49 protein-coding genes, 1 pseudogene and 1 riboswitch (1 of these 51 running past the window's edge) are annotated in these 57,671 nt (G+C 43.3%); of the genes and pseudogenes, 8 read left to right on the top strand and 42 right to left on the bottom strand.

Annotated elements, in window-relative coordinates; translation table 11 throughout:
• From ODU37_RS07285 to ODU37_RS07250, 8 genes are all read right to left on the bottom strand, one after another.
• The coding region annotated (locus tag ODU37_RS07285; RefSeq protein ID WP_398580447.1) for a DUF1542 domain-containing protein crosses the window boundary (this coding region is incomplete at its 3' end): on the bottom strand, positions 1–2,030 show 2,030 of its 4,584 nt. Its footprint begins 2,554 nt before the window's first position.
• Between the two features lie 461 nt (positions 2,031–2,491).
• Positions 2,492–3,514 carry a YeiH family protein gene (locus tag ODU37_RS07280; protein WP_105159732.1) on the bottom strand — a complete coding sequence of 341 codons (1,023 nt, stop codon included), beginning with the start codon at positions 3,512–3,514 and terminating at the stop codon, positions 2,492–2,494.
• Between the two features lie 9 nt (positions 3,515–3,523).
• Positions 3,524–3,847 carry an AzlD domain-containing protein gene (locus tag ODU37_RS07275; RefSeq protein ID WP_249562446.1) on the bottom strand — a complete coding sequence of 108 codons (324 nt, stop codon included), beginning with the start codon at positions 3,845–3,847 and terminating at the stop codon, positions 3,524–3,526.
• Positions 3,834–4,535: an AzlC family ABC transporter permease gene (locus ODU37_RS07270; protein WP_105159734.1), complete on the bottom strand. Its 702-nt coding sequence runs from the start codon at positions 4,533–4,535 to the stop codon at positions 3,834–3,836. The genes ODU37_RS07275 and ODU37_RS07270 overlap by 14 nt, the downstream gene beginning before the upstream one ends.
• A 274-nt stretch (positions 4,536–4,809) precedes the next feature.
• The gene (locus ODU37_RS07265; RefSeq protein ID WP_398580446.1) at positions 4,810–7,011 is read right to left on the bottom strand and encodes an alpha-galactosidase; all 2,202 of its coding nucleotides are present in this window, start codon (positions 7,009–7,011) and stop codon (positions 4,810–4,812) included.
• Between the two features lie 9 nt (positions 7,012–7,020).
• On the bottom strand, positions 7,021–7,851 hold the full coding sequence (locus tag ODU37_RS07260) for a carbohydrate ABC transporter permease (protein ID WP_011921761.1): 831 nt from the start codon (positions 7,849–7,851) through the stop codon (positions 7,021–7,023).
• A gap of 10 nt (positions 7,852–7,861) precedes the next feature.
• Positions 7,862–8,755 carry a carbohydrate ABC transporter permease gene (locus ODU37_RS07255; protein ID WP_002939305.1) on the bottom strand — a complete coding sequence of 298 codons (894 nt, stop codon included), beginning with the start codon at positions 8,753–8,755 and terminating at the stop codon, positions 7,862–7,864.
• Between the two features lie 68 nt (positions 8,756–8,823).
• Complete coding sequence (locus ODU37_RS07250) at positions 8,824–10,098, bottom strand: sugar ABC transporter substrate-binding protein (protein ID WP_105139166.1); 1,275 nt, start codon at positions 10,096–10,098, stop codon at positions 8,824–8,826.
• Between the two features lie 214 nt (positions 10,099–10,312).
• Between ODU37_RS07250 and ODU37_RS07245 the strand changes: the two genes are divergently transcribed.
• Positions 10,313–11,149 carry an AraC family transcriptional regulator gene (locus ODU37_RS07245; RefSeq protein ID WP_024382108.1) on the top strand — a complete coding sequence of 279 codons (837 nt, stop codon included), beginning with the start codon at positions 10,313–10,315 and terminating at the stop codon, positions 11,147–11,149.
• Between the two features lie 36 nt (positions 11,150–11,185).
• On the opposite strand, the gene tsaD is transcribed toward ODU37_RS07245, so the two are convergent.
• The 3 genes from tsaD to tsaB are packed head-to-tail and all read right to left on the bottom strand — an operon-like array spanning position 11,186 to position 13,303.
• Entirely contained in the window at positions 11,186–12,193 is a 1,008-nt protein-coding gene (tsaD, locus tag ODU37_RS07240; RefSeq protein WP_249562444.1) for a tRNA (adenosine(37)-N6)-threonylcarbamoyltransferase complex transferase subunit TsaD, read from the bottom strand.
• The gene (gene rimI, locus ODU37_RS07235) at positions 12,183–12,623 is read right to left on the bottom strand and encodes a ribosomal protein S18-alanine N-acetyltransferase (RefSeq protein ID WP_249562443.1); all 441 of its coding nucleotides are present in this window, start codon (positions 12,621–12,623) and stop codon (positions 12,183–12,185) included. Before rimI ends, tsaD begins: the two co-directional genes overlap by 11 nt.
• Positions 12,620–13,303 carry a tRNA (adenosine(37)-N6)-threonylcarbamoyltransferase complex dimerization subunit type 1 TsaB gene (tsaB, locus tag ODU37_RS07230; protein WP_249562442.1) on the bottom strand — a complete coding sequence of 228 codons (684 nt, stop codon included), beginning with the start codon at positions 13,301–13,303 and terminating at the stop codon, positions 12,620–12,622. The genes rimI and tsaB overlap by 4 nt, the downstream gene beginning before the upstream one ends.
• Before the next feature lie 642 nt (positions 13,304–13,945).
• Between tsaB and ODU37_RS07225 the strand changes: the two genes are divergently transcribed.
• Positions 13,946–14,176, top strand: coding sequence for a DNA-dependent RNA polymerase subunit epsilon (locus ODU37_RS07225; protein ID WP_002938523.1), 231 nt, complete (start codon positions 13,946–13,948; stop codon positions 14,174–14,176).
• Between the two features lie 3 nt (positions 14,177–14,179).
• Positions 14,180–15,859, top strand: a complete 1,680-nt coding sequence (gene rnjA / locus ODU37_RS07220; protein ID WP_249562441.1) for a ribonuclease J1 — start codon at positions 14,180–14,182, stop codon at positions 15,857–15,859.
• Between the two features lie 377 nt (positions 15,860–16,236).
• Here the strand turns inward: rnjA and glnA are convergent, their stop codons facing one another.
• The 11 genes from glnA to groES all read right to left on the bottom strand — a co-directional run bounded on the left by glnA (position 16,237) and on the right by groES (position 30,638).
• Positions 16,237–17,583 (bottom strand): type I glutamate--ammonia ligase, encoded by a 1,347-nt coding sequence (gene glnA, locus ODU37_RS07215; RefSeq protein WP_011921751.1) that lies wholly within the window; start codon positions 17,581–17,583, stop codon positions 16,237–16,239.
• A 28-nt stretch (positions 17,584–17,611) separates the two neighbouring features.
• Positions 17,612–17,983 carry a MerR family transcriptional regulator gene (locus ODU37_RS07210; protein ID WP_002940041.1) on the bottom strand — a complete coding sequence of 124 codons (372 nt, stop codon included), beginning with the start codon at positions 17,981–17,983 and terminating at the stop codon, positions 17,612–17,614.
• 75 nt (positions 17,984–18,058) lie between these two features.
• The gene (locus ODU37_RS07205; RefSeq protein ID WP_002940039.1) at positions 18,059–18,574 is read right to left on the bottom strand and encodes an aromatic acid exporter family protein; all 516 of its coding nucleotides are present in this window, start codon (positions 18,572–18,574) and stop codon (positions 18,059–18,061) included.
• An 824-nt stretch (positions 18,575–19,398) separates the two neighbouring features.
• Positions 19,399–20,598 carry a phosphoglycerate kinase gene (locus tag ODU37_RS07200; protein WP_398580445.1) on the bottom strand — a complete coding sequence of 400 codons (1,200 nt, stop codon included), beginning with the start codon at positions 20,596–20,598 and terminating at the stop codon, positions 19,399–19,401.
• A gap of 250 nt (positions 20,599–20,848) precedes the next feature.
• Entirely contained in the window at positions 20,849–21,859 is a 1,011-nt protein-coding gene (gene gap / locus ODU37_RS07195) for a type I glyceraldehyde-3-phosphate dehydrogenase (protein WP_012775479.1), read from the bottom strand.
• 366 nt (positions 21,860–22,225) lie between these two features.
• The gene (locus tag ODU37_RS07190; protein ID WP_024417078.1) at positions 22,226–24,217 is read right to left on the bottom strand and encodes a M13 family metallopeptidase; all 1,992 of its coding nucleotides are present in this window, start codon (positions 24,215–24,217) and stop codon (positions 22,226–22,228) included.
• A gap of 981 nt (positions 24,218–25,198) precedes the next feature.
• The gene (gene fusA / locus ODU37_RS07185; protein WP_002938501.1) at positions 25,199–27,280 is read right to left on the bottom strand and encodes an elongation factor G; all 2,082 of its coding nucleotides are present in this window, start codon (positions 27,278–27,280) and stop codon (positions 25,199–25,201) included.
• A 312-nt stretch (positions 27,281–27,592) separates the two neighbouring features.
• Positions 27,593–28,063 (bottom strand): 30S ribosomal protein S7, encoded by a 471-nt coding sequence (gene rpsG, locus ODU37_RS07180; RefSeq protein WP_002940031.1) that lies wholly within the window; start codon positions 28,061–28,063, stop codon positions 27,593–27,595.
• A 16-nt stretch (positions 28,064–28,079) separates the two neighbouring features.
• Complete coding sequence (gene rpsL / locus ODU37_RS07175) at positions 28,080–28,493, bottom strand: 30S ribosomal protein S12 (RefSeq protein ID WP_002940030.1); 414 nt, start codon at positions 28,491–28,493, stop codon at positions 28,080–28,082.
• 229 nt (positions 28,494–28,722) lie between these two features.
• Entirely contained in the window at positions 28,723–30,345 is a 1,623-nt protein-coding gene (gene groL / locus ODU37_RS07170) for a chaperonin GroEL (RefSeq protein ID WP_024415490.1), read from the bottom strand.
• Positions 30,346–30,356: 11 nt separating this feature from the next.
• The gene (gene groES, locus ODU37_RS07165) at positions 30,357–30,638 is read right to left on the bottom strand and encodes a co-chaperone GroES (protein WP_249562439.1); all 282 of its coding nucleotides are present in this window, start codon (positions 30,636–30,638) and stop codon (positions 30,357–30,359) included.
• Positions 30,639–30,835: 197 nt separating this feature from the next.
• Between groES and ODU37_RS07160 the strand changes: the two genes are divergently transcribed.
• Entirely contained in the window at positions 30,836–31,081 is a 246-nt protein-coding gene (locus ODU37_RS07160; RefSeq protein WP_024384198.1) for a hypothetical protein, read from the top strand.
• Positions 31,082–31,194: 113 nt separating this feature from the next.
• Here the strand turns inward: ODU37_RS07160 and ODU37_RS07155 are convergent, their stop codons facing one another.
• Entirely contained in the window at positions 31,195–31,590 is a 396-nt protein-coding gene (locus ODU37_RS07155; RefSeq protein WP_044758990.1) for a single-stranded DNA-binding protein, read from the bottom strand.
• Positions 31,591–31,644: 54 nt separating this feature from the next.
• Between ODU37_RS07155 and ODU37_RS07150 the strand changes: the two genes are divergently transcribed.
• Positions 31,645–32,421, top strand: coding sequence for a DUF2785 domain-containing protein (locus ODU37_RS07150; RefSeq protein ID WP_105158626.1), 777 nt, complete (start codon positions 31,645–31,647; stop codon positions 32,419–32,421).
• A gap of 30 nt (positions 32,422–32,451) precedes the next feature.
• On the opposite strand, the gene ytpR is transcribed toward ODU37_RS07150, so the two are convergent.
• Genes ytpR through ODU37_RS07130 form a run of 4 tightly spaced genes read right to left on the bottom strand, consistent with a single transcriptional unit; the run spans position 32,452 to position 34,696 of the window.
• On the bottom strand, positions 32,452–33,075 hold the full coding sequence (ytpR, locus tag ODU37_RS07145) for a YtpR family tRNA-binding protein (RefSeq protein ID WP_105158627.1): 624 nt from the start codon (positions 33,073–33,075) through the stop codon (positions 32,452–32,454).
• Positions 33,076–33,093: 18 nt separating this feature from the next.
• Positions 33,094–34,050, bottom strand: coding sequence for a DUF1002 domain-containing protein (locus ODU37_RS07140; protein ID WP_249562438.1), 957 nt, complete (start codon positions 34,048–34,050; stop codon positions 33,094–33,096).
• Between the two features lie 44 nt (positions 34,051–34,094).
• A complete protein-coding gene (locus ODU37_RS07135) occupies positions 34,095–34,415 on the bottom strand; it encodes a thioredoxin family protein (protein ID WP_024386832.1) in 321 nt (106 codons plus the stop codon).
• Positions 34,412–34,696 (bottom strand): DUF4651 domain-containing protein, encoded by a 285-nt coding sequence (locus ODU37_RS07130; protein WP_015646299.1) that lies wholly within the window; start codon positions 34,694–34,696, stop codon positions 34,412–34,414. The genes ODU37_RS07135 and ODU37_RS07130 overlap by 4 nt, the downstream gene beginning before the upstream one ends.
• 212 nt (positions 34,697–34,908) lie before the next feature.
• Between ODU37_RS07130 and pepA the strand changes: the two genes are divergently transcribed.
• Entirely contained in the window at positions 34,909–35,970 is a 1,062-nt protein-coding gene (pepA, locus tag ODU37_RS07125; RefSeq protein WP_249562437.1) for a glutamyl aminopeptidase, read from the top strand.
• A gap of 45 nt (positions 35,971–36,015) precedes the next feature.
• Here pepA and ODU37_RS07120 read toward each other — a convergent pair whose 3' ends face one another.
• From ODU37_RS07120 to comGA, 11 genes are all read right to left on the bottom strand, one after another.
• Positions 36,016–37,272: a folylpolyglutamate synthase/dihydrofolate synthase family protein gene (locus ODU37_RS07120; RefSeq protein ID WP_249562436.1), complete on the bottom strand. Its 1,257-nt coding sequence runs from the start codon at positions 37,270–37,272 to the stop codon at positions 36,016–36,018.
• Positions 37,273–37,327: 55 nt separating this feature from the next.
• Positions 37,328–37,879 (bottom strand): folate family ECF transporter S component, encoded by a 552-nt coding sequence (locus tag ODU37_RS07115; RefSeq protein ID WP_249562435.1) that lies wholly within the window; start codon positions 37,877–37,879, stop codon positions 37,328–37,330.
• A 45-nt stretch (positions 37,880–37,924) separates the two neighbouring features.
• Positions 37,925–38,174, bottom strand: a riboswitch (THF riboswitch).
• A 123-nt stretch (positions 38,175–38,297) separates the two neighbouring features.
• Positions 38,298–39,485, bottom strand: a complete 1,188-nt coding sequence (locus ODU37_RS07110; protein WP_044768138.1) for an acetate kinase — start codon at positions 39,483–39,485, stop codon at positions 38,298–38,300.
• 49 nt (positions 39,486–39,534) lie between these two features.
• Positions 39,535–40,488, bottom strand: a complete 954-nt coding sequence (locus tag ODU37_RS07105; protein WP_044759007.1) for a class I SAM-dependent methyltransferase — start codon at positions 40,486–40,488, stop codon at positions 39,535–39,537.
• Positions 40,489–40,537: 49 nt separating this feature from the next.
• On the bottom strand, positions 40,538–41,065 hold the full coding sequence (comGG, locus tag ODU37_RS07100; RefSeq protein ID WP_249562434.1) for a competence type IV pilus minor pilin ComGG: 528 nt from the start codon (positions 41,063–41,065) through the stop codon (positions 40,538–40,540).
• Entirely contained in the window at positions 41,043–41,477 is a 435-nt protein-coding gene (comGF, locus tag ODU37_RS07095; protein WP_052506926.1) for a competence type IV pilus minor pilin ComGF, read from the bottom strand. Before comGF ends, comGG begins: the two co-directional genes overlap by 23 nt.
• On the bottom strand, positions 41,464–41,757 hold the full coding sequence (comGE, locus tag ODU37_RS07090) for a competence type IV pilus minor pilin ComGE (RefSeq protein WP_044759014.1): 294 nt from the start codon (positions 41,755–41,757) through the stop codon (positions 41,464–41,466). Before comGE ends, comGF begins: the two co-directional genes overlap by 14 nt.
• On the bottom strand, positions 41,729–42,136 hold the full coding sequence (gene comGD / locus ODU37_RS07085; RefSeq protein WP_044759016.1) for a competence type IV pilus minor pilin ComGD: 408 nt from the start codon (positions 42,134–42,136) through the stop codon (positions 41,729–41,731). Before comGD ends, comGE begins: the two co-directional genes overlap by 29 nt.
• Entirely contained in the window at positions 42,117–42,398 is a 282-nt protein-coding gene (gene comGC / locus ODU37_RS07080; RefSeq protein WP_024385124.1) for a competence type IV pilus major pilin ComGC, read from the bottom strand. The genes comGD and comGC overlap by 20 nt, the downstream gene beginning before the upstream one ends.
• Position 42,399: 1 nt before the next feature.
• A complete protein-coding gene (comGB, locus tag ODU37_RS07075) occupies positions 42,400–43,437 on the bottom strand; it encodes a competence type IV pilus assembly protein ComGB (RefSeq protein WP_283770588.1) in 1,038 nt (345 codons plus the stop codon).
• Entirely contained in the window at positions 43,349–44,299 is a 951-nt protein-coding gene (gene comGA / locus ODU37_RS07070) for a competence type IV pilus ATPase ComGA (RefSeq protein ID WP_249562433.1), read from the bottom strand. Before comGA ends, comGB begins: the two co-directional genes overlap by 89 nt.
• A gap of 271 nt (positions 44,300–44,570) precedes the next feature.
• Here comGA and ODU37_RS07065 point away from each other — a divergent pair.
• Positions 44,571–45,482 (top strand): annotated as a pseudogene (locus ODU37_RS07065) (S66 peptidase family protein); the annotation flags it as partial.
• A 27-nt stretch (positions 45,483–45,509) separates the two neighbouring features.
• Here ODU37_RS07065 and ODU37_RS07060 read toward each other — a convergent pair.
• The 4 genes from ODU37_RS07060 to pbp1b form a co-directional block, all read right to left on the bottom strand.
• Positions 45,510–45,884 (bottom strand): DUF1033 family protein, encoded by a 375-nt coding sequence (locus ODU37_RS07060; protein WP_024385120.1) that lies wholly within the window; start codon positions 45,882–45,884, stop codon positions 45,510–45,512.
• A 147-nt stretch (positions 45,885–46,031) separates the two neighbouring features.
• Positions 46,032–49,679 (bottom strand): DNA-directed RNA polymerase subunit beta', encoded by a 3,648-nt coding sequence (rpoC, locus tag ODU37_RS07055; protein ID WP_029752501.1) that lies wholly within the window; start codon positions 49,677–49,679, stop codon positions 46,032–46,034.
• A gap of 178 nt (positions 49,680–49,857) precedes the next feature.
• Positions 49,858–53,430 carry a DNA-directed RNA polymerase subunit beta gene (gene rpoB / locus ODU37_RS07050; RefSeq protein ID WP_249562432.1) on the bottom strand — a complete coding sequence of 1,191 codons (3,573 nt, stop codon included), beginning with the start codon at positions 53,428–53,430 and terminating at the stop codon, positions 49,858–49,860.
• Between the two features lie 248 nt (positions 53,431–53,678).
• Entirely contained in the window at positions 53,679–56,102 is a 2,424-nt protein-coding gene (gene pbp1b, locus ODU37_RS07045; protein ID WP_044759020.1) for a penicillin-binding protein PBP1B, read from the bottom strand.
• A 153-nt stretch (positions 56,103–56,255) separates the two neighbouring features.
• Between pbp1b and tyrS the strand changes: the two genes are divergently transcribed.
• Entirely contained in the window at positions 56,256–57,512 is a 1,257-nt protein-coding gene (gene tyrS, locus ODU37_RS07040; protein WP_105158630.1) for a tyrosine--tRNA ligase, read from the top strand.
• The last annotated feature ends 159 nt before the right edge of the window (positions 57,513–57,671 follow it).

Raw genomic sequence — 57,671 nt, 5'->3', positions numbered from 1 at the left:
TGAATAGGAACAGGGTTATCCGTGTATTGGTCGACAGTATCTCTGGAAGTATCTTTCAACTTATAAATGCTAACAGGAATCCAGTTATAGATTGTTTGACCGTAATGATTGGTTGTCTTAACTTTGATTTCGTAGTTTCCACCTGCTGGTAGTGTGTTCAGGGTATCATCTGAAAGAGTTTGGACATTGTTAGTACCGGTTAAGCGATAACCTACAATAGTACGTGTATACTCAGTGTCCGGAACAGTGAGCGATTGATTTGTAGAGGAATAACCGCTTGTTGTATCAATTTTCAACTTATTAAAGATATTTGTCGCTGTCAAATCTGACCCTTTTCCAACTATCAAATCTGTATTGTCAGCTCGTTTATCTGTATAAGCAACAACATAGAATGGGTTGCTATATGATACGTTTCCAGCTGGATCTGTCATCTTAATAATGCGTGAATAAAGACCTCCCGGGCTATAAGGAAATTCACCCTTTAGACGTCCTTGGTCATCGAAAAGAAGTTCAGTCGTCTTTTCCTTACCTATGTTTCCAGCATCTGCATTTTGTATATTTTTATCGTAAACCACCGCAGATGGATTACTTGCATCATAAGAAACGATAAAAGATGGAATTTCGTATGTAACCGTTACAGGATCACCTTGTGGGTCTGTGACTGGGAACGATGCTTCTGCATTAGCTGGATTAAAATCTGGTGCTGTAGGGTTGCCTGTAGTAGATTCTGCCTCAGTAGTTCCTGAAACATTACCAAAAACATGGAGAACTTCATATTTTCTGGCATTATCATTCTTAGCGGATAACTCCGTATTTCTACCAATAGTCGGAATAACCGGTGCTTGGTTTGTTATACTTGCATCCAACATCGCCGTCAAGATTCCATCTTTATCGACTTTCAACATTTCAGCTGCGAGGTTTTCGATGCTTGCGCGAACCGTTTTGACTTGCTCACCGAGTTCTTCTTCTGTTTTAGTCTCACTTCCTAAGGTGTCATTGGTTGCAATTTCTTTGGCTTTGTTAGCTGCTGTTGCAAGTTCAGTGTTACCAGCTTGCTCTTTTGCTACTTGGCGTAGTGCCTCGTCCGCAAGCAAGTTTGCTTCTAAAGACAATCGCATCAAGACATCACGGTTTGACAATTGTGACTCTGCAATTTCCTCTTCTTCAGATTTTTTAGTTACTACAAAAGCCAAAACGTTGATTTGTTTTTCAACCAATTGAAGAGTAATTTCAGGCTTGGCTTGTACCAATTCGTAGCCTGCTGGTACGTCTTTAGATACAGAAACAGTTACTTGTGTTTTTGCTGTTTCATCAGTTGTTTTTACAGCTACAAGGTGACCCTTGCTATCAACAACTTGTCTGTCTTCATTGACATACTGTGTGATGTAACTAAGATAAACAGTACGCTCTGCTGGTTTCGCTGATTCTTCTGATGCAGTTGGTGCTACTTCAGCCTCAGCTACTTCTGACGTCACTGGTGTTGGTTGCGTAGCTGTTAAACTTGCTGGCTCAGGAGTTGCTGGCTTAGTCACATCTGATGCTACTGTTGTTGCGTCAGACGGGGCAATCAATGCTGCTGTTTCTGATGTAGCCGACTCAGCTGTCGTAGTTGTTGCTACTGCTTCTGGTGCAATTTTGTCTACTTTAACTGTGAAGATATTGTCTGCTTTTTCAGTAACGGTTACTTCACCTAATCCTGATACAATGGCATAGCCTTCTGGCACAAGGTCAGCAGTCAAGTAATCTGTTGCTGTTGCAATAGTCTCAACTGTATATACTGAAACCATTTTCACTTTCGTTTCAACAACTTTACCTGTTTGATCCTCGATTTTAACTGTGTATGGTATGGATGCTATCCGCTCACTCACTGCAGTTGCCTGCGCTTCTGTCACTGTGTTAGCATGAACAACAGGGCTGTTTGCGATTGCTCCTCCCAAAATAACGTTTGCAATGACTGCCGAAGCTAGACCAAAGCTAAATTTACGAAAAGAAAAACGTTGTTCTTTTCTGAACATATCTTTATAAGACATGATATCCTCCTATATTTTACTGGCGAATGCCATCATTTCTGGTTCCTGTAACACCATGTACAAAAACACACCTCCTGCTTTAAAAACTTAGCAGAAGGATACCCAGTAGATTATTTATTTTAAAGTAGACAGAATATTTTCATCCAGAGTATATAAAATTTCTACTTGAATACCGTCACCATTATACTCCTTATGCCTCAAAGATACAAGAAAAAATCTGTTATTTTTGAGTTTTTTTGAAAAATTTACTGAAAATCTATCATATTTATATAAAGGAAAACAAATATCGTGTAAATAGCCTACTTTAAAAGGCAATTCAATTACATTTTAAACAAACCATAACTAGTTTTGAGTTGTTCAACGGTACCAAAAACCGAGCGACAAAAACCCTGTGGTACTGCGATTTACTTCTCAAAAATTGTTTGAAATAGGAAATAATGTCTTTCCCACTCACATTTCCCTTACCAGATCTCCAAAATCGCTTGCCAGACCAGTGTCAACACAGTCACTCCCAGCCAGCAAACCAGACCAACCATGAGAGCCGCTTTGCCATTTTTCACCAAGGCAAACATATTTGTCCGCAAACCAATCGCCACCATAGCCATACAAATGAAAAATTTAGAGAGGGACTTCAACGGAGCAAACCAATCTGCCCCTATACCAAATCCACCCGCTATCGTTGTGATTAGACTAGCTAAGATAAAATACAAGATAAAGGTCGGAAAACCTGTCAGGAGGGACTTCTTATCTGCCTTGAGACCCTTTCCTCGGGTTTGCCAAATTGCTAAGACTGTTGTAATCGGGATAATGGCTAAAGTTCGTGTTAACTTAACCGTCACTGCTGTATCTAAGGTCTGACTGCCTAGACCATATAAGCTATCCCAGGTCGAAGCCGCTGCTGTCACAGAGGAGGTATCATTGACCGCCGTTCCGGCGAACATCCCAAAGGCCTGACCCGAATCTGTCGAAAACCCAAGCCACGTTGCTAAAGTCGGAAAGACCAAAGCTGCCAAGACATTAAAGAGAAAGATGACCGAGATAGCTTGTGCCACATCCTCATCATCTGCCTGAATAATGGGAGCTGTCGCCGCAATGGCTGACCCTCCACAAATAGAGGTACCAACGCCAATCAAGGTCGCCAGAGGAGATGAAATCGGCAACCATTTCCACATCAAAAATGCCAAAAACAAAGCGAAACTGATGGTTGAAAGAATAATTGGAAGAGACTGACGACCCACTGCCAAGACCGCTGATAAGTTTAATCCAAAACCCAAACAAATCACCGCATACTGCAAAATCTTCTTAGAGGTAAAGGTCAAGCCTGGCTGAAATGCATTTTTACTTGAAAAATAGGGATACAGGCTCATCCCGATTAGAAGGGCAAAAACAGGCCCACCCACAAGTGGAAATAAATGACCTAACCACTGACCCACCAAAGCCAAAAGGAAACAAAGTCCGACACCTTTGGCATTTTCTTTTACCATAAAAACCTCCTAAAATATCAAACGTAACACCGCGGTTGTAACAACACCAACCAAGACTGCTAAAAGGATATTTTTTGTTTTCAAAACCACAAAAAATATCGGAAGAATAGCCAAGCTTTCCACAGGGAGAAAACTTGGCAAGGAGCCAACTTTCTCATCCATAATACTGGAGAGGGTCAATGCAAAAATGATAGTGATTGGCAAAAAGCTGAGGAATTTCACCAACTTTGGGGGGAGAGATTTATTTTGCGTCAGGACAAAAGGTAGGACACGTGGCAACCAAGTCACCAGCGCCGCCATTAGAATAATCAGTAAAATGTTAGTTTTTATCATCAATCATCACCCCCACAAAACAGCCCAAGAGCGTCGCCAGAAGCACCGCCACATAGGACGACACCATCATAGACAGACCGATATAGCCCAGACCGACTGCCAGCAGAATCAAGCCAATTTTTTTCAGCGGAATGGTCCGAACCATAGCCTCTAACTGACCTGCAAAAATACCGACAAACATGGCAACCAAGGCAAAGTCCAATCCAAACTGCTCAGGATTTGGAATGAGACCTCCAATCAGATTACCGAGAGTCGTGAATGTAACCCAAGAGGCGTAGCTTGCAAAATTATTTCCGTACATCCATTCTGGAGTAATGGTATGATGCTCAATCTGCTTACGCAAAAGAACTGCATAGGATTCATCCGTCACAAAGGATCCTATCAAGATATTCGATCCTAAACGATTTCCTTGAAAAATAGTTGTCGCATGCAAGCACATCAGAAAATTACGCAGGTTGACAAAGAAAACGGTTACTGCAATGGATAACAAAGGCGCGCCTGCAAAAATCATGGCACACATGACAAATTGAGCACTCCCGGCATAGATTAATAGGCTCATCAGCCCCATCTCCACAGTAGAAATGCCCGAATTGACCGATACGACTCCGCAGGCTAGACCAATACTGGCATAGCCTAATACAGTGGGAATGGCATCGCGCATCCCTTCACGAAAAGCATATTTCTTCATTCATTATCTCCCTTCCCCTCACTAATTGATTGAAGAATTATTCTCTCATTTTCTCACATTGCAACTCGTTTTTCAAGAATTCTTATATCTAATACTCAATGAAAATCAAAAGTAGCCTAGGAAACGAAGCCGAAGATAGAACTGGAGTTCATCAAGGCAAGTTGATAACGGATAATTTTGATTTTCGAAGGGTATAAGTAGAGGTCTTGCCCTTATTGATGTACTTTCTGCATAAAATAGACCCAGCCGATAGCTGGGCCTAGGGATAGGGATGCTACTGTTGTTTCTGGAGGACCATCAAACAAGAAGTAAAGTCCTTATTGTCTCCAACATGGTCCCCATGTCGAATCGACAAACCTGTATGCATTAATTGGCTACCAGTATAAACTTCTCCATCAAGGTGATAGACCGCTTCCTCTTCCAACACCTGCAAGTACAAGCGTTGATAGGCAAGATTGGCAGTTGTTAACCGACGGTAATAACCCACGATAACTTGCTGACCATCCGAGGATTGGACCTGCCAAGCCGTTATTTCTCCATCGAATGGACTTTTCAGACGAGTGAAAATACCCTGTTGGAAAATCTTACGGTGAGTCTTGTAAAAGGCAATCTGCTCTTTCATCTCTTCCAACTCTTCTTGGCTACACTCAAACAAATCTAACTCATAGCCAAAACTTCCAAAGAATGCAACATTGGCACGTGTGCTTAGTGGAGTAGCACGCCCCAACTGCTGATTCGGACTAGCTGACACATGACAACCCATGCTATTTAGAGGATATACCATGCTCGTTCCATATTGGATTTTCAAGCGTTCCATGGCGTCCGTATCATCACTGACCCAGGTTTGCGGTGCATAGTAGAGCATTCCCGGGTCAAATCTAGCTCCACCACTTGAACAAGATTCAAACAGAACCGTCGGAAAAGCCGCTATCAGGCTATCATATAAACGGTAGAGATTGAGAATATAGCGATGGAAGGTCTCACCTTGCCGCTCTGCCTCCCGTGTACATGTAAAGACCTCTGTCATATAGCGATTCATATCCCACTTGATATAGTCAATATCATGCTCAGCCAACAGCCGGTGGAGTTGGTCATGAATATTTTGATAAACATCCTCCCTCGACAAATCCAAAGTATATTGGTGGCGTCCGTGCGATTGACTATGCTGAGGATGATGGAAAATCCAATCTGGATGCGCTCGGTATAAATCACTGTCTTTATTGACCATTTCTGGTTCAATCCAAAGTCCAAATTTCATTCCCATAGCATGAACTTGGTCAATAATCCCTGTTAAGCCACTTGGTAATTTCTCTCGGTTGACCGTCCAATCTCCCAAGCCTGCTCGGTCATGGTTTCGCTTGCCAAACCAACCATCATCCATGACAAAGAGTTCAACACCAAGACCTGCAGCCTCTTTGGCCAAGGAAAGAATTTTTTCCTCATCAAAATCAAAACTCATGGCTTCCCAGTTATTCAAGAGAACAGGCCGTTCTCTATCACGCCAATAGCCACGCACCAGATGTTTTTGGAAGAGGCGGTGATAGGTTTGGCTCATGCCATTCAAACCATGCTCGCTATAAACCATAACGACCTCAGGCGTCTGGAACTCTTCTCCCTTATCTAATGTCCAAGAAAAACGTTCAGGATGGATTCCCATACTCACTCTCGTCTTTTGGAAAGAACTCACATCCACCTGCGCCAAAAAGTTTCCGCTATAGACGAGCGAGAAGCCCAGTACTTCTCCCTGATGCTCATCCGCATTTGGTCGTTTCAAAGCCATGAAGGGATTGTGCTCCGCACTACTAGCCCCTTTGAGACTGTAAATAGACTGACAACCTTGATGAAGAGGCGATAATTGCAGATGCCGCTCGCGTCCCCAAGCTCCATCCAAATGCAACCACTCATAGTCCATATCAGGCAGACAAAGTGTCATACTCAAGGCACGGTTCAAACAGACAGATTTTTCTCCGAGTTGTTCAAAACGAGCAGAGCGAGTCACCGCTGGATAATCTCGAAAAATCGTATAAGACAAGACCAGGCGGGTCTGCGACTCTTCATCCAACAAATAAATATCCAAACTATCTGCCTGTCCCTCCTCATCCAGATAGAGATGAGGAAGACCCTTTAAAGCCGATCGCCCAGCATAAATCGCATGACCTTGATAAACAAAATGCGATAGGCTACTGCCATCCTTCTGCACCAACTCAAAAGTCGGAGAAAAATAGTCCGTTGTACCATAACAAGCAAATTCAGGATTGGCATATTGGAGTGAGAAGAAACGGTCATCGTCTTCTACAAAGGAAGTCAAAGCACGATACTCATCTTCACGCACATACTGATAGGAAGCTGTTTCTGTTACACGCTTTCCATAATACAAACTACCAATATGACCATTAGGCAAGACCGTCAACACATAGCTAATAAACTCATTGTAAAGATGGAATTCCTTTGTCTTTTCATGAAAGATAATTCCCATTGTAGCCTCCTATAATTTTCCACCAGATGTCGCAATCCCTTGGATAAACTGTTTCTGGAATATCACATAAAGTACCAACATCGGCCAAATAGCCAAAACACTTGCAGCCATGAGCTGAGGATAGTTAACAGCGTAAGCTCCCTGGATCTTAGAAAGTGCGCTAGACAGGGTAGCCTTGTCCGCTTCTGAGTTGATAATCAATGGCCACAGCAAATCCTTGAAAGCAAACAAAGCCGTAAAAATCGCTAAGGCAATCAAGCCAGACTTGGCCAAAGGCAACATGACCTTAAAGAAGGTCTGCCCAATATTACAACCATCCAATTTTGCAGATTCCTCCAATTCTTTTGGAAGACCCATGAAAAATTGACGGAGCAAGAATGTACCAAAGGCACTGACAATTCCTGGGAATACCAGAGCAAAAATCGTATTGCGCATACCAAGTTGGTCAATCATCAAATACTGAGGAATGACGAATAACTGAGGTGGCACCATCATTTGAAAGAGGACCAGACCAAACAAGAAATTCCGCCCAGGAAACTCCAGTCGAGCAAAGGCATAAGCTGCCATAGCTGAAAACATAACCGAGCTAAAGATACGCCATAACATCATCAAAATGGTGTTCAGATAGAGTATCGGAAAATTATTAGTCCGAATAGCCTCCGTATAATTGCTCACCATCCAGTTACTTGGTAAAAAGTGGAAAGGATTCATCTGAGTGGATTCGGTTACAGTTTTAAAAGACGTCAACACCATCCAAACAAATGGGATCAGCATGCCCATTGCCACTAAAATCAAGAAGGCATGCATCCAGATTGTTGATTTAAAAGCTGATTGTTTCACATGAACCTCCTTAACGGTAATGCACCCATTTTTTCTGTACCTTCATCTGAACGAAAGTAATGACAAGAATAATTAATAACAACAACATGACGATGGTGGAGCCATAGCCCTTATCCGAATATTTAAAGGAATTATTGTAAAACAGATAAACCAGAGATACTGTCTTATCATAGGCAGGACTACGAACATCCTCCATCATATAGATAACATCAAAGACTTGCATGGATTGAATGACACTGGTTACCACAACAAAGAACAGGGTTGGTGAAACCAAGGGCAGGGTAATGGAGAAAAATTGCTTGGCCGGACTAGCTCCATCAATGCGAGCTGCCTCATAAAAATCCGTTGGAATTTCTTGCAAACCAGCTAAAATTAAAATCATACTATAACCAACCGTACTCCAAATTCCAATCAAAGCGATTGAGTATAGAGCAATCTTTGGATCTTCAATCCAGTTCACAGCACCCAGTCCCAAACGACGCAAGATATAGTTAATCAAGCCGAAGTCCGTATTGTAGAGCCATTTCCAAACCATGGTCACTGCGGCTGGTGCTGCCACCATAGGCAAGAAAAAAATGGTTCGATAAATATGCTTACCTTTAATCTTAGAATTAAGCAAAACTGCAAGCAACATGGCCAAGGCAACGGTAGCCGGAACAACTAGAATCGTATATTTCAAGGTATTCCATGTCGCCTGCCACACTTGCGCATCCCCTAACATGCGTTGGTAATTTGCCAAGCCGACAAAGATGTCACCTTTGCCGAAATCTCCACTCTTATGAAAACTCATCTTCATGGTTTGGAAAATAGGAATAATATTGAGCACGATTAATCCAATAATGGTCGGTGCTACCATTCCCCATCCCCAAATTGCCTCATTTAAACTTCCTTTTTTTCGGAACATCTTATCCCCATCCTTCTTCATTTTAATAAGAAGGTCCGGGGAAGAATCAACTTCCCAAGACCTCCTACCTATTTTTCAGTTGCTAATTCAGCATTCATCATATCAGCTGTTTCTTTGGCAGCTTCTTCAGTTGCTTTTTCTCCAAGATAAGCAGGTTTCAATAGCTCATAAGCCTTATCTTCCCACTTGATGGTTGTTTGTGAATATGGACGAATCTGCGCATAATCCACCATGTCAACATAATTCTTGATAGTAAAGTTTTTGTTTGAATCTACCCAAGTATCTGCCGCGCCTTTATAAGCCGAGATTGCCACACCAAGTGTTGCCTGCATTTCTTGTGCCTCTTTTGAGCTGAGGTATTCAACCCATTTCCAAGCAGCATCTGGATGTTTAGTGGTAGCAGCAATGGCATGACCCAATCCATTAAAGATGGTTGCACGAGTTCCATCTGGCCCTTTTGGCAAGACAGCTACATCAGCATTTTCACGAATGTAGTCATTAGCAGTGAAACCAGATAAATTCCAAGAACCGAAGACGCTCATAGCCACTTGACCGTTTTGGAATGCTTCGGCCCGCTCTTTATCTACTGTAATAGCCGGTGAAATTTTTTCTTTGACAAAGCTAAAGTAGTAATCCAAAGCCTCAATGGTCTTAGGATCAGCATAGCCTGATTTCAAATCATCAGTAATGACCTTACCACCATTTTGATAGATAAAGTTGTAGTAACCCTCTTGGTTACTCAAACCAGCACCGAAACCATATTGACTACCATCTGGCTTGGTCAATTTCTTCGCTACTTCTTTCAACTTATTCCAATCCCAAGTATCGTCTGGGTATGGAATACCTGCTTCGTCAAATAATTTTTTATTGTACCAAAGACCGATTGTATCGAAATCTTTTGGAATAGCGTACTGCTTACCATTTATATTGTAGATTTCATTCAAACCATCTGGGAAATTGGCTAGTTTAGCATCCTCACTCTTGGCTAAATATTCATCCAATGGCAATAGCATTTTATTGGAACCATAGCGATAAATCTCATTTGAATGCATCCAGAAGGTATCAGGCAATGAACCACCTGTCGCACCAGCTTCTAACATGGTCCAGTAGGAATCCCAGTCCGATACTTGAATATTAATTTTAATATCTGGATTCTTTTTCTCAAACTCATCCGCAATCTTTCTCAAACCAGGCTCTTGACCAGAATCCCAAATAGCATAGGATATTTCTGTCTTTCCTGAACTACTTCCTTCCGTAGTTTTGCTAGACTCAGTCGAAGTAGAACACGCTGCCAGCAGGCCTGCAGCCGCAAGCAAGGTAACATAGCGACCAATTTTCTTCATGATAATACTCCTTTTCTTTTGTCGAATACGTCGACGAACTTTGTTATTTCTACTACAACTATAACATGTAAGCGCTTTATAATCAAATAGGAATATTTGACATATTCCATATGATTTTGGGATATTTTTTAATTTTTTCAAATAAAATGTCACATTTACATATAAATATGCTATACTAATTGTAAGCCTTTACACTTTTGGTATGGAGAATACGATGAAAATACAACCTGAATTTTACGTCTTTAATAACCGATCCTATGTAGATTTTTACCCCATCCAATTTGGCATGGAAGCCTGTAAGCCACTTCACTCATTCGGCCCAACTATGAAACAACACTACCTGTTTCACTACATCATCTCTGGTTCAGGTACTTTTTACGATACCTCCGACCAACGTGAATACCACCTGACCGCAGGACAGGGCTTCCTTATCTCCCCAGAAGCCATCTGTAGCTACGAAGCAGACGAAAAGGACCCCTGGACCTATATCTGGCTTGAGTTTGACGGTCTGAAAACTGAGCATTTTCTCAGACAAGCAGGACTCTCAAAAGAACAACCTATCTTTTCACAACGAGAAATGCCCACCTCTAGCCCTGTCTACCATGAAATGAAACAAATTCTCGCGCTCCATCACCAAAAAAGTGCTCTAGTTCTCGGACACCTTTACCTCTTTATCTCCTGCCTCATTGACTGTTCGCTAACCAAAACAAGTAGCAAACACGATGAAAACAAGGAATTTTATATACGAGAAGCCATCAACTTCGTAGAACGAAATTATGAGAAAGCTATATCCGTAGATGATTTGGCACAAGTATGCAACCTCAATCGCCACTACTTCAGTCGACTATTCAAGGAGCAAATGAACATCTCACCTCAACAATTTATCATCCAATACCGACTCAGCGAAGCCTGCGAACTCTTAAAAAACACCACTAAGACACTACAGGAAATTGCTGAAGAAATCGGCTACTCCAACCAATTCAATTTTTCAACTGCTTTTAAAAGGCATTACCAAATTTCTCCAAATCGCTGGCGAAAAATCCACAAATAAACCTCTTACGCATCCTTGACGTAAGAGGTTTTTATTCTACAAATTCTCAAAAGCCAGACTCGGTTTGGCATTCAAATCCCAACCAGCAAAGTTTTCCTTGTTGTATTCGCTAACGGCTGCCAAGGCAATCATACCAGCATTGTCACCGCAGAGGCGAAGCGGGGGAATGATGACCTCCACATCGGTGATTTCAGCCGCCAACCGCTCCCGCAAGCCCTGATTGGCTGCTACACCGCCCGCTACGACCAAGGTCTTAACAGGGTATTTCTCCAAGGCCTTCTTGGTCTTAGCCATGAGAATGTCCATAACACAGGCTTGGAAAGAAGCTGACAGGTCCGCATTGGACAAGGTTTCCCCTTTCTGCTGGGCATTGTGGTAGAGGTTGATAAAGGCGGATTTCAAACCTGAAAAAGAAAACTCCAGATTATCTTCCTTTATCATAGCCCGAGGGAAGTCATAAATGTCTTTCCCCTCATGTGCCAACTCATCGATGACACGACCAGCTGGATAGGGCAGACCCATGACCCGACCCACCTTATCGTAGGCCTCGCCGACCGCATCATCTCGCGTTTCACCGACAATCTTGTAGTCGCCCGCCTCTGACACATAGACCAACTCCGTATGCCCACCGCTGACCAAAAGAGCCAAAAGTGGAAACTCCAACTCCTTGACCGCACGTGCCGCCATCAAGTGCCCTGCCATGTGGTTGACAGGAATGAGTGGCAAGCCATTAGCCCAAGCAAAGGCCTTGGCAGCCGAAATCCCGACTAGCAAGGCACCGACCAAGCCAGGCCCATAGGTCACAGCCACCGCCGTCAAGTCCTCTGCCGTCACTTTCGCCTCCAACAAGGCCTCCTCGATACAGGCCGTAATCACTTCCACATGGTGACGGCTGGCCACCTCGGGCACCACCCCACCAAACCGCTGGTGGCTGGCAATCTGGCTGGCAATGACATTGGACAAAAGCTCCGCCTCATTCCGCAAAACAGCCACCGAGGTCTCGTCACAGGAGGTCTCGATCGCCAAAATCAATCTATCTTTCATCACGTTCTCTCTTCATTATCACCGCGTCCTCGACAGGATTACGGTAGTAGTCTTTTCGTTTTCCTATTTTGGTAAAATGCTGGCGTGTATAGAGGGCCTGAGCTGCGCTATTGGACTCCCTCACTTCGAGGAAGATGTCTCCATCCCAGCCCATCACAGCAGCCATCAGCTGACTGGCGATTCCCAACCTCTGAAAATCAGCCCTGACATCAATCTGCAAGATTTCCATCTCATCCAACACCGTCTGCACAGCCAAAAAACCGACTAGCTCCTGACCCTCATAGGCCAGATAATAATCCTCATCCTGACTAGCCATACTGGAGGCAATCTGTTCCAAGGTCCATGGAGACTGCTCATAAACCGACTGCATAACTGCCAAAACAGCCTCTGCCAGATTTTCCTGACCGTCGTAGTGTTTAATCTCTATCATACACGCTTGATATAACTTTCTGAGCCAGCTTGGTTGTCCTTGAGCCAGTTTTCCTCTGCCTCTACTCGTTTGAGATAGTTGGGCTCAAAGCTGGTGACATCTACTGCTGGCAAGTCTTGACCAATCACCGCCAGCTGATAGGCAGACGGCAGACTGGTTTGATACTGGGCAGTCGGCAGAGCTTGCTCGATTTGCTCCATGAAGTTTTCTACTTCTCCGACAAAGGTGATGTTTTCCTTGCCAGACAGGCTAGAAAGTAAGTCTTCGAAAGACCAGTAGCGGTCTGCCTCGACTGCTCTGCCATTTTCATAAACACCTGCATAGACGCAGTTACGGCGGGCATCAATGAGGGGCACCACCAGACCCGTCAGGCTAGGCGGAACCAGGGACTGAAGACTGGATAGCCCCACCAAGTTGATTTTGAGGGTATAGGCTAGGGTCTTGGCAGTCGCCACCGCCACACGAAGCCCCGTGTAGGAGCCAGGTCCCTGAGCGACCACAACCCGATCCAGGTCTTTTGGTGTCCAGCCCACCTGTGCCACCAAAAAATCGACCACAGGCATGAGGCTGATACTATGATTTTTCTTGACGGCCAGCAGGGTTTCCGCCTGCAAACAACCGTCCTCCACCAAGGCAACCGATAGGGCCTGGTTGGAGCTATCTAAAGCTAGGATTTTCATCTTCTCCTCTTTCCTTATACTCAATGAAAATCAAAATCAGACTAGCTCCAAAGGTTTGGGGAACCTTTGGAGGTTGGAGATAGGCGAACGTAGTTCGTTTCTACTTATGCAGATAGAACTCTGTCACTTTATTATTGTCAAGTGACAGGCTGGAAACCTCCACCGGAGCTTTCCACTCATCAAATCAAGTCAACAACGTCTGATTTTGATTTTCGAAGAGTATTTCAATGCTACTCTCTATTGTAAGCCATCTTGGCCTTTTTTTCAAATAATGAAAAGACTGGGTTGTGATTTCTAGTAGGTTAGTGGATCGAATCGATTTGTCATTCTAGTAAGTCACATCACTATCTGGCAGTTGACAGGCATTTCTCGGCACAATTGAACTTAGTCTTAGTAATGGAATCCTAACTCATTTCTTTGATTTATCCCCTTCTGAAATACCGAATTTCTGAAAATCATGACACTTTTCCATTTTCCTACCAAACCCTTTTACCATCAGCATATTTTATGGTATAATGAAGAGTACATTTAGACTGAATAAATTGACAACTCGAGAAAATTGAATAGGCATTACCAGACAGACCCAGCTGTTTGGGGCTTTTTTCATAGTTGCCAGTCAAAAAGAAAGGAACTATACTACACATGATTTATAAAGTATTCTATCAAGAATCAAAAATTAGCCCACGTCGCGAGCAAACACGTGCTCTTTATCTAGACATCGATGCTGCATCAGAATTGGAAGGTCGTATTATCGCGCGTGAATTGGTGGAAACCAACCGCCCTGAATACAACATCGAATTTATCGACCTCTTATCAGACAATCATCTTGAATACGAGAAAGAGCACGCAGATTTCAAAATTACGGAGTTTTAATCCATGTCATCAGTCAATCTAAAACCTCATGAAGTTGGCGTTTTCGCCATCGGTGGTTTGGGAGAAATCGGGAAAAATACCTACGGTATCGAGTACAAGGATGAAATTCTCATCGTCGATGCCGGTATCAAGTTCCCAGAAGATGACCTATTGGGTATCGACTACGTTATCCCAGACTACTCCTACATCGTTGAAAACCTAGACCGCGTGAAAGGTCTGGTTATTACCCACGGGCACGAAGACCACATCGGAGGCATTCCCTTCTTACTCAAGCAAGCTAATGTCCCAATCTATGCTGGACCTTTAGCCCTCGCCCTCATTCGAGGCAAATTGGAAGAACACGGACTGCTCCGTGATGCGACTTTGCATGAAATCAATCATAATACAGAGTTGACCTTCAAACACCTCAAAGTCAGCTTCTTCCGTACCACCCACTCCATTCCAGAGCCACTTGGTATTGTCGTTGACACCCCGCAAGGAAAAATCGTCTGTACCGGTGACTTCAAGTTCGATTTCACTCCAGTTGGCGAGCCAGCAGACCTTCACCGCATGGCTGCCCTCGGTGAAGAAGGCGTTCTCTGCCTCCTCTCCGACTCGACAAATGCTGAAGTCCCAACCTTTACCAACTCGGAAAAAGTGGTCGGTCAGTCCATTATGAAATTGATTGAAGGCATCCACGGACGCATTATCTTTGCTTCCTTTGCCTCCAACATCTTCCGTCTCCAACAGGCGGCTGATGCAGCGGTTAAGACCGGACGCAAGATTGCTGTCTTTGGACGTTCCATGGAAAAGGCTATTGTTAACGGTATCGAGCTCGGCTACATCAAGGTGCCTAAGGATACCTTCATCGAGCCAAACGAGATCAAAGAATACCCTGCCAGCGAGATCATGATTCTCTGTACAGGGAGCCAAGGGGAGCCTATGGCAGCACTCTCTCGCATCGCCCACGGTACCCACCGTCAAGTGCAACTCCAGCCAGGCGACACGGTTATCTTCTCGTCCAGTCCTATTCCGGGAAATACCACAGGTGTCAACAAGCTCATCAATATCCTGATTGAAGCCGGTGTCGATGTGATTCACGGCAAGATCAACAACATCCATACCTCTGGGCACGGTGGTCAACAAGAGCAAAAACTCATGCTCCGCCTGATCAAGCCAAAATACTTCATGCCTGTCCATGGTGAATACCGCATGCAAAAAATCCATGCCAGCCTAGCTGTTGATACAGGCGTTCCAAAAGATAATATCTTCATCATGGAAAACGGAGATGTCCTTGCTCTGACAAAAGATTCTGCACATCTCGCAGGTCAATTCAACGCCCAAGACATCTATGTCGATGGAAACCGCATCGGTGAAATCGGCGCAGCAGTCCTCAAAGACCGCCGCGATCTTTCAGAAGATGGTGTTGTCCTTGCAGTAGCCACTGTCGATTTTAATTCTAAGATGATATTAGCAGGACCAGACATCCTCAGTCGCGGTTTTATCTATATGAGAGAATCTGGCGAGCTCATTCGCGAAAGCCAACGCGTCCTTTTCAACGCTATCCGCATCGCCATGCGCAATAAAGATGCCAATATCCAAACAGTCAACGGCGCCATTGTTAACGCCCTACGACCATTCCTATACGAAAAAACAGAGCGTGAACCAATCATTATCCCAATGATTCTGACGCCTGACCGATAACACACTAAAATCCCATAGGTGAAACCTCTGGGATTTATTTTATATTAATACTCTTCGAAAATCAAAATTATCCGTTGTCAACTTGCCTTGATGAACTCCAGTTCTATCTTCGGCTTCGTTTCCTAGGCTACTTTTGATTTTCATTGAGTATAACAAGATAACCCAGCTTGAAAAAGACCGTCTTCAAGCTCATGTCCATCCCCTCGCCCTGCTATTTCTTAGCTCAGGCTGAAACAGTCTCTTCCCAGACTACTTCACTCCACTGGACCATTACACAGTTTCCAATTTCTCGGCTCGTGAGCAAAGGACCCGTCGGGGTCCCAATTCGCTATCTGGTTTTCAAGCTCATGAAAAAATGGTCCACCGGACCATTTTTTTTAATACATATCCAAATAGTTGTCGATTTCCCATTGAGAAACGTAGGTTGCGTAGCTTGCCCATTCGATTTTCTTAGCTTCCAAGAAATTCGTATAGATATGATCACCTAGAGCTGCACGAACTACCTCGTCTTCACGAAGTGCTTTCAATGCATTGTGAAGAGTTGAAGGAAGATCAGTGATTCCTGCTTCACGACGCTCCTCATCAGACATTGCATAGATATTAGATTCTACTGGTGCTGGTGCTTCAATTTTATTTTGAATACCTTCCAAGCCAACTTCCAACAGAACGGCCATAGCTAAGTATGGGTTGGCAGTTGGATCAACCGAGCGCAATTCCAAACGAGTTCCCATTCCACGTGATGCAGGTACGCGAACCAATGGTGAGCGGTTTTTACCAGCCCAAGCAATATACACAGGAGCTTCAAAGCCTGGAACCAAACGCTTGTAAGAGTTCACTGTCGGGTTTGTAATAGCAGTATAGTTATAAGCATGCTTAATCAAACCACCAAGGAAATGGTAAGCAGTTTGAGACAGCTGCATACCGCGAGGATCTTCTGGATCAAAGAAGGCATTATTCCCATCCTTATCAAAGAGTGACATGTTACAGTGCATACCTGAACCAGCAATACCAAACTTAGGCTTGGCCATAAATGTCGCATACATACCATGCTTACGAGCAATTGTTTTAACAACTAACTTGAAGATTTGAATATTGTCACAAGCTTTTAAGACATCCGCATATTTGAAGTCAATTTCATGCTGACCTACTGCCACTTCGTGATGGCTCGCTTCAACTTCAAAGCCCATCTCTGTCAAGACATTGACGATTTCGCGACGTGTATTATCAGCCAAGTCCGTTGGTGCGAGGTCAAAGTAACCACCTTTATCATTTACTTCAAGCGTTGGATTTCCTTGTTCGTCCATCTTAAAGAGGAAGAATTCTGGTTCTGGACCAAGGTTGAATGAAGAGAAACCTGCCTCTTCCATGTGACGAAGCGATTTCTTCAAATTTCCACGTGGGTCACCAGCAAAAGGCTTAGCATCTGTTGTATAAATATCACAAATCAAGCCAGCTACACGGCCATTTTCATCACCCCAAGGGAAGATAGTCCATGTATCCAAGTCTGGGTAAAGATACATATCTGATTCATTGATACGAACAAATCCTTCAATAGATGAACCATCAAACATGACCTTATTTGACAAAACCTTTTCGACCTGCTCATCAGTTGCTGGAATTTCTACGTTTTTCATCACTCCCATGATGTCCGTAAACATAAGACGTAGGAAGGTAACGTTTTTCTCTTTGATATCGCGCTTGATATCTGCCACTGTGAATGTCATTATTTTTCTCCTCTATTTTAAAAGCTAATTACGACGAACGGAAAATGGAACTAGGACTTGAAAATCGTCCCTGACGACTGAATTCATCATGTAAGATTCGACGGACATCTTCATCAGTCAAGGTTTTCTGCTGTTTTTGGACCTTAGCTTTCGCTTCCCGATTTGCATATTCCTTCTTAATCGCAGCAATATTCAAACCTTCATCCAAAAAATCCTTGATTTCTAAAAGTAAGTCCATATCGTTTAGAGAATACAAGCGACGATTCCCTTCGTTGCGATCGGGCTTAATCAAGCCTTGATCTTCATAGTAACGAATTTGACGAGCAGTTAAATCTGTCAACTTCATCACACTACCGATCGGAAAGATGGCTAAGGAACGACGAAACTCTTTTTCTCTCATAACGAACTCCTTTCTGCCTACCATTATAGGAGAATTTTTTTTTGAGGTCAATAGGCGATGTTACATTTTATAACATTATTTATCCTGAAAACGTTTTTTTATAACATTCACATCATAATTAACTAGAATCGCAATGAAAACTCCGATAAAGGTTTCAAACACACGAATAAACACATATTGAATCGTATCACCAGCAGGAATAGACAATGTAATAATTAATAAAGCTGATACACCACCAATAATTCCCGCTTTATTATTCATCGCCACATTTGTCATAATCGTTAACATGACAAATATCGGAACAAAAACCGCAGTTACCCAAAAATGATCTAAGAATAACCTATCCAAAATAAAGAAAAGTAGCGCATAAAAACCGCCAATAGAATTACCCAGAATACGAGAAGCTCCAAAATGGACACTCTGATCGAAGTCTTCTCGTAAACTAAACACAGCCGTCAAAGCCGCAATCTGAATCCCTTCCCAGCCCATATAGCCAAAGAGTAGAATAACTAGAAAGACTGCCAAACCCGATTTGAACGTCCGCATCCCCAACCGAAATTTCTTTGGATCAAATGTATATTTTTTAAACATACCTCTATTCTAACATGATTTCGGAAAATAGAATAGCAAATACCTGCCCAGCTTTTCTTTTCTCCTAAGCTCGACTGGAAAATGTTCACGCCAGCTTTTCGAAAAACCAATAATCTGCCACTTTAAATCAGCTGCAAGAAGGAACCCAGAAGTAAGCCAAACAAATAGACGCTGCAAAAAAACAACGTCTTTTTTTACATTTATATTTTTTGCGCAGTAGCTGAATGGGAGTTGTGACCAAGATTCAGCCTTGCGGGGTTCAAATAGCCCAGTAGACTATTTGAAGTTGTCACCAAGAAAAATCAAAGTAACAATCTACGGAATCATTTTTGACAGAAGCTTCGCTTCTTCTATTTCTAACCTCAACATATCCGGGAGATATGTTGAACTGACTCACCGCCTATTTTTCAGTAAACACCGCAAATCCTGGAAGTACATCTTGTTAGACTTTCTAACTCGCTTAGCTTCGTAGAAACTCTACGCGATGCACAAAATGCAACGGAAATCCGTTGCATTTTAGCCTTTACCTAGGCTGATTTTCTAAACTCACTACGTTCACAGAAAGTCTAGCCTTTGTACTAGAAAAGAGTTGGTCTCCCAACTCTTTTCATCGTTCATACGCAGTAGCTGAATGGCAGTTCACTTTGCTACGCTTGTGACCAACCTATTCAGCCTTGCGGGGTTCAAATAGTCCAGTGGACTATTTGAAGTTGTCACCCAATAAAAACAAAGTGACAAGCTACGGAATCATTTTTGACAGAAGCTTCGCTTCTTCTATTTCCAACCTCAAAATATCCCCCAGATATTTTGAGCTGACTTACCGCCTATTTTTCAGTAAGTGCTGCAAGTCCTGGAAGCACTTTACCTTCTAACAACTCCATAGATGCACCACCACCAGTTGAGATCCATGAGAACTTGTCTGCACGGCCAAGGTTGATTGCAGCTGCCGCTGAGTCACCACCACCGATGATTGATTTCACGCCTGGTTGTTTCACGATAGCGTCCATTACACCGATTGTACCAGCTTGGAAGTCTGGGTTTTCAAATACACCCATAGGTCCGTTCCAAACAACTGTTTTCGCACCAGTCAAAGCTTCGTCAAACTTAGCGATTGACTTAGGACCGATGTCAAGACCAAGGAAGCCTTCTGAAACTGCTTCGCCGTCTGTATCGCGAACTTCAGTGTATCCAGCAAATGCGTTAGCTTCTTTTGAGTCAACTGGCAAGATCAATTTACCGTTAGCTTTTTCAAGAAGTGCTTTTGCCACATCAAGCTTGTCTTCTTCTACAAGTGAGTTACCGATTTCGATACCTTGAGCTTTGTAGAATGTGTAAGTCATACCACCACCGATAAGAACTTTGTCAGCTTTTTCAAGAAGATTCTCGATAACACCGATCTTATCAGATACTTTTGAACCACCAAGGATTGCCACGAATGGGCGCTCTGGAGTTTCAACAGCTTCTTGGATGTAAGCAATTTCGTTTTCCAAAAGGAAACCAGCTACTGCTTTTTCTACGTTTGCTGAGATACCAACGTTTGATGCGTGTGCACGGTGTGCAGTACCAAATGCATCGTTAACGAAGATACCGTCACCAAGTGAAGCCCAGTATTTACCAAGTTCTTCGTTGTTTTTAGATTCTTTCTTACCATCAACATCTTCGAAACGAGTATTTTCAACAAGGAGAACTTGTCCATCTTCCAAAGCATTGATAGCTGCTTCCAATTCAGCACCACGAGTAGCACCTGCGATGAAAGCAACGTCTTGACCCAATTTAGCTGCCAAGTCAGCTGCTACAGGAGCCAATGATTTACCTTCTTTGTCAGCTTCTTCTTTCACACGACCAAGGTGAGAGAAAAGAATTGCACGTCCACCTTGCTCAAGAATATACTTGATAGTTGGAAGAGCTGCTGTAATACGGTTATCGTTAGTGATAACGCCATCTTTCAAAGGCACGTTGAAGTCCACACGAACAAGAACTTTTTTGCCTTTCAATTCTACATCTTTAACAGTCAATTTTGCCATTAGATAAGAACTCCTTAAATTATATTTACTTTACCATTGTATCATATTTTCTGTATTTTTTCTTGCATAAAGATATTTTTTTCACAAATGTTATGAAATCTAAAACTATCGCCTCGTAATCAGATTTTTCAAATTCTAAAGTTGCCAAATCAGAAACAACTTATGCCATCCTTGCTTCTTAGCATAAGGAAACAGCTATATTTCAGCAATCAAAAAAAGAGGCCGAAGCCTCTTCGATTTTCACTAAGGATTATTTAGCGATTTTTGCGAAGTACTCAAGAGTACGAACAAGTTGTGCAGTGTAAGACATTTCGTTGTCGTACCATGAAACAACTTTAACCAATTGCTCGCCATCAACTTCGATAACTTTAGTTTGAGTTGCATCAAACAATGAACCGAATGAGATACCTACGATATCTGAAGATACGAGTTGGTCTTCAGTGTAACCAAATGATTCAGTAGCAGCAGCTTTCATAGCAGCGTTTACTTCTTCAGCAGTTACTTTCTTGTCAAGAGTTGCAACCAATTCAGTTACAGAACCTGTTGGAACTGGAACACGTTGTGCAGCACCGTCAAGTTTACCGTTCAATTCTGGGATTACCAAGCCGATAGCTTTAGCAGCACCAGTTGAGTTAGGAACGATATTTGCAGCAGCAGCACGTGCACGACGAAGGTCACCACCACGGTGTGGTCCGTCAAGAACCATTTGGTCACCAGTGTAACCGTGGATTGTAGTCATCAAACCTTTTTGAACGCCAAATGCATCGTGAAGAGCTTTAGCCATTGGTGCCAAACAGTTTGTAGTACATGAAGCACCTGAGATAACTGTTTCAGTACCATCAAGGATGTCGTGGTTAGTGTTGAAAACAACAGTCTTAACATCGTTACCACCAGGAGCAGTGATAACAACTTTTTTAGCACCGTTAGCGTGGATGTGTTGCTCAGCTTTTTCTTTAGAAGCAAAGAAACCTGTAGCTTCCAAAACGATATCTACGCCATCAGTAGCCCAGTCGATGTTTCCTGGCTCACGCTCAGCAGAAACTTTAACGAATTTACCGTTAACTTCGAAACCACCGTCTTTAACTTCAACAGTACCGTCGAAACGACCTTGAGTTGTGTCATATTTCAACAAGTGTGCAAGCATTACTGGATCTGTAAGGTCGTTGATACGAGTAACTTCAACACCTTCTACGTTTTGGATACGACGGAAAGCAAGACGACCGATACGTCCGAAACCGTTAATACCAACTTTAACTACCATGAATGATTTCCTCCTTATGAAAATCGAGTTCTTTATTTTAAAAGGCAAGCCTTTTAATCCTTTTGTGAAAATATTAACTTGTAAGCCTACAAGCATCTTTTCAACGTTTTTATTATATAACTATTTACCGAAAATTGCAACTGCTTACCGGTTCATCTTATGTAAAAAATAGAAGGCCAAAAAATAAAAGCTAAAAATCATAGCCATGCGTTCTCTCGGGTGGTTATGACTGGTTAAATACTTAACTTAATAGCATTGCCATACCTCGACACATTTTTTAACGATTCTTGGTTTACTACTACTTCTATTTTTTACCTAAAAAAGTGTCTACCGCCCATTTCGGACCGCAGACACCTCTATAATCTTTTACCACACTCGTAGGCGGTCTTCTGGTTTCACATACATTGGATCCCCTTCTTTGACATTGAAGTCTGTATAGAATTGATCAATTTGGTTGACAATGTTGTTAACCCGATATTTAGCTGGTGGATGTTCGTCGCTGATGCTGGCAATAGCAAATTCTTTGGTGGTGACTTCACGCCATGCTTTACCATAAGACTCGAAGACTTTCTTCGTATTGTAGCCTTTTTTCTGAGCAATATCAATGGCAACCGTTAAACCACCGAGATCCGCCATGATTTCACCGGTTGAAATTTCGCCATTGACATAGTAGCCCGGAGCCACTTCCAATTTAGAGTAGATATCTGCTGCCTGTTGAACCTTTTTATTAAATTTTTCAAGGTCTTCTGGTTTCCACCAGTTGACAAGGTTCCCCTTTTCATCAAATTGAGAACCAGCCTTATCAAAGGCATGGGAAATTTCATGACCGATAACAGCCCCGATTCCACCCAGATTTTCTTCGGGACTAGCTTTTGGATCGTAGAGAGGAGCCTGTAAAATCCCCGCTGGAAAGACAATTTCGTTGTTAGTTGGGCTGTAATAGGCATTCACCGTGTGAGAAGGCATGCCGAACTGCGACTTATCAAAAGGCTTGCCAAATTGCCCCATCTCTTCACGCAATTCAAGTGTTTTTACCATATCGAAGTTAGAAAGAAGACTTCCCCCTTCTTCCTTGGATTGGATAGCAAGTTGTGAGTAATCCTTCCACTGGTCTGGATAGCCGATTTTAACAACTAATGTATCTAGTTTTTTCAAGGCCCGCATCTTGGTTTCTTCAGACATCCACTGCACTGCTTTGATTCGCTCTGCATAAGTCGCTTTAATCTCTTGAACCATAGATAGGATATTAGCCTTGGATTCTTCTGAAAAATGGTGTTTAACGTAAACTTTGCCAATCATATCTGAGAAATTTGCATCAATGGCCGCTTGAGCAACTTCTTCTTGACTCGGAGTATCTACCGCACCAGTTGCTACGCCGTCGTATTTCGCTTTTGCCTCAATTAAATTGCTTGACAGATAATCATTGTAATGGGCAATCACACGATATTGGAGCAGAGCCTTAAGAGCATCTAAATTCTTCTCTTGATAGAGTTCATTTAATTTTTTTAGAGCATCTGGTTCTGATACGACTGTCGTTGGAGCATTCTGAAGTCCTAACTCAGAAACCAACTCAGCAATCGGTAGGTTGGGAACCAGTGCTTTGACCTCATCCCAAGTCTTCTCGTTATACATGGCTTCAAAGTTATTGGCTTCTTCTTTTGGCCGTTGCACTGCAGCCATCTCTTTTTCCAAATTAAAGAGGAGGTCTGCCTTAGAAGAGGCTTCTTTTGAGGATTCTCCTGCCAAGCTAAACACTTCCTGCAGATAGGCTTTAAAGGCTTTTTGGTTTTTCAGTGAAAATTCATCTGTGCCATCATAATTTTCTTTTGGAAAACTTAACTTGTGAGGGTCAACGTAGATGGTGTTTTTGTTACTGTCTTTTATATCTTGAGTAACGTTTATATGAAGCAAATTGCGGATGTTTTTGCCGTATAGGGCTACCAGAATCTTGTTGAGTTCTTCCATGGTAGAGGCTTTTTTAATCTCCTCTAAATAAGGCTTGATAGGCTCTAACCCCAATTTGTTGCGAGTATCAAAATCGGCTGCCAATCGGTAAAAATCAATAAGTTTTTTCTCATCACTACCAGCTTGCAGCTTGGAATAGTCCATATCCAGCTGGTCAATCATCTCCTGGATTGCTTCTTGCGTTTTCTCAGAGAGTTGACTCAGATTATCTATTTGCGATTCACCGGCACCTAATTTTGTATCTTTCAACCATTGCGCATTGATATAAGAATGAAAATCCGTCTGTGGTGTTGCTTCACCTGCTTTGGGAGCCGAGGAATTACTTGTGCCACAGGCTGTCAAAAATGTCGCACAGGCGACTGCTACTAATGAAAATTTTAGTTTTTTTCTCATGGTTTCTGTCCTTTCTTTTTATTGTTAATGTGCTTAGTACCACTATTTCATCACCATACAAGCATCCTCCTTTAGTAATTAGCGGTCCTAAACTACTCTTTCATCGATCTACCTTATAAGGATTCTAACATTTATATCTGCTTTTCTTCTGTAGCCTATCTATTAATTCTCTTATTTTTTATAACCATTCCCAAACAAAGTAATTCTAAATAATTTAAAACATTTATTTTAGCTGATTAAGTGTGAGTAGGCGAGAACTCGAACGATCAAAAGAGTTCGGCAACAATTCCTAATTTCTAGTTGTTGAGCTGAAATAGTCTAACCCCAGACTGTTTTAATCCGTTTATTTCACAGTAGTCGGACCTGGGAGTCACTGTTGAGTTCATCGGCAACAGGAATCTTATACCCAATAAAATCCCCAAATAGCAAACCTCAATCTTTTGTTAGCCATCCACACCTAAATTAGGGTAATTTTTTATAAATTGTAGCTTTCTCATTGTATATTTCCAAAAAGGATCTGACGGATACCTATTTTTTAGTCGTTTAGTTTATTTTTAGTACTCGCTTCAAAGGTTCGGGGAACCTTTGAAGGCTGGAGATAGGGCGAAGCAAGTTCGCCTCAATAGCTGCAGGTTGCTAGAACAGCCTTTAGGCTGTTCTAGGTTAGAAATAAGACTTGCCTCGCAAATCACCTCTGTAAAGTACAGCAAAGCGAGTTCAAATACTCCAGTGAAGTGTTTGAAGTTGGAAATAAGGAAACGAAGTTTCCTCGCTCGTCGAAGCAATCAAAGATAAACTACTGATACTCAATGAAAATCAAAAGTAGCCTAGGAAACGAAGCCGAAGATAGAACTGGAGTTCATCAAGGCAAGTTGACAACGGATAATTTTGATTTTCGAAGAGTATGAGTATCACGCTCAGATGTGTGACATATCCATCGTACCAAAAAACACCTACCCGAAGGTAGGTGTAGATAAGCAATTATGCATTGCCACCGTTTTTCTTAATGATTTCATCTTGTACAGATTTTGGTACATCTTCGTAGTGGTCAAATACCATCATGAAAGTACCGCGACCTTGTGTTGCTGAACGAAGAACAGTTGCGTAACCGAACATTTCAGCAAGTGGCACATAAGCACGAACGATTTGTGTGTTACCACGAGCTTCCATACCATCAACGCGACCACGACGTGCAGTAACGTGACCCATAACGTCACCAAGGTTATCTTCTGGTGCAGTGATTGTTACAAGCATCATTGGCTCAAGGATAGTTGGTTGAGCTGATTTAGCTGCTTCTTTAAGGGCAAGAGATGCTGCCACTTTGAAGGCTGTTTCAGATGAGTCGACATCGTGGTATGAACCATCGTAAAGCTTAGCTTTAACGTCAACGATTGGGTAACCAGCAAGAACACCGTTAGCCATAGATTCTACGAGACCTTTTTCAACCGCTGGGATGAATTCACGTGGAACCACACCACCGACGATAGCATTCTCGAACTCGAAACCTTTACCTTCTTCGTTTGGTGTGAATTCGATCCAAACGTCACCGAATTGACCTTTACCACCAGACTGGCGTTTGAAGAAACCACGAGCTTGTGTAGAAGCGCGGAATGTTTCACGGTATGATACTTGAGGAGCACCTACGTTTGCTTCAACCTTGAATTCACGACGCATACGGTCAACAAGGACATCCAAGTGCAACTCACCCATACCAGAGATAACTGTTTCACCAGTTTCAACGTTTGTTTCAACGCGGAATGTTGGGTCTTCTTCAGCCAATTTAGAAAGTGCGATACCCATCTTATCTTGGTCAGCTTTAGACTTAGGCTCAACCATCAATTGGATAACTGGTTCTGGAACGTGGATTGACTCAAGGATGATTTTTGCTTTTTCATCTGTCAATGAGTCACCAGTTGTAGTATCTTTCAAACCAACCGCAGCGGCGATGTCACCTGCATAAACAGTTTCAATTTCTTGACGGCTGTTTGCGTGCATTTGAAGTATACGTCCGATACGCTCACGTTTACCTTTAGAAGTGTTCAATACGTATGAACCGCTGTTAAGGACACCTGAATATACACGGAAGAATGTCAAACGACCTACGAATGGGTCAGTCATGATCTTGAAGGCAAGAGCTGCAAATGGCTCTTCATCTGATGCATGACGCTCTTCTTCAGCATCTGTATCTGGGTTAACACCTTTAATAGCAGGGATGTCAAGTGGGCTTGGAAGGTAGTCAATAACCGCATCAAGCATCAATTGAACACCTTTGTTTTTGAAGGCTGAACCACACAATACTGGGAAGAATTCAACGTTGATAGTTGCTTTACGGATAGCAGCTTTCAATTCTTCGTTTGTGATTTCTTCACCTTCAAGGTATTTCATCATCAATTCTTCATCAGTTTCAGCAACTGCTTCAACCAATTTTTCACGGTATTCTTCAGCTTGCTCAAGGTATTCAGCTGGAATATCTTCTTCAAGAATATCTGTACCAAGGTCGTTAGTATAGATTTCAGCTTTCATCTTGATCAAGTCGATGATACCACGGAACTCATCTTCAGAACCGATTGGCAATTGGATTGGGTGAGCATTTGCTTGAAGACGCTCATGAAGTGTGCTTACTGAGTAAAGGAAGTCAGCACCGATTTTATCCATTTTGTTAGCGAATACGATACGTGGAACACCGTATTCAGTTGCTTGACGCCATACTGTTTCAGTTTGTGGCTCAACACCTGATTGTGAGTCAAGAACGGTTACCGCACCATCAAGAACGCGAAGTGAACGTTGTACTTCGATTGTAAAGTCCACGTGTCCTGGTGTGTCGATGATGTTTACACGGTGGTTGTTCCATTGAGCTGTTGTCGCAGCAGATGTGATAGTGATACCACGCTCTTGCTCTTGCTCCATCCAGTCCATTTGCGATGCACCTTCGTGAGTTTCACCGATTTTGTGGATTTTACCAGTGTAGTAAAGAATACGCTCAGTTGTCGTTGTTTTACCCGCGTCAACGTGCGCCATGATACCGATATTACGAGTTTTTTCTAATGAAAATTCGCGTGCCATGAGGTTTGTTCTCCTATATTTTTAGATTTCTATTCTGATTATACCATATTTTAAGAAAAGCGAGTGGGCAAATCCCACCCGCTTAAGTTCTTACTAATGGTGTGAAGTGGACGAGGCAAGCCTCAATCCGATTTGTGATGGTTGAACGAAGTTCCTTCATCTAATTGAGTTCAACTGACAGTTTTTGTTAAATGCAGAACTGAACTCGAACGGCCTGCTGGCAACGAAAAAAGATAAATCTCATTGAATGCAAAAGCATTCTGCTTCGATTTCCTATTTTTCGTCGACAGGCACGTTCTCTGTATCTTAATCTTACCAGCGGAAGTGTGCGAATGCGCGGTTTGCTTCTGCCATTTTGTGAGTATCTTCACGTTTCTTAACAGCTGCACCTGTGTTGTTTGCTGCATCCATGATTTCTTTCGCAAGGCGATCGATCATAGTGTGCTCACCACGGTTACGAGCGATTGTTACCAACCAACGAAGACCAAGTGTTGTACGACGCTCTGGACGAACTTCAACTGGGACTTGGTAGTTAGAACCACCGACACGACGTGCACGTACTTCAAGTACAGGCATGATGTTTTCCATTGCTGTTTCAAATACTTCAAGTGCATCATTACCAGTTGCTTCTTTGATTTGATCAAAAGCACCGTAAACGATTGATGCAGCAGTACCACGTTTACCGTCCAACATAACACGGTTGATCAAACGAGTTACCAATTTTGAGTTATACAATGGATCTGGCAATACTTCGCGCTTAGGCGCTTGATTTTTACGACTCATTTATATTTCCCCTTTCTTAGCCTTTTGGACGTTTAGTACCGTATTTAGAACGGCCTTGCTTACGATCGTTAACACCTGCAGTATCAAGTGCACCACGAACGATATGGTAACGTACCCCTGGAAGGTCTTTTACACGTCCACCACGAAGAAGAACAACGCTGTGCTCTTGCAAGTTGTGGCCGATACCTGGGATGTAAGCAGTAACTTCGATAAGGTTGCTCAAACGTACACGAGCGAATTTACGAAGGGCTGAGTTAGGTTTTTTAGGTGTCATTGTTCCGACACGAGTTGCAACACCGCGTTTTTGTGGTGATGAAACATTTGTTTGAACTTTTTTACGGCTGTTGTAACCAACGTTCAAAGCTGGTGATTTAGATTTTTCTACTTTAGACTTACGTGGTTTACGTACCAACTGGTTAATTGTAGGCATCTACATTCTCCTGTATATATTTTTTATTTTTGGTGATAAGGCATTGGTGACAACCCCTATCTGTGTGTACTTTTGCAACATTTGTCAGCACGTCCCTGTACACTCTTGAGAGACCAAAAGTAAAAAGTACCGTCTAATATAGTACCACATCCCAAACCCATTGTCAAATAGATATGTTTGAAATTTTCAAGAAAAACACAGCCAATCAGCTGTGTCATTTTACTATTTCTTAGTAGCCCATACCCATTCCGTCCATACCTTGTGGCATAGCTGGAGCAGCTGGTTCTGGCTTGTTGGCAACAACTGCTTCCGTTGTCAAAATCAAGCTGGCTACGGAAGCCGCATTTTGAAGAGCAGAACGAGTAACTTTAACAGGGTCAATAATTCCTGCCTCAATCATATTCACCCATTCACCTGTCGCAGCATTAAAGCCTGTTCCAAGCTCAGAATTTTTCAATTTATCAATGATAACTGAACCTTCATAGCCTGCGTTATAGGCAATCTGGCGCACTGGTTCTTCCAAGGCGCGCAGGACAATATTGCGTCCTGTTTCATCATCACCGGTCAATTCAAGCTTGGCTACGCTATCAATAACATTGACAAGAGCTGTACCACCACCAGCAACGATTCCTTCTTCAACTGCGGCACGTGTTGCGTTGAGGGCATCTTCGATACGGAGCTTCATTTCTTTCAACTCAGTTTCCGTTGCGGCACCTACTTTAATCACTGCGACACCGCCAGACAATTTTGCCAAACGCTCTTGTAATTTTTCACGGTCAAATTCTGAAGTTGTTCCCTCAATTTGTGACTTGATAACGGCGACACGGTTGGCAATGGCTTCTGGATTGCCAGCACCTTCAACAATAGTTGTACCATCCTTGTCAACCACAACCTTGGCAGCTTGACCAAGTGCTTCAATAGTCGCATCTTTCAAGTCCAAACCAAGATCTTCTGTAATCACTGTCCCACCTGTCAAGATCGCGATGTCTTCCAACATAGCTTTACGACGGTCGCCAAAGCCTGGCGCCTTAACAGCAACAACGTTGAACGTACCACGAATCTTATTGAGAACAAGGGTAGGAAGTGCTTCACCATCCACATCGTCAGCAATAATCAAAAGCGGACGACTAGTCTGAAGAATGCTTTCCAAAAGTGGCAAAATATCTTGGATGTGAGAAATTTTCTTATCAGTAATCAAGATAAATGGATTTTCAAGCTCCGCAACCATCTTCTCATTATCTGTTACCATGTATTGTGACAGATAACCACGGTCGAATTGCATGCCTTCTACCACATCCAACTCAGTTTCCATACCGCGAGATTCTTCGATAGTGATTACGCCGTCTGTTCCCACGCGCTCCATAGCTTCTGAAATGTACTCACCAACTTTTTCAGAACGTGAAGATACCGCTGCAACTTGAGCAATTTCAGCTTTATTGGATACAGGACTTGCTTGTGCTTTCAAGGATTCAACCGCAGTCGCAACTGCTGCTTCAATCCCGCGACGGATACCAATTGGGTTGGCACCTGCAGTTACGTTTTTCAATCCTTCACGAACAATAGCCTGAGTCAACACAGTGGCCGTTGTTGTACCGTCACCAGCGATGTCATTGGTTTTTGATGCCACTTCAGATACCAACTTGGCACCCATATTTTCAAAATGGTCTTCCAACTCAATTTCTTTAGCAATGGTTACACCATCATTTGTAATGAGTGGTGAGCCATAAGCTTTTTCCAAGACAACATTGCGACCTTTTGGACCCAAGGTTACTTTGACTGTATCAGCCAAAATATCAACACCACGGACCATGCTTTCACGTGCATCTGCTGCAAATTTGATTTCTTTTGCCATTTTCCTACCTCTTATTCTACAATTGCCAAAATGTCTGCTTCACGGATGATGTGAACGGTCTGTTCTCCGTCTTTGACTTCCAATCCTGCGTGAGCATCAATCAAAACAGTATCTCCAACTGCTACCGCTGGGGCAATCAAGTCACCATTCAAGGTACGAATCCCTTGTCCAATCGCTAGGACACTTGCTTCTTTTGTCTTTTCTTGGCTTGCACCTGCAAGGACAAAGCCACCAACTGTTTGTTCTTTTTCTTCAATTTTTACGACGATACGATCGCCCAATGGTTTTAACATTCTACTACCTCCTGGTATTTTTAGCACTCTACACTCATGAGTGCTAACTCTCATTTCCTATTGTATCACTTGGTCAAAAATAGTCAAGAAAATTCTATTCCTTTTTCGTGAAAATCCTTCTTAAGTATGAGACAGATTTCACCTATTCATTATTAGTAAACTATGCTATACTATTTTTAACAAGTTAGGGGGTATTCATGAAATTTTTTAGAGATTTAAAAACTGATTACCTTGAAAGCCGATTTTCAGCCTACGAAAGTTTTGCAGAATGGTTTTTAAAACGTAAATTAGGATTTTGGGGGAAAATGATATTCGCCTATCTACTCTGGCTAGTCTGGATATTTTTCTTTAGCCACCCTCACTACATCATCTTTTTCTTCTACGGAGTTATCCTACTTTCTCTAATTATCATGCTGATAGAATGGTGGAAATATAGAAAATGAACAGCAAAAAACGCCAACTTTCGTCAGCGTTTTTAAGGAGATATGAAAAATATTTAGGATTGACTATAGTATAACCTACTTTTCAACATTCTCCATCGGTCTTGGGACGGATATTAAAACGGCAATTCTTCCTCTTCCAAGACCAAATCAGCTAGGTCATCGCCAGTATTGTTTTCACGTATGGCACGTTGGGCGCGGCTTTCTAGTAATTGGAAAGATTGGCCTAGAATCTCTGTCACATAGTGATTGCTGCCGTCTTTTTCGTATTTACGGGTCCGCAATTCACCGTCAATAGAAATCAGACTGCCCTTGCTACCATAGGAAACAAGTGTTTCCGCCAGTTTTCCCCAGAAAATAACATTGAGAAAATCTGCCTCACGTTCACCATTTTCTGTCTTAAATCGTCTATTAACTGCAATGGTTACACGAGTCAAATTTTTGCCGTTAGGGGTTTGAGTGAGTTCAGGTTGGGCCGTCAAGCGACCGATTAAAATTGTTTTATTATACATATTACATCCTCCTACTTATCTATTCGTAGAAAGTTCATAAAAAGAAAGAAAATCATGAAAGAATTAATAGAAAAATTGCAAACCTCTAAACCATATACCGATGATGAACTGGCTTGGTTGCTGGAAAACATCGGCCACCCAGACCCTACTATACGCGATGAATTAGTTTATGCTAGTTTTTGCCACATCTTTCTAAATAGTTTGATTACAAGAGAACAAGCACAGTCGCTACTGCAATTCTCTCAAGAAACCAGTCCCCTTTCCCTAGAAAGCTCCACACTAAAACGAAGTTTTACTTGCTTGCTTTACTGTCTTCTGCTGTCTGTTGACAATGACCAAGATTCTGAGTACTCTGCATTTTTAAGCACTGACGACCGCGAACTGCTTTTCCAACAGGCCTTGGATTATTTGACGATTGAAGATGACTGGTCTGGCTACGATGAAAAACTCGGCTGGATCCATACCGCTGCCCACGGAGCAGATTTTCTTCTGGCTGCAAGCTGTCATGAGCAATTTCCCAATGATAAAACCGCAGAAGTCTGGCAGGCTATTGTCACTTGTCTAAAGAAACAAAAGCAAGTTTTCTCCGCTGGTGAAGAAATCCGTCTGGCACAAATCCCTGTCTACCTCCTGCTGAATGAAAAAGTGTCAAGCCAGGAGCTGGCAGAATGGATTAACAAGCTAGACTTTCCCAACCAAGAACCTCTGGACTACTTCCGGTGGCTCAATCTCCAACATTTCCTGTCTAGTCTCTACTTCCAACTCAATTCACATCAGGTTTTGACAGAGGAACTCCGACAGACTATTGAAGGAAAAATTGAAACAGCATAAAAGAATTGGCCATCTGACCAATTCTTTTTTCTATCCCTTCCAGTGTTTTACTGGATCAAAGGCTTCTCCGACCACTGCGGAGTCGTCCAATTCGATAATACCACGGACTTGTGGTGCGTTTGGCAGAGCCAATTCACGCGGACTGCACATCATACCAAAGCTATCTTCACCACGCAACTTCCCTGGGAAAATCAGGCTACCGCTCGGCATCATTGCCCCCGGAAGAGCTACAATGGTTTTCAAACCTTGGGCAGCATTTGGGGCACCAGCTACGATTTGCACTGTTTTGTCACCAACATTGACCTGACAGATATTGAGGTGGTCGCTGTCTGGATGAGGAACCAATTCCGCAATCTGACCGACTACGAATTTCGGACTATTGTCGTTAACCAAGCTTTCAGCAAAGCCTTCTTCTGCTAAAACCGCATTCAAGACCGCAACTTGTTCGTCTGTCATGAAAACCTGACCATTTCCAGTAAGCTCAACCAAACTTGATGCTTCAAAGATGTTCCAGGCCACTGTTTTTCCTGTGTCCTCTAGGAAAACACGCGCCACTTGACCCTTACGTTCAAACTGGACAGCCTGCCCCTTGTCCTCAGCAACAATCACCATAAGAACATCGCCGATGTGTTCCTTATTATATGTAAAAATCATTTCTTTTTCATTTCTCCTTTATGCAAATAGACCGGTCAAGCCTTTCCAAAGATTTTCAAAGAAGGCACCGATTTTTTCTAAAATCCCTGAATCTTGTAGATTCTTATAGGCTTCTGAAATTTGTTGCTCCGCCTGTTGCTTGAACTGGTTGAGCTGGGCAGCAACCTCAGCCGAATCAATAGCAGAGGTTTCCTGATAAGCTTTGGCAAATGTGACTAGCTTAGAAATTTCATCTGCTGTGATGACATTTTCTAAACCGTTTTGGGTCAAAACATCATTGATGATGGTGTTGATGTCAGCCTCAGAAGCCACCTGACCATTGGACTTTTTGTAGTCGGCAAGAGCAGTCTTGATTTCCGCCACTGCCTTATCCAAAGCAGAGCTGTCAAATTGTTCATCACCAGCATGGGCTGTCGCTACTTCATTAACAGTTGTTAATTCTTGTTGAGCTACTTCAGTTCGAGCGGTATCAACTGTGTCACCATTGGCTGCAAGAGCCTTGTAAACACCTGTCAGAGCGGACTCTCCCGTCACCTGAATCGGTGCCGCAACGTCAATCAAGACGTCTGTCGCACCGGCAGTAATGGCCGCATTGGCATACTGCGTTTCAGTAATCAAGGTGATGTTCTGCGGTGTCTTAATGTCCACCACAACCCCTTTGCCAGCGTCCTGCTTTTGCACCAAGACAGATGAATAGAGGGAGGCTGTGTCCGCTCCAGATGTACCTAAATATTGGTCCATATCCGTGCCAACAACCACCTGACGGCTAACATTATTGATATCAGAGACACCAAAAAGTTGATTGACTTCCGTTGCCTGCGCATCTGACAAACCTCCACCGTAGACTAGTGTTGGCTTGCCCCATTTTTCATTGATAACATCTGTTTGAATCTCAGCCTGTACCAAGGTAGCAAGACTCAAACTCAACCCCAGCACCACAGGTGCTAGAAGGATTTTTCCAAGTGATTTCTTCATGTTCTTTCCTTTCTTTTGGGAAATGGCAGAGCTTCTCTGCTAATTTATCTACCCAGTCCAGATAAGAAGTTCATGATTTCTTCCTTGGTCTTGCGATTCTTATCGACAAAACGACCGATTTCCTGACCATTTTCCAAAACAACCAGACTTGGAATGCCTAAAATAGCCCATTCCTGTGCCAAAGGCATAAAGTCATCTCGATCCAGTTGCACAAAACGGAGATCTGGAAAAGCTTCTTCGATAGCTGGCAAATGCGGTTTGATATAGTGGCAATCTCCACACCAAGTCGTCACAAATAGAAAAACAGTTGGCTTGCCATCTTCAATCAAGGCTGCTACTTCTTCAAGATTTGTTGGAAAAATCATTTTTCTTCCTCCCTGTATTGAATAGAACCTTGGGTATTTTCAAATAGAAATACCTGTCCTGCCTCCATCACAACCCCTCCGATAAGAGTTGTCTGCGTAGAAGCTGTTTCATCCACATAGACCGTGGCAATCTCTCCTAAATCAGCGAAAAAGTCACGCACCTCCTGCAAGGCCTGTGCTTTTTTACGGTCTTCTTGGATTTTACGGTAAAATTGAGCACTAGCGGTGAGCACACCTGCACCCAATAAGCCTGCTAGTAAGGCTGTCTTTTTCTTTTTCATGTTGACTATTTTATCATAATTCCTCGGAATTTTCCCAAAAATGCCATTGGACTTGTGACAGCTGAGACAAACACTCCACAAACATATGAAAACGATTCAGTTTTCAGAAAGTATGATTTCATCATGTGTTTATTGTTTATTTTTCCATATTTTTAAGACAAGTCTAGCTCTTCGTGATAAAATAGTAGTAATCATGTCATGGAGGAAGAAGAATGACTCTTTTTGAAAAAATTAAAGAAGTTACAGAATTGCAAAGCTTACCGGGATTTGAAGGACAGGTTCGCAACCACATCCGCCAAAAAATCACGCCACATGTAGACCGCATCGAAACAGATGGACTAGGTGGAATTTTTGGCATCAAGGATACGGCTGTTGAAAATGCTCCTCGTATCCTAGTGGCCGCCCACATGGATGAAGTCGGCTTTATGATTAGCCAAATCAAGCCTGACGGTACTTTCCGTGTTGTTGAGTTAGGTGGCTGGAATCCTCTGGTTGTTTCTAGCCAAGCCTTCACTCTTCAGTTGCAGGACGGTCGTACCATTCCAGCCATCTCAGGCTCAGTACCACCTCACCTTTCACGGGGAGCTAACGCTCCTGGCATGCCTGCCATTGCTGATATTATTTTCGATGCTGGTTTTGCCAATTATGACGAAGCTTGGGCGTTCGGCGTTCGTCCGGGGGATGTCCTCATTCCCAAAAATGAAACAATTCTAACAGCCAACGGAAAAAATGTTATTTCTAAGGCTTGGGACAACCGCTTCGGTGTCCTTATGGTGACGGAATTGCTAGAAAGCCTATCCGGTCAAGCATTGCCAAATCAGTTGATTGCTGGGGCCAATGTGCAAGAAGAGGTTGGTCTTCGTGGTGCCCATGCCTCTACAACCAAGTTCAGTCCAGACATTTTCCTCGCTGTTGATTGCTCACCCGCAGGTGATATTTATGGCGACCAAGGAAAAATTGGTGACGGAACTCTGCTTCGTTTCTATGACCCAGGTCATATCATGTTAAAAAACATGAAAGACTTCCTCCTCACAACTGCCGAAGAAGCAGGTGTCAAATTCCAATACTACTGTGGTAAAGGTGGAACAGATGCTGGTGCAGCCCACTTGAAAAACCATGGTGTTCCATCAACAACTATCGGTGTCTGCGCTCGTTACATCCACTCCCATCAAACTCTCTACAGCATGGATGACTTCTTAGAAGCTCAAGCCTTCTTGCAGGCTATCGTTAAAAAACTAGACCGCTCAACGGTTGATTTGATTAAAAATTATTAAAACAAAAGACTTTGCTGGGTTGAATACCCGGCAAAGCCTTTTTTTCTATACAAGTTCTTCTAAAATGTACTTCCTCACATAGGTAATGAAATATAGCGAGCCTGTAATCAGGTAGAGTTTTTTGGGATTGTCCAAGTCCGCCTGCTCCAACCACTCCTGATAGGTCTGAACTCGTTCGTAGCCTGACGGATAATCTTCTAACTGTACCGCTCTGAAATCGTCAAAAGTCGTCACGCTAACAGGTCCAAATTGGCTAAGCTGGGACAACATCTGGTCCACTGGCTTAGTATTGATAGCTGCAAAGAGGATTTCAATATCTCTGTCCGCATATTTTTCCTCTAGGAGCTGGGTCAGAACGGCGATGCTTTCATTATTGTGGGCTCCGTCAATCATGAGCCTTGGTTGTATCAATTCTAAGCGGCCCGGCCAGATGGCTTGGGACAAGCCCTGGCTGATGGTTTCATTGCTAATCTTTGGAAAATGAGGGCTGAGAAGCTGAGCTGTGGTCACTGCCAAGGCTGCGTTGACCTCCTGGTGACGCCCCTGCATCTGTAGCCTCAAATCCTCAACACGGCCGAAGGGGCTTGAAACCACAAAACCTGCTCTGCTATTTTCCAAAAGAATCTCCCGCCCTACCGCATAGGTCGGACTCTGAAGCTGACGGGCCCGCTCCTCAAATACTGCCACCACCTCTGGCTGGTCGGTCGCATAGAGGAAGGGAACCCGCTCACGTAAGACAGCAACCTTGTGACGGGCTATGGCAGCGTGGGTCTCTCCCAAAAAAGCCTGATGATCCAAGCCGATGGACGGGCAAACTACCGCCAAGGGGGTAAGGACATTGGTCGCATCCTGCAAACCGCCCATGCCCGCCTCCACCAAGAGAATGTCGGGATACTGGTAGTGGGCAAAGTAGACAAACATAGCCACTACTACAATCTCAAACTCTGAGATGGCATCCAGTCCAGCTGTCTGGTCCAAGTCCTCAATCAAGGGCTGCAAGTCTGTCACAATCTTCGCAAAATCTTCCTCTGAAATCATCTCCTGCTCAAAGACAATCTGTTCTCGAAAATCAATGATAGACGGTGACGTAAAACGGCCGACGGTGTAATCTGAAGACCGTAAGATAGACTGTAAGGCATTCAAGGTCGAACCCTTGCCATTTGTACCAACAAAGTGAATAGTCGGCACTTGAAGCTGGGGATTGTCCAAGCGTTCCAAGAGCCAGCTGACACGTGCAACACCGTTTTCTAAATCTGATGCAGGGCGATTCGATAGCCACTGCCTAATTTCTTGATAATTCATATTTCCCTCTCTACAAAAGCAGCAACAGGGGGATGACCTGTTGCTAGATAATTTGTTATTTAAGGCCCATTAACTTAGCCAATTCAGGTATTTTTTGTAAACTTGGCAAGACAAGCATGGTCACGACAATGCGTAATGGAATTTCAAAAATAGCCTTAATCAAACGACTGCTATACAGGGCAATCCAAGGTGTTCCAAAATGGAAATGGAGGGCAATCGGTGTCATGATAAAGGAAATCACAACCTGAATCAAGACAACTACACCAGCCACATAGAGCCAATCAGCCTTGTTCTTGGTGTCTAGCGGTTTTCGATAGAAGAACCAGCCGTAGATAAATGCCGATACCGCCTCAATCAAAATCCAAGTGAAGAGGACCGTTTGCCCGCTAAACAAGACAAATATTGGGTCTGAAATAGCCGCAAAGACAGCTGACCAAACTGGACCCGCAATAGCTCCCAAAATAGTATTGGGAATGAAGGTAAACTGAACCTGTAAAGTATCAGAAATCCGAATGGAGAAATAGTTCTCCACAACCATAACCAAGGCCAAAGTCATAGCAATAGCAGCCAACAACTGCACCGTTAGTTTTGGAATTTTCTTTTCCATAAAAAATGCTCCTTTTTCAAAAAAATGGAGCTGTCGTGTGTATTCGACAGCGGATGCAATGGTTTACCGCGCTACTCTCAGCCAGGACCCAATGTTCCTACTCTAGGAGACATTAGAGACAAGCAAAGATATAGTCTTTTAGTTTACTTTTAGTACTAGGCAACGAGCCGCAGGCATAACTGGAGTTAGGCAAGGCGAGTTAACGAAGTAATAAAAGAAAAACTAAATGACGATAAGCTTCGTTATGTGGCAACATCCCATCCACATACACTTAACGCAAACCACCTACTCTGTGCAAATTTCTTTGCTAGTCTATTTTATCATACCAAGGTCAGTTTGACCAATTGCCAAAATCTATTACTCCTAACAGTTACTGACTATAAGAAAAACTGGCAGGGTTACTGCCAATTTCCTTCTATTATTTCAAGCGTTCAACTTCACGCGCAATAACCAATTCTTCATCCGTTGGAATAACCAAGACACGAACTTTTGATTCTGGCGTTGAAATGTCACCATAGTTGCCAAATACATTTTTTGCTGGGTCCAACTCAATACCAAACCAAGACAAACCTGCAATGACATCATTTCGCATAAGCGGTGCATTTTCACCCATACCTGCCGTGAAGACAATAGCATCTGCCCCATTTAAAATTGCAAGATACTGACCGATAAATTTTTTAATACGGTCAATGAAAATATTGTAGGCCAACACTGCATCTGGATCGTGAGCTTGGATGCCTGCTTCAATATCACGCATATCACTTGAGAAGCCAGATACACCGAACAAGCCTGACTGTTTATTCAACATGTTAACAACGTCTGCAGCATCTTTCAATTCTTCAACATTCGCAATCAAATAAGGAATGATAGCAGGATCAATATCCCCTGAACGAGTTCCCATCATTGGACCAGCTAGTGGTGTGAAACCCATTGAAGTATCCACAGATTCACCATGATAGTTAGCAGTGATGGATACACCATTTCCGATATGTGCCGTAATCAATTTTAACTCTTCGATTGGATGCCCCAAAACTTTTGCAGCCTCATGCGCTACATAGTAGTGACTCGTTCCATGAGCACCATACTTACGAACTTTATAGTCTGTATAATATTTTTGTGGAATTGGATAGAGATATGCATGTTTTGGCATCGTTGTATGGAAAGCAGTGTCAAAAACAGCTACATTCAACACTTCTGGCAATACTTCTTCAAATGCACGCATCGCCGCCACGTGTGCTGGGTTATGAAGTGGCGCCAAGGCACTCAACTCTTCAATTTGCTCAATCTCTTTTTGACCAATAACCACTGACTCCTTGAAGTATTCTCCACCCGCAACAACACGGTGTCCAACACCTGTAATTTCTTCATAAGTTGCAATAATATTGTGTTTGAGCAAATCTTCAAGAAGAATCTTAACTGCAACTGTATGATTAGGAATATCTAATACTTCACTTTCTTTTTTTCCATCATACTTAACAGTGGAAATAGAATCATTTAAGCCGATACGCTCGATAATACCCGCTGCTAGTACTGTTTCTTCTGGCATTTGATAAAGTTGCCATTTTAGACTTGAACTACCTGCATTAATTGCAATTGTTTTTGACATATCTTACCTCTTTTAAAGCGTTTTCCTAACTAGTATAACAGATTTTCACTTAAATTGCATTCTCTTGCTTCCAATTTTTGAAATTGAGCATGAACTTCTGAATAGCTTCTAGTTCTTGAAGACTTTGTAAGGGATAAACAAACGGCGCCAACGGTCTTGCAGCTTTCTTTTGCAAGACAAAAATAGACTTGGCCATAGCAGCCTTCCCAAAGAGATTTGGTGGCAGGGCAATCATGGCAACGATATTGGCTTGTTCTTGTAACCAGCCTTTCAGTAAATCGCTTTGCGGACTAGTCAACAAATCATTTGGAGCCAAGAGAATAGCGAATCCATCCTTTTCCAGATATTTGAGGGACTGTTCCATGAGTAAATGATGGGCGTAGGTATGTTCATTTGGGCTGGCAACCTGATAACGGCTGGCAATCTGGTCATCTGGATAGTAGCCGATAGCTAAATCTCCCAAAATTACTTGACTTTCCTTCAAAATCTGCGGACGTACCGCATCTCCCTGAGCAAAAGAAATATCTGCCTGCATGACATCCGCAATACTTGCCGACAAATCAATCAAGAGGTCGTCCACTTCGATCCCCAAGTAATCCAATTCTTTCTGGCTGGCGTTGAGAATAGTCTGAGCTAGATTGCCTGTCCCCGAACCAATTTCCAGAACCGTCACCTTGGAAGCAGATACTAATTGGTCCACTAGAAAAGATAGGATAAATCCGATAGAGTCTGGTGTGAACTGGTGATTATACTGCATGGGTTCAGTCTGATTGGCCTTGATGAGCAGGAATTGGAAGGCACGACGCCATTCTTCCTTGGTTAAATCTAGTTGTTTCAAGGTCTTGTTATTATTGACAACAAGATCTGTCTCATGCTGACCAGCTACGTAAGCAGCATTTTGCTCAATCATGGCATCATAGATATTGGTGCCTAGCTGGTTTTGGATAGTCTGTACGTTTTCTAATAGCAGGTCGTAAGCCTGTTCGATCTTTTCAAAATTCATACTCCTATCTTATCAAAAATTCACAGACTTTGCACCAAAAAGGGAGCGGCTAGCCACTCCCCTCGGGTACTATTTTAACCGGAAATTGATAGCGATACTTCCCTCCATTTCTTAGATTCACGTTAACCGATACAGTTCTATTTTTAATATGATAGCTAGCCTGACCCTCCCGAAACAACACGCTTCCCTCGGTCACTATTGGTTTAATTTCCTCCTTTTTCTTAGAACTCGTTTGAGCAGGTTTTTCAGCGCTTTCTTGACTCTCTCTAGTTGGTTGTTCCTCCTTTTTCAACTGTTCATCGACAGTGTGGCTAGTAGCCATGGCATCTTCCTTCTTTTCATCTGTTTGGCTAGCCACCTTTTCAGCAACTACTTGACGCTCTTGCAAGTCCTGCTCGACCTTGTCCAAGACCATCTGAGCCATGATATAAGCAGTCGTTTCTTGCCTTGCCACCTGTACCAAGCGACTCTCAGCCTCTTGGCGGTGGAGATAAAACTGAAGCAAAAGACTAAAAACCGCCAGCATCAAAAGGGCATAGAGCAGGATGCCCGCCTTAACTTTTTTCTTTAAAAGCATAGATAAAGGTCCGCTCCTCTCCATTTTTAAAGCTAAAGTCGATGCGCACCAGCTGGTTTTCTTGGGAAATAGCTGTGCTATCCACCTGATAGAGCATGGGCTGGTAGCCCTGTCCCCTGTCATTTGTTTTCCGAAAATCATCCGACCGTGACTTACCAAAGGCCAAAGCCTGCCCTCCCTTATCAACATAGACCTTGCCATTTTCAACCTTGACCAAGTCAGCCTGGTCCCACTCCGACCGCAATTGACTAGAGAAGACCAACCATTCCTTTTGAACGGTCTGACCTTGATAATGCGCTTCTTGGACCAGCAGTTTTGACAAGCCTTCAAAGACCAGAAGACTACCTGAAAGAATGACTAAGGCTACCAAGCATTCCAAGAGAGTAAAAGCAGGAATTTTACTTTTTAACAACCGATAAAACCTCCTTTCCCTCGTGGAAAACAATCATCTTATCTGCTGTTCGTTGAACCTGAACTGTAACACCGTTTAAGGCTAGGTTATCTTGCTCGGTCTGAACAGCCATCTGTGCTAGATTGAGAACCTCCTGTTGTTCCAATTCCCAAGCCTGTCGCCTACGACCTGCATCCACCGCTGACAAAATCAAGCTGCAAATAGTCACTAGGGTCGCAAGGGCAACCAGACTTTCTAGCAAAATATAAGCCTTATTCTTCTGTTTTCTTATAGCGACCACTCCCTATATATAATTGATACGTGACTGTCTTTCGACTAAGCCGAAAACGAATCTTGGCCAGAGAAGAATTTCCACCATTTTCTTCAAATGTGATGGTCTTCCCTTCCAATACTTCTACATTTCTGGGTACCTCTACAGCCTGATGACCATTTGTAACCTCCTGTCCACCGATAGCTAGACTCACTGTTTGGTGGGAACTAGCTGCCAGTTTCTGACTGTCTTTATAGATGCCCTCAAATTCCCAGAGAAAAATCTCTTCCTGGACAGACTGAAAGGCCGTTTGCACCGTTCCCGACAGGCTGATTGCCAGAAAGCTGATGACAAATAAGGTTAGCAGGCTTTCAAACAGGGTAAAAGCCTTATTTTTTCGCCGTAGCATACTGCTCCGCTTGTTTTGGTGTAATATAACCAGCCTTTTGCAAGTCCTCCACCGTTGCTTCCTTATCATATTCCAATTCATAGAGCTCCATTTGACTCTCTACTACCTTAACAACTGCCGCATCCCCCTTCTTCTGAATAGCATCCTTCTGCTGGCTCAAATTTGGCACAAAAAGGAGCAAGAGCAGGCTAATGATCCCCAAAACGACTAACATTTCCACCAGAGTGAACCCTTTTACCTTCATTTCAATTAATTTTTTCATTTTACAACTCCATATTTTGATAAATCGGCAGCAACATGGCTGCGTAGATGAGAACGACCATTAAGGCCACAAAGAGAAAGACCAGCGGTTGAATCAGCTGCATGGCTCTATTGACCCGAGAGAAAAAATCCTCCCAACACTCGGCTGCATAAACTGTCAACTCACTACCCAACTTGGACTTGACCTGACCATACTCGACAATCAAACTCAGCTCTCGCTTAAAAAAGGCATAGGTCTTAATGTGTTCGTGAAAACTCTGACCATTGGAAAGCGACTGCTCCAGGTCCTGTCCAATCTCTCGAAAGAGCTGCGATTGCTGCTCCTGCATCAAACCCACAATCTGCGGCAGGTCCAAGCCTTGCCCAATCAAACTCCCCCACTCCCTGGCGTAATAGGCCGTCAGATAGGTTTGGATGAGTTTTCCGAAAAATGGCAGAGCTGCCAAGCGGGAAAATGCCTTGATTTTGTTGGTTTTGCGAAACCAAACCATACCAGCCAAGACCGCCACCAAACTAAGTCCACAGAGGGATAAAAAGATAGTCGGCAGATGGTTAATTAGCATGGTCGCAGCATTGCCTTCCTCCAACTGGGGCAGAAGATAGTTTTTCAAGCCTAGCATAATCAAGAACAGAAAACCCAGTAAGATAATCGGATAGGTCGCCACCTCAATCAGCTTTTTACGAACCTTGCTGACATTTTCCAGATAGGACTGGATATGGCTCAAACTCAGGCTGGTATTACCATGAACTTCTGCCAGAGCCACCTGTGTGACCACCGCATCTGAAAACCGCAAATCTGCCAGTAAACTCGAAAAGGGTTTGCCTGCCAGCAACCCGTCTGACAAGACCTGGGTATAGAGATCTGCCAGAAGCTGACTGCGTTTGAGGAAATCAACAATCTCCCCCAGATGAAAACCACTAGCAAAAAGATTATTGAAAAGCTCAATGACCTTACGCTGGCGAGCCAAGGGCAATTTTTTCTGTTTCTGCCTGCCTAAGACTGATATGTCCTGCTGCAAAAAGGCGATCAATTTGCGCATTCCACTGGTCTGCGGAATGGTTTTGGTAATTTCCCTTTGCAAAATCTACCACACCTCCTCCCCCGATTAAACGTTGATAGGCAATACCTTGAAGGGCATTGTTTAACTCCTCAGGACTGACACCCAATTCCAACATACGAGCATAGACACCCGAAATAGACCTTGCATGAACCGTTGAGAAAACGGTAGCTCCTGTCAGGCTGGCTCGAATGACTGCTCGAGCGGTTTCCGCATCCCGAATTTCACCGATAATGAGCAAGTCTGGTCGATGACGGAGGGACAGTTTGATCAGATTGTCGTAGGTGGCTCCGATGGCTTCATTGAGCTGGAGTTGCAGCATGTCCTCCTGCTTGATTTCGACAGGATCCTCGATGGTCAAAATCTGCTTGTCTGGGAATTTCAGCCTGGCAAGATGGTACATAAGTGTGGTCTTACCAGAGCCGACTGGACCCGAAAAAAGGTAGAGCCCTCGTCCCTTGATTTCTTCTGCAAGCCGCTCGGCCGCCTCAAACCAGAACTTGAGTTCCTTGTCATTGTCATAAAGCAGGCGGATAACCAAACTTTCCTTGCCACGATAATCACCGACAGTTGATAAGCGAAGTGAAATCTCTCCACTCCCATAATCATAGTCACAGGAACCCTGCTGGCTACGGCGTTTTTCACCAACATTTAAACCTGCTAAAAACTTGAAATGGCTGATGATGGCTGTTACTTCCTCCTCAGCCACGTCTTGCACAAACTCTCGCTCGTCCATGATACGATGATAGACTTGGTAGCCTTGACCACGAGGAACCAGATAAATATCACTGACCCTATCTGCCACCGCCTCCTCAATCATCTTTCTTGCTTTTTCTTGAATCATACAACCTCCTCACCCTATCTATTCGTAAGGAAACTTGATTTTCCATACTTTTTTGTTAAAATAATAAAAAAGCTTGGAGGTTCCTATGAAAAAATTAAAAAAAGGCGACGGTAAATCGCCAAATTTCCCACACTACTAACGTTTAAGTCAACATCTCAGCGCAGTGGTTGATTGGCAGATTTGTTCGTTTTACACTCCAAATCTAACCTAATCAACTGTGCGGGGGCGGTAAGACGAACTCTTTAAAGTCTTCGAGTTCTGTACCGCTCCCAGTCCCTCTTCATCTATTGAAAGAATTGGCGGTTTTGAAGCCAATCTTGCTGCCAAGGAAAAACTAGAAGCTCTGGGCTTCAAACTCACTTTCTCAGAACATTATTTTGAAAACGATATTTTTGATTCGGCTCCGATTGCCAGTCGTGTTGCGGACTTGGAAATAGCCTTTGCGGATGAGTCGGTCGATGCCATTCTGACAACCATTGGCGGTGTCAACTGCAACGAACTGCTGCCTTATCTGGATTTTGACCTGATTGCCCGCAATCAGAAGATTTTCTGTGGTTATTCGGATACGACCGCCCTGCTCAATGCCATCTACGCCAAGACAGGCATGCAAACCTACATGGGGCCAGCCTATTCAAGCTTCAAAATGGATCTGGGGCAACAATATCAAACAGAAGCCTGGCTCAAGGCTGTGACACAAGACTCCTATGAACTGACCCCGAGTCCAGAATGGTCTAGCGATGCTTGGTACCTACCAGACGCCCCTCGCACCTTTTACCAAACAGAGTGGAAAGTCTACAATCCAGGCCAGGCCTCTGGTATTGCCATCGGCGGAAACATATCAACCCTCAATCTACTGACTGGGACAGAGTTTGCACCCAGACCAGACAAATATATTCTATTTTTAGAAGAGGCGGAAGACGACGATTATCTCATTATCGCTCGTCATTTGACAGCTCTTCTACAAGCCTATCCAAATCCCCAAGCCCTTGTCTTCGGTCGTTTTCCTAAAGAAACCAAGATGACCGAGGAGATTTTGTTGGCGATTTTGGACAAGCACCCTATTCTCAAAAAAGTTCCTGTTCTCTACGATTTGGACTTTGCCCATACCCAGCCTCTGTTTACCATTACCATCGGTGGTCAAGTGGAGCTCGACACCGAAGCCTTTTCTATCAGATTCAGCTAAAAAGGATTACTCACTAGGGCAATCCTTTTATGAATCATAGTTGACACATTTTCCTTGTCTTAGCTTGCAAGGGCGAACTCGCGGTTGTTGCACCGGTTTAGTAGCAAACCCCGCAGGTAAATTTTCTCTCGCTTCTACCAACATCAGCGAATGATACCTCTGCAAATATTCATCGCATTCCTCACACCAATGCTGGTCTGATTCATCCCAAAAAGCCACCATCGTTCCATTCTTACTTTTCTTCATTGGAAAATCCTCTGATAGCCGTACCCACTCTTTTTGAAAGGCATTCAGTGCATCCTCATAGCGATCAAAAGCAGCCCTACTGGTAACATCCTCTTCCCAACCATCTAAGAACCACCAGGGTTCAAAATCTCCATACATTTTAATAACTTGATACATAATATTACTTCCTTTTTCGTACACATTATATCGAAATTGTATGATTTAAGAAAACATTCTGCTTGTTAATTCCTTATCAAGTCATATATATGTTTCTTTCTGAATATCAAAAAGCACATCCCTCAAAGAGAGATGTGCCATCTTAATTTACTCAGTTACTGCAGCAAGTTCTGCTTCTGCTGCAAGTTCTTCAGCGACTGTGTCTTCAATGATTTCAACTTCATTGATGGCTTGTGGTTCTAGATTACGGTAGCGGGCCATACCTGTACCTGCTGGGATAATCTTACCGATAATAACATTCTCTTTAAGACCGAGAAGGTTATCGCGTTTACCACGAATGGCTGCATCTGTAAGAACGCGAGTTGTTTCTTGGAAGGATGCGGCAGACAAGAATGAGTTGGTTTCAAGGGACGCTTTTGTGATACCCATAAGAACTGGACGAGCTGTTGCCGGAATACCACCAGCGATAACCACTTCCGCATTGGCATCTGTAAAGTCGGTAATATCCATGAGGGTACCCATGAGAAGATCTGTATCTCCTGGATCCATGACACGAACTTTACGAAGCATTTGGCGAACCATTACCTCGATGTGCTTGTCGCCGATTTCTACACCCTGGCTACGGTAAACTTTTTGAACTTCAGAAAGAAGGTAAGTTTCAACCGCCAAGACATCACGGACTTCAAGCAAGCGTTTTGGTTGGATAGAACCTTCGGTAAGGGCTGCTCCACGCGCAACTTGGTCACCAACTTCAACCTTCATACGGGCTGTAAATGGAACCACATATTCGCCTTCGCCAGTTTTACCTTTAACAAAGACTTTCTTGGTACGAGTAGAAGCATCTTCTTCAATAGCGATAACTTCACCTTTAACCTCAGTGATAACCGCTTCCCCTTTCGGATTACGGGCTTCAAAGATTTCTTGGACACGAGGAAGACCCTGCGTAATATCGCTGTTTGAGGCTACACCACCCGTGTGGAAGGTACGCATTGTAAGCTGTGTACCAGGTTCACCGATAGATTGGGCTGCAATCGTACCAACTGCTTCACCCACTTCAACCGCATCACCTGTTGCCAAGTTGATACCGTAACAATGACGGCAGACACCGTGACGAGTGTTACATGTAAATACGCTACGGATGGTTACTTGTTCAACACCTGCATTGACAATTTCACGGGCAATATCTTCCGTAATCAATTGGTTTGGACCAATGATAACGGCACCCGTTTCAGGATGTTTAACAGTTTTCTTCGTGTAACGACCTTGCAAACGCTCTTCAAGTGGCTCAATCATTTCCTTGCCATCTGTGATTGAACGGATGTCAAGACCACGGTCTGTTCCACAGTCGTCTTCACGGATAATAACGTCTTGTGCAACGTCAACCAGACGACGAGTCAGATAACCTGAATCGGCTGTCTTCAAGGCCGTATCCGTCATACCCTTACGAGCACCGTGAGTTGAGAAGAACATTTCCAATACAGAAAGACCTTCACGGAAGTTAGACAAGATAGGCAATTCCATGATACGTCCGTTCGGAGCTGACATCAGACCACGCATACCGGCCAACTGGGAGAAGTTGGAAATGTTACCACGGGCACCAGAGTCCATCATCATAACGATTGGGTTCTTCGGATCTTGTTTTTCAACCAGACGTTTTTCCAATTTTTCCTTAGCCGAACGCCACTCGTCTGTAACAGCTGCGTAACGCTCATCATCGGTAATCATACCGCGGCGGAATTGTTTCTTGATTTGTTCTACACGTTCGTGAGATTCTTCAATGATTTCAGCCTTGTTGTCGATAACTGGGATATCGGCAATACCCACTGTCAAACCAGCGAGTGTTGAGTGATAGTAACCCAAGTCTTTCAAACGGTCAAGCAGGGCTGATGTTTCAGTTGTACGGAAACGCTTGAAGATTTCAGCGATGATGTTACCAAGATTTTTCTTCTTGAATGGTGGGTTGATTGGCAATTCTGCAATAGCAGCCTTGATATCTGATCCTGGTTCCAAGAAGTATTTATCAGGAGTTCCTTCTGTCAAGTTAGCATTGTTTGGTTCTTGCAAGTATGGAAGACCTTCTGGCATAATCGCGTTGAAGAAGATTTTTCCGACAGTTGTCATCATGACCTTGTGTTTTTGATTGTCTTTCCAAGGTTTGTCAAGACTATCTGTTGCGATACCAACACGAGTATGCAAGTGAACATAGCCATTGCGGTAAGCCATAACAGCCTCATCCGCATCCTTGAAGACCATACCTTCACCTTCACGACCAGCATCTTCCATGGTCAAGTAGTAGTTACCCAAAACCATATCCTGAGATGGTGTTACGACTGGTTTACCATCTTTAGGGTTAAGGATGTGTTCTGCCGCAAGCATGAGGATACGTGCTTCTGCTTGTGCTTCTTCTGACAATGGAACGTGAATCGCCATCTGGTCACCGTCAAAGTCGGCGTTGTAGGCTTCACAGACAAGCGGGTGCAAACGAAGGGCTTTACCGTCGATCAGAACTGGCTCAAAAGCCTGGATACCCAAACGGTGAAGGGTAGGTGCGCGGTTCAAAAGAACTGGGTGTTCTTTAATCACTTCTTCCAAAATATCCCAGATACGATCATCCCCACGTTCAATCAAACGTTTTGCAGCTTTTACGTTGCCAGCAATATCACGGGCAACGATTTCGCGCATAACAAACGGTTTGAAGAGCTCGATTGCCATTTCACGTGGCACACCACATTGGTACATTTTCAGCGTTGGACCAACGGCGATAACGGAACGTCCTGAGAAGTCAACACGCTTACCAAGCAAGTTTTGACGGAAACGTCCTTGCTTACCTTTAAGCATGTGGCTGAGTGATTTAAGCGGACGGCTACCTGGTCCTGTGATTGGACGACCACGGCGACCGTTGTCAATCAAAGCATCCACAGCTTCTTGGAGCATACGTTTTTCGTTTTGTACGATGATACCTGGAGCGTTAAGTTCCAAGAGACGAGCCAAACGGTTGTTACGGTTGATAACACGGCGGTAGAGTTCGTTCAAGTCAGATGCGGCAAAACGGCCACCATCCAACTGAACCATCGGACGCAAATCTGGTGGAATAACTGGAAGGATATTGAGAATCATCCACTCAGGCTTGTTACCAGATTTGTAGAATGCATCCAATACATCCAAGCGACGCACTGCTTTAATGCGTTTTTGACCAGAAGCTGTTTTCAATTCTTCTTTCAAGGCTGCGATTTCTTTTGGAAGATCAACTTGTTTCAAGAGGTCTTGAATGGCTTCTGCACCCATTTTGGCAACGAATGAACCATAGCCATATTCACGCAAACGCTCACGGTATTCGCGCTCAGTCATGATTGACTTGTGCTCCAGCGGTGTATCTTTCGGATCGATGACCACATATGCCGCGAAGTAGATAACTTCCTCAAGCGCACGTGGGCTCATATCCAAGGTCAAGCCCATACGACTTGGAATCCCTTTGAAATACCAAATGTGTGAAATTGGTGCTTTCAACTCAATGTGTCCCATACGTTCACGACGTACTTTTGCACGAGTCACTTCAACACCACAGCGGTCACAAGTAATCCCTTTATAACGGATACGTTTGTATTTACCACATGAACACTCCCAGTCTTTTGTTGGACCAAAGATGACTTCGTCAAAGAGTCCATCACGTTCTGGTTTAAGTGTCCGATAGTTGATTGTTTCAGGTTTTTTAACCTCACCGTAAGACCACGAACGAACCTTACTTGGTGAAGCTAACGTGATTTGCATACTTTTAAATCGATTTACGTCAACCACTAATAATCCCTTTCTTTTCTTGTGAGAGGCTGGATTCCCAGACCTCAAATTCTTGAACAATAATCAGCAGAATGGATAGCTGGTAAGCTATTCCTCTATCAAATCAGACGGTGGAAGACCGTTGGTCCTTGTCTCTTTCAGTTCTGAGATTTGGACCAACTTGTTCCATCCATTCTCATTATTCTTTGCCTTCTGCTTCTTCTGCTGCAAAGGCTGCGGCTGCGTCAGCTGCGGCTTTTGCACGTGCTTTTTCAAGATCATCTACGTGGATGATGTCATCATCTTCACCTTCATCAAGGTCACGCAATTCTACTTCATTGTTGTCTTCATCAAGGACACGCATATCCAAACCAAGTGATTGCAATTCTTTGACAAGAACGCGGAATGATTCTGGAACACCTGGTTTTGGAATTGGTTTACCTTTGGTGATGGCTTCATAGGCTTTAAGACGGCCTGTCACATCATCTGACTTGTAAGTCAAGATTTCTTGAAGGACGTTAGAAGCACCGTAGGCTTCAAGGGCCCAAACCTCCATCTCACCGAAACGCTGACCACCAAACTGAGCCTTACCTCCGAGTGGCTGTTGGGTAACGAGTGAGTATGGTCCGACTGAACGGGCGTGAAGCTTGTCATCAACCATGTGGTGAAGCTTGATCATGTACATGACACCGACAGATACACGGTTGTCAAATGGCTCACCTGTACGACCGTCGTAAAGAATGGTTTTGGCATCTGAATCCATACCTGCTTCTTTAACAGTTGACCAAAGGTCTTCTGAACTTGCACCATCGAAAACTGGTGTTGCGATATGAATACCCAAGTTGCGAGCCGCCATACCCAAGTGAAGTTCCATAACCTGACCGATGTTCATACGTGATGGCACCCCGAGTGGGTTGAGCATGATGTCAACTGGTGTTCCGTCTGGAAGATATGGCATATCCTCAACAGGTACAATACGTGAAACGACACCCTTGTTACCGTGACGACCGGCCATTTTATCTCCGACCTTGATCTTACGTTTTTGAGCGATGTAAACACGAACCAACATGTTAACACCTGATTGCAATTCATCACCGTTGGCACGAGTAAAGATTTTCACATCACGAACGACACCATCGGCACCGTGAGGTACACGAAGAGAAGTATCACGTACTTCACGTGACTTGTCACCGAAGATAGCGTGCAAGAGGCGCTCTTCAGCAGAAAGATCTTTTTCACCTTTTGGTGTGACTTTACCAACAAGAATGTCGCCTTCTTTAACTTCCGCACCGATACGGATAATACCCATTTCATCCAAGTTGCGAAGAGCATCTTCACCAACGTTTGGAATTTCGCGAGTGATTTCTTCAGGGCCTAACTTGGTATCGCGTGTTTCTGATTCGTATTCTTCCAAGTGAACAGATGTATAGACATCGTCTTTGACCAGACGCTCAGACATGATAACCGCGTCCTCGAAGTTGTAACCTTCCCACGTCATGTAGGCAACGATAGGGTTTTGACCAAGAGCCATTTCCCCATTTTCCATGGAAGGTCCATCTGCGATGAAGTCGCCTTTTTCTACGACGTCGCCCAATTTTACAAGGGTACGTTGGTTGTAGGCAGTACCAGAGTTTGAACGACGGAATTTAGAAATGTGGTATACATCAAGCGATCCATCTTCACGACGCACTTCTACCTTGTCCGCATCTGCGTAAACAACCTTACCATCGTGTTGAGCGATGATTGCTGCACCTGAGTCATGGGCAGCCTGGTATTCCATACCAGTACCAACGTAAGGCGCTTTTGGATCAATCAATGGAACAGCCTGACGTTGCATGTTGGCACCCATGAGGGCACGGTTGGAGTCATCGTTTTCCAAGAAAGGAATACATGCTGTCGCAACGGCAACTACCTGCTTAGGAGAAACGTCCATGAAGTCTGCTGAATCTGCTGGGAACTCTTGGTTGTTACCTTGGTGACGTCCCATTACAATCTTATCAACGAAACGGTTGTTTTCATCAAGTGGTGATGTTGATTGTGCTACGATGTAGGCATCTTCTTCATCCGCTGTCAACCAAACGATTTCGTTTGTAACTGTACCAGTTGCACGGTCAATCTTGCGGTATGGTGTTTGGATGAAGCCATACTTGTTGAGGTGACCATAAGAAGACAAGTTGTTAATCAAACCGATGTTTGGTCCCTCAGGCGTTTCAATCGGACACATACGACCATAGTGAGTGTAGTGAACGTCTCGAACCTCATAACCAGCACGGTCACGAGTCAAACCACCAGGTCCCAAGGCTGACAAACGGCGTTTGTGAGACAACTCAGAAAGTGGGTTGTGTTGGTCCATGAACTGTGACAACTGAGATGAACCAAAGAATTCTTTGATTGCGGCTGTAACAGGGCGGATATTGATGATTTGTTGTGGCGTCAATACTTCATTGTCTTGAACAGACATACGCTCACGCAAGTTACGTTCCATACGAGTCAAACCGATACGTACTTGGTTAGCAAGCAATTCACCAACGGCACGTATACGACGGTTACCCAAGTGGTCAATATCATCTACACGACCAAGACCCTCAGCCAAGTTGAGGAAGTAGCTCATTTCAGCCAAGATGTCCGCAGGTGTTACTGTACGTACGTTTTCTGCTGGATTAGCATTACCAATCACCGTCACAACACGTTCTGGATCCTTAGGAGCTACAATCTTGAATTTCTGCAAAAGAACTGGCTCAAGAAGAACAGCGTTGTCATTTGGAATATATTCTACCAAGTTGAACTCATCGAATTGTGCTTCTACTTTTTCAAGCACATCGCGACTCAATACAGTACCAGCTTCCAAGACGATTTCGCCTGTCTCACCGTTAATCACATGCTCAGCAAGTGTTTGGTTGAGTAAACGAGTACGGAGGTTGAGTTTTTTATTAATTTTATAACGACCAACAGGTGCCAAGTCGTAACGACGTGGGTCAAAGAAACGAGCTGTTAAAAGGCTACGAGAGCTTTCAGCTGTCTTTGGTTCACCTGGACGAAGGCGCTCATAGATTTCCTTAAGCGCTTCATCCGTACGAGAATCTGCTGGGTTTTTATGAATATCTTTTTCAATGGTATTGCGAACCAATTCGCTATCACCGAAGATGTCAAAGATTTCATCATCGCCTGAGAAACCAAGCGCACGAACAAGCGTTGTGAACGGAATCTTACGCGTACGGTCAATACGAGTGTAGGCAATGTCTTTTGAGTCTGTTTCCAATTCCAACCAAGCTCCACGGTTAGGGATAACCGTTGAACCATAACCTACTTTACCGTTCTTATCTACTTTATCATTGAAGTAGACACCTGGTGAACGAACCAACTGAGAAACGATGATACGCTCTGCACCGTTGATGATGAAGGTACCCATTTCAGTCATGATTGGAAACTCACCGAAGAAGACTTCTTGCGTCTTGATCTCGCCAGTTTCTTTATTCACCAGACGGAAAGTTACATAAATTGGAGCTGAGTAGTTCGCATCATGCGCACGCGCCTCTTCCAATGTGTATTTAGGTTCCTTCAATTCATAACCAACGAATTCCAATTCCATGGTATCCGTAAAGTTTGAAACTGGAAGTACATCTTCAAAGACTTCTTTCAAACCATAATCTAAAAAGTCTTGGAAAGAGTCCGTTTGGATTTCAATCAAATTTGGTAAATCAAGAACTTCCTTGATTCTTGAAAAACTACGACGGGTACGGTGCTTACCGTACTGAACTTCATGTCCTGCCAAGTTAATTCTCCTCTATTTTTCTATTGATTTTTCTGCAAAATCAAACACATTTGCCTTTTGTTAGAATTTTTAGAATCTTTAAGAATAGGTAACAATTCTCAAAAAAATTCCTCATAGACACAAAAAGAGCAGCTAAATCTTCCTTTGAAAAAGTTTGATTTAACTGCTGCAAGCCTTGTCTGGACAATATTTCAAACAAGACACACGACAAATAATTTACACTATTATAGCACAAGTACTAGGAAAAATCAAGGTGAATCATTATTCGCTTGCTCACTAGTTGCTGTTTGCGTTTCTGATGACTGGTTCGTGTTATTAGCTGAAGAACTCGTGCTAGTCCGAGTCGAACTACTTCGTTGAGTTGAGCTACTTGATGTTGGTGTTTGGGAGCCGATAATTGTATTCCAAGCCTGTGCTCGGTCACTATCTGTCCCTCCAACCATGAAGTTATAGCTCGTTACTGGTGCACCATTTTTAGCCCAATAACTTGTTGTCATCGCACCGCCAACTGTTACTTGGCGCCCATTTATCTGTGTAGTCCCTGCACGTTGACCTGTAGAAGCAACGACGCTAGAAGCAATAACACTACTGTCTAATTCAAATTTTCCTGCGAACATATCCGCATTAACATTGTAAAGAGCATCAACCATATGGGCCACATATTGTGAATTATTGTGGTAGCCAGTCCAGACATACATTTCTGAGTTATCATCATTCCCAGCCCAGGTACCTAAAGTTACTCTAGGGGTTGATAGCATGAGCCACACGTCATTGACTTCATTACTTGTTCCCGTCTTACCGACGAAATCAGACGATGCTGCCTGTGGGTTTAAACCACTCAATCGACTCTTGAACGTCGTAGTATACCCAGAGTTGACAACCTGTCTCAAAAGCTGGTTCATGATACTTGCAGTTGCTTTAGAATAGACCTGAACTGGAGCAGCTTCATGCTGATACACTACTGTTCCATCAGAGGCAGTAATGCTTTCAACAATGTAATGTTTGTTATAAACACCACCATTTGCCAAAGTTTGATAGGCATTTGTATTTGTCAATACTGAAATTTCAACACCACCGCCCAACGGTACACTTTCAATATCGTACATAGGAATATGATAATTCATTTTATCCATGTACGCTTTGGCATCTACACCTGCATTTCTCATCATCTTATAGGTCCAAAAAGCAGGAATGTTAACAGAACGGTCAATAGCCGTCTGTAAGTTCATCATGCCAGTACCACGTCCTGAACCATACATAATCGGTTGTCCACTTGAAAAGTTCGTTGGATAATCTGAAAGGATGCTGGCAGAACCTATCAAACCTTGATCAATCGCAATACCGTAAGCTAACAGAGGCTTGATGGTTGACGCTGGCGAACGAAGAGTATCAAAGGCATGGTTATTTTGGTTGGTTGCATAATCACGACCTCCCACAAATCCTAAAATGGCTCCTGTGGCATTATCAATTAACACACTACCTGTCTCAACATATTCGTTTCCATCATCCAAAACAGATCCATAGTTTGCCACAACAGACTGCATTGCCGCATAGATTCCTTGATCAACGGTACTCTTAATCGTGTAGCCACCTTGGCTCAATTCTTGCTTGGCCAACTCCTCATAGGATGCCTTTGTTTCATCATTTTTCAAGTCATTTTTAGAAACCTTGTCACGTTTCACCAGGTAATCAAACATAACCTCCTGCGCTTCTTCCATGACCTTGTAATAGAGATAATCTTTCGTATCCGCCATTACAGGAGCAGGAGCAATAAAATCTTGTTTAATATCGTAAGCTTTGTAGGTTTCGTATTCTTCCTTGGTCAAGAATGACGCCCGATACATATTAAAGAGAACATCTTGATAGCGTTCAATACCGTAAACCATATCTTCATCTGATTTACGTGTTCCATCTGATGCATAGGGAGAATAAACAATCGGACTTTGCGGTAAGCCTGCAATAAAAGCAGCCTGCGGAACAGTCAAGTCTTTCGCTGGTTTACCAAAAATTCCCTGAGCCGCAGCTTCTACCCCTGCAATATTTCGTCCCTGATTATTTCGACCAAATGGAGAAACATTTAGGTAAATGGTTAAAATCTCTTCCTTGGTCATATTCCGCTCTAATGCCAAAGCCGAAACAATCTCATTAGCCTTACGCGTAAAGGTTGGAGCATCTCCGACAAGTTGCTGTTTTATCAATTGCTGCGTCAAGGTTGAACCACCGCTAGATGAACCTAGACCAACTGATCCCAGTGCCGCACGCAAAACAGCCTTAGGCACAACCCCATTGTGGGTTTCAAATGTTTCATCCTCTGTCGCAATTACAGCCTGTTTTAGATAATTAGAGACCTCTTCCGAAGTAATGGGTACACGAAGCAAATCTGAATTAACTTCCGACACCAAGCTACCATCCGAATAGGTAACGGTGGAAATCCGACTAACTTCTGAAACCTTCGCTACCAGTTCCTCTGTTTTGGGAATCTTAACGTCATCGAAAAGACTAACCACGAAACCAATTCCTATACCCGCACCAAAAAGACCGAATAGGAAGACCAAGACTGCTACTGAATTGAATAATAATTTCAGCGTCCGAAGGAAAACTCCCACTACATCCCCTAAGCCTAGGGCACTGATTTTCTTTTTAAAATCTTGCTTATCTGATTTAGTCGCCATATTAACTCCTTATCGTTCCATTATACCAAATTTTGTTTATTTTCCGCAATTTCGTGGTATAATAGGGAGGAATTTTTTAAAATGAAGTTCGGTCCAAAAATCATATAAAATGGTTTATGGTCCTGTATATTAAACCTAAAGGAGACAGCCCACATGAACATTTTTGAAGAACTAAAAGCTCGTGGCTTGGTCTTTCAAACGACAGACGAAGAAGCCTTGGTAAAAGCATTGACAGAAGGACAGGTTTCTTATTACACAGGATACGATCCCACAGCAGATAGTTTACACTTGGGGCACTTGGTTGCTATCTTAACTAGCCGTCGCTTGCAGTTGGCAGGCCACAAGCCTTACGCCCTAGTTGGCGGTGCAACTGGTCTGATTGGCGACCCTTCCTTCAAGGATGCGGAGCGGAGTTTGCAGACCAAAGACACCGTGGACGGTTGGGTTGATAAAATCCAAGGACAGCTTTCTCGCTTCTTGGATTTTGAAAATGGTGACAACAAGGCTGAAATGGTCAACAACTACGACTGGTTCTCAGACATCAGCTTTATCGACTTCCTCCGTGATGTTGGTAAATACTACACAGTCAACTACATGATGAGCAAGGACTCTGTGAAAAAACGGATTGAAACAGGGATTTCCTACACCGAGTTTGCTTACCAAATCATGCAGGGGTATGACTTCTACGAGCTCAATGACAAGCATAATGTAACCCTGCAAATCGGTGGTTCTGACCAGTGGGGCAACATGACAGCAGGTACTGAATTGCTTCGCCGTAAGGCCGACAAGTCTGGCCACGTCATGACTGTTCCCCTCATCACCGACTCAACAGGTAAGAAGTTTGGTAAGTCGGAAGGTAACGCTGTTTGGCTCGATGCCGACAAGACTTCTCCGTATGAAATGTACCAATTCTGGCTCAATGTCATGGACGACGATGCCGTTCGTTTCTTGAAAATCTTTACTTTCTTGTCATTAGATGAGATCGCTGAGATTGAAGAAAAATTTGACGCTGCCCGTCACGAACGCCTAGCTCAGAAGATTTTGGCTAAGGAAGTCGTGACATTGGTCCACGGTGAAGAAGCCTATAACCAAGCACTTAACATCACCGAGCAATTGTTCGCTGGCAACATCAAAAACCTATCCGCAAAAGAGCTCAAGCAGGGCCTCAGCAACGTTCCAAACTACGCTGTCCAGGCTGAAGACAACCTTAACATCGTTGAACTCCTAGTTACCTCTGGTATTGTCACTTCAAAACGCCAAGCTCGTGAAGATGTCCAAAATGGTGCCATCTATGTCAATGGTGAGCGTGTGCAGGACTTGGACTACACTCTATCTGACAGCGACAAAATCGACGGCGAGTTGACCGTTATCCGTCGTGGTAAGAAGAAATATTCTGTTTTGACTTATTAATATTTTTCAAGGAAATCCTATGTGATTTCCTTTCAGAATGAAGACAAACATCTCGCTTGATGTTTGTCTTTTTCTGTTTATTGGTCTGATAGTCCGTCTTTTTGCCAGAATAGTGGCTATTTGGACAAAATAAAAAGGCTTCCCTGTCCTCATTTTTAC

It is taken from the genome of Streptococcus sp. 2021WUSS109 (assembly GCF_044427305.1).
Lineage (GTDB): Bacteria > Bacillota > Bacilli > Lactobacillales > Streptococcaceae > Streptococcus > Streptococcus suis.
The sequence above is the reverse complement of the archived record's forward strand: the minus strand, read 5'-3'. Positions and strand labels throughout refer to the sequence as shown.

Coding starts and splice junctions, on each gene's coding strand:
- ODU37_RS07280 (WP_105159732.1), bottom strand. CDS start 3,514: ATGGTAAAAGAAAATGCCAAAGGTGTCGGACTTTGTTTCCTTTTGGCT.
- ODU37_RS07275 (WP_249562446.1), bottom strand. CDS start 3,847: ATGATAAAAACTAACATTTTACTGATTATTCTAATGGCGGCGCTGGTG.
- ODU37_RS07270 (WP_105159734.1), bottom strand. CDS start 4,535: ATGAAGAAATATGCTTTTCGTGAAGGGATGCGCGATGCCATTCCCACT.
- ODU37_RS07265 (WP_398580446.1), bottom strand. CDS start 7,011: ATGGGAATTATCTTTCATGAAAAGACAAAGGAATTCCATCTTTACAAT.
- ODU37_RS07255 (WP_002939305.1), bottom strand. CDS start 8,755: ATGTTCCGAAAAAAAGGAAGTTTAAATGAGGCAATTTGGGGATGGGGA.
- ODU37_RS07250 (WP_105139166.1), bottom strand. CDS start 10,098: ATGAAGAAAATTGGTCGCTATGTTACCTTGCTTGCGGCTGCAGGCCTG.
- ODU37_RS07245 (WP_024382108.1), top strand. CDS start 10,313: ATGAAAATACAACCTGAATTTTACGTCTTTAATAACCGATCCTATGTA.
- tsaD (WP_249562444.1), bottom strand. CDS start 12,193: ATGAAAGATAGATTGATTTTGGCGATCGAGACCTCCTGTGACGAGACC.
- rimI (WP_249562443.1), bottom strand. CDS start 12,623: ATGATAGAGATTAAACACTACGACGGTCAGGAAAATCTGGCAGAGGCT.
- tsaB (WP_249562442.1), bottom strand. CDS start 13,303: ATGAAAATCCTAGCTTTAGATAGCTCCAACCAGGCCCTATCGGTTGCC.
- ODU37_RS07225 (WP_002938523.1), top strand. CDS start 13,946: ATGATTTATAAAGTATTCTATCAAGAATCAAAAATTAGCCCACGTCGC.
- rnjA (WP_249562441.1), top strand. CDS start 14,180: ATGTCATCAGTCAATCTAAAACCTCATGAAGTTGGCGTTTTCGCCATC.
- glnA (WP_011921751.1), bottom strand. CDS start 17,583: ATGACATTCACAGTGGCAGATATCAAGCGCGATATCAAAGAGAAAAAC.
- ODU37_RS07210 (WP_002940041.1), bottom strand. CDS start 17,983: ATGAGAGAAAAAGAGTTTCGTCGTTCCTTAGCCATCTTTCCGATCGGT.
- ODU37_RS07205 (WP_002940039.1), bottom strand. CDS start 18,574: ATGTTTAAAAAATATACATTTGATCCAAAGAAATTTCGGTTGGGGATG.
- ODU37_RS07200 (WP_398580445.1), bottom strand. CDS start 20,598: ATGGCAAAATTGACTGTTAAAGATGTAGAATTGAAAGGCAAAAAAGTT.
- gap (WP_012775479.1), bottom strand. CDS start 21,859: ATGGTAGTTAAAGTTGGTATTAACGGTTTCGGACGTATCGGTCGTCTT.
- ODU37_RS07190 (WP_024417078.1), bottom strand. CDS start 24,217: ATGAGAAAAAAACTAAAATTTTCATTAGTAGCAGTCGCCTGTGCGACA.
- fusA (WP_002938501.1), bottom strand. CDS start 27,280: ATGGCACGCGAATTTTCATTAGAAAAAACTCGTAATATCGGTATCATG.
- rpsG (WP_002940031.1), bottom strand. CDS start 28,063: ATGAGTCGTAAAAATCAAGCGCCTAAGCGCGAAGTATTGCCAGATCCA.
- rpsL (WP_002940030.1), bottom strand. CDS start 28,493: ATGCCTACAATTAACCAGTTGGTACGTAAACCACGTAAGTCTAAAGTA.
- groL (WP_024415490.1), bottom strand. CDS start 30,345: ATGGCAAAAGAAATCAAATTTGCAGCAGATGCACGTGAAAGCATGGTC.
- groES (WP_249562439.1), bottom strand. CDS start 30,638: ATGTTAAAACCATTGGGCGATCGTATCGTCGTAAAAATTGAAGAAAAA.
- ODU37_RS07160 (WP_024384198.1), top strand. CDS start 30,836: ATGAAATTTTTTAGAGATTTAAAAACTGATTACCTTGAAAGCCGATTT.
- ODU37_RS07155 (WP_044758990.1), bottom strand. CDS start 31,590: ATGTATAATAAAACAATTTTAATCGGTCGCTTGACGGCCCAACCTGAA.
- ODU37_RS07150 (WP_105158626.1), top strand. CDS start 31,645: ATGAAAGAATTAATAGAAAAATTGCAAACCTCTAAACCATATACCGAT.
- ytpR (WP_105158627.1), bottom strand. CDS start 33,075: ATGATTTTTACATATAATAAGGAACACATCGGCGATGTTCTTATGGTG.
- ODU37_RS07140 (WP_249562438.1), bottom strand. CDS start 34,050: ATGAAGAAATCACTTGGAAAAATCCTTCTAGCACCTGTGGTGCTGGGG.
- ODU37_RS07135 (WP_024386832.1), bottom strand. CDS start 34,415: ATGATTTTTCCAACAAATCTTGAAGAAGTAGCAGCCTTGATTGAAGAT.
- ODU37_RS07130 (WP_015646299.1), bottom strand. CDS start 34,696: ATGAAAAAGAAAAAGACAGCCTTACTAGCAGGCTTATTGGGTGCAGGT.
- pepA (WP_249562437.1), top strand. CDS start 34,909: ATGACTCTTTTTGAAAAAATTAAAGAAGTTACAGAATTGCAAAGCTTA.
- ODU37_RS07120 (WP_249562436.1), bottom strand. CDS start 37,272: ATGAATTATCAAGAAATTAGGCAGTGGCTATCGAATCGCCCTGCATCA.
- ODU37_RS07115 (WP_249562435.1), bottom strand. CDS start 37,879: ATGGAAAAGAAAATTCCAAAACTAACGGTGCAGTTGTTGGCTGCTATT.
- ODU37_RS07110 (WP_044768138.1), bottom strand. CDS start 39,485: ATGTCAAAAACAATTGCAATTAATGCAGGTAGTTCAAGTCTAAAATGG.
- ODU37_RS07105 (WP_044759007.1), bottom strand. CDS start 40,488: ATGAATTTTGAAAAGATCGAACAGGCTTACGACCTGCTATTAGAAAAC.
- comGG (WP_249562434.1), bottom strand. CDS start 41,065: ATGCTTTTAAAGAAAAAAGTTAAGGCGGGCATCCTGCTCTATGCCCTT.
- comGD (WP_044759016.1), bottom strand. CDS start 42,136: ATGCTACGGCGAAAAAATAAGGCTTTTACCCTGTTTGAAAGCCTGCTA.
- comGC (WP_024385124.1), bottom strand. CDS start 42,398: ATGAAAAAATTAATTGAAATGAAGGTAAAAGGGTTCACTCTGGTGGAA.
- comGB (WP_283770588.1), bottom strand. CDS start 43,437: ATGCGCAAATTGATCGCCTTTTTGCAGCAGGACATATCAGTCTTAGGC.
- comGA (WP_249562433.1), bottom strand. CDS start 44,299: ATGATTCAAGAAAAAGCAAGAAAGATGATTGAGGAGGCGGTGGCAGAT.
- ODU37_RS07060 (WP_024385120.1), bottom strand. CDS start 45,884: ATGTATCAAGTTATTAAAATGTATGGAGATTTTGAACCCTGGTGGTTC.
- pbp1b (WP_044759020.1), bottom strand. CDS start 56,102: ATGGCGACTAAATCAGATAAGCAAGATTTTAAAAAGAAAATCAGTGCC.
- tyrS (WP_105158630.1), top strand. CDS start 56,256: ATGAACATTTTTGAAGAACTAAAAGCTCGTGGCTTGGTCTTTCAAACG.